Below are 57259 nucleotides of genomic sequence, written 5' to 3'. Positions count from 1 at the left end.
AGGTGCAGGTTTAACCGGCGTTGCGATGCTTGCGCTATTCTTCATTGCCGGATCATGGGCAACAAGTTGGAAGGGTCAACAAAATGTTAATGTCAAAGCTATCGAAAACCACGGCCCACGCACGGCGGGACAGGTATTGGCCAACGGCGGCGTGGCCGCTATACTGTGTGCGCTTGCACTATCTATTCCAGGCAAAGCTCCGGTTTTGCAACTAATGGTGGCCGGAAGCCTGGCCGCAGCAAGTGCCGACACCTTGTCTTCTGAATTGGGGATGATTTACGGAAGGCGGTTTTACAATATCGTCACCCTAAAAAAAGACACCCGCGGACTAGATGGTGTGGTAAGTTTAGAGGGAACGTTAATTGGCTTGTTTGGCGCGGTGCTGATAGCCGTGGTTTACACCATTGGTGTTGGGTGGAATTTTTCCTTTTGGGCGATAATAACAGCCGGCTTTATTGGCAACACCGCCGACTCTGTTTTAGGCGCAACAGCAGAGCGCAGAGGTTTGATAGGAAACAACGCCGTTAACTTTTTGAATACCGCCATTGGTGCAGGGGTTTGCTGGTTAATGGCAGCTTTTTAAAAAACGATCTCTGCGTTTGGAAAAGTGTTAGTCAACTTATCTTTCTCGTCCTTATCAAAGCCATTACCGTTAATAACAAAGTAATGCACCTGCCCCAGTTTCAGTAGGCCGTCTGGTATTTTACCAAACCCGTTATAAAACGCGCTCAGTTTACTTAACCGCGGCAATTGTGCCAGTATTGCAAAAGTATCGTTCCAAGCCAATCTGGGTAATATACCGGCACTCAATGTCACCAGGTTTTTTAACTGTGAAAATTCAACCGGCAATTTCACAAGTGGATTGTTGCCAATGTCCAGTTCTTTAAGGTTTGCCAGATTTTCTACTTTGGGGTCAATGTAGCTAATGTCGTTCCGGTGCAGCTCGAGCCTGGTAAGCCAGGGCATATCAAACAGCGGCTCCAGTCCGCCAGCGGTTAAATGGTTGCCTGAAAGTATGAGTTCCCTTAGGTTTGGCAGTTGAGAAAGCTCTGCCGGTAGTTCGGTCAAAACGTTGCTGCTCAGATCCATCTCTTGCAGGCCTTTTACGCTTTTTATCCACTTGGGTATTGTAGCTATTAAATTACCAAGCAAGCTTACCTTCCGTAAGTTAGGCAGCAGCAACAGCTCCGGCGGCAATTCCCTAATCTCATTCTGATCAAGGTTAATGCCGGTTAATTGCGCCAAATCGCCTTTCCTGATGTTTAACAGCTCCAGCATATTTGATGACAGGTCGAGGTATTTTAGCGGCATCCCCTTCACCTGCTCCGGCACATCAGTAAAGTGATTGTTGCCCAATAGCAGATCATCTAACTGCACCATCTTGGTAAGGTTAATAGATAAGTCAGACAGTTTATTTTGCTCTAACACCAACTGCCTGAGACTGCCTGCTTTTGAAAGCAAATCAAACGTTTGTACAAAGTCTAAACTCAAGTTCTCGGACAGGTTGAGCTTTTGCAGATGCTCAAGCTTTAAAATACTTGCTGGCAGCGTTACCAGTTTATTATCCACCAGCGCTAACTCGGTAATATCTTTCAGGTTTGATATATCCGCCGGCAGGTTAGCAAGGTCATTGTGATTATAAGCGAACGACTGCAGGTGAGGGAGCTTGGATAATACCCCTATCGCCTGTTTCAGGTTCAGTTTCGGGCACCTGTCAATCGTTATAGCTTCAAGGCTTGTAAGCCTTAAAACACTCTCTGGCAAAACTGTGATATCATCAAAATAAAAGCTGATCTCCTTTACCTCTTCCGGATCTTTCAGCGCTTCCTCCATAGATCGGTATACTTTTCTTTGTGCGAAAGCATTCGACAAAAAGCACAACGATAAAATAAAAATGAAGATGTGTTTCATTATGCCTAATGTATGGCAAATAAATTAGCTTAGAAACTAAAAATCGATCAATATCCCCAACTGGCAAAATTTCTATTTGCAGTCCTTTTGAAACTTAACTTTTGCTCCACGCTACCGTTTAGGCAAACAAGTTAAGGCTACGCTTGTCTTACCTGTATAACTAAACTAATAAAATGGTTGTCCTAAAAATAAATGCCGGTACCCCAAGTGAACGCGAAGTAAAAATCATAAACGACAAAGGCACCTGGGATAGTGGTGTCTATCATATCTATGCTGCCGCATCATTAGATGATATCCAGATAGAGGAGCCTCACGACAAAAACAGGCTTGATTATTGGGGCGAGCTAAACGTTGATAAAGAACAGGCACGCTGGGATTACACAGAAACCAGGCTAAACCCTGACGAACAAAAGGAGATTGCCGAGTTTGTTATTGATTACAAAGCGCCGGATGGGGTGTATTAAAATGGGCGAGAGTGCCGCCGAAAATTGAGTGTCTTCCAGATGTTTTGGATCTTTGACACAGCTACAGTATTGGATCTTGCCTGTTATCTAAAAAGAAAAGTATATCAATACTTATCTCCTTGACCTCATAAAATACTGAAATGTTTTTGTGAATAACTCCACGCCGAACATTTTTATTAGCGCTGAGTTACTGAAACGCGAATGGTGATTCGCGAACAATTTCTATTACTTTTACCGAGCGGCGCTTAAATTCATCAACATATTTTTCGCCCCATCTCTCCTTTAGTTGTTCTATAATAGCATCAAATGTTTCTAAAGCTTCGGGCGAATATTTTATGGAATAGTTCATTCACCCAAACCTATTCGATTTTTGAACTCATCATGGGTAATAAAATTACCAGCGGCAATATTTGCCTGAGCTTTAGAAATACCTTCTAAAACATATTCCGGCAAGTCTTCCTCTTCCTTAAAAAAATCTATGTGTTGCTCTCCTAAAAAAGCTTGCATCAATTTCTCTTGCTCTACAGTTGGTGTTACAACATATGTGCTCATACTTAAATATACAAAATTACATTTTCAACCAGCAAATCATCATCAAACAAAAAACGCCATCCGACTAATCGAATGGCGTTTTTTTATATTTCGGATCTTCCGGTATAGTTATACTTTGATCTCTACTTCAACACCGCTAGGCAATTCAAGTTTCATCAACGCGTCTACAGTTTTTGAGTTTGAGCTGTAGATATCCAACAGTCTTTTGTAAGAACATAGTTGGAACTGCTCGCGTGCTTTTTTGTTCACGTGCGGTGAACGCAAAACAGTGAAAATTTTCTTTTCGGTTGGTAACGGAAGTGGTCCGCTAACTACAGCGCCTGTTGGCTTTACTGTTTTTACGATTTTTTCTGCTGATTTGTCAACCAGGTTGTAATCGTAAGATTTCAATTTGATTCTGATTCTTTGGCTCATTTTGTTTGTTTTAATGATTGTTCCTAAGAGCTATTTATTAGGGCAATCGGTTATTTATTATGTTTAGATATGCAGATATGCAAATGTGCGGATGATATTTACATATCTGCACATCTGCCTATCTCACATCAATTTATGCGTTATTACCAGCAGCCCTGCGGCCTTTTGCTTTAGCAACTATTTCTTCCTGTACGTTACGTGGCGCTTCAGCATAGTGATCAAACTCCATGGTTGAAGTAGCACGGCCAGATGTAATGGTACGTAACTGCGTTACATAACCAAACATTTCTGAAAGTGGTACAGTAGCTTTAATTACCTGCGCACCAGCACGAGAGTCCATACCCAAAAGCTGACCACGACGACGGTTCATGTCACCAATAACGTCACCCATGTTTTCTTCCGGAGTTAAGATCTCAATTTTCATGATCGGCTCAAGCAATACTGGTTTACAACGTGGCAAAGCCTCGCGGTAAGCCATCTTAGCAGCTAACTCGAATGACAAAGCATCCGAATCGACAGCGTGGAATGAACCATCAATCAAACGTACTTTTAAGCCGGTAAGCGGGTAACCTGCCAACACACCATTTGCCAATGAAGCCTCAAAGCCTTTTTGTACAGATGGGATAAACTCACGTGGGATTGAACCACCTGAAATTTCGTTAACAAATGTTAAGCCTTCTTTACCTTCGTCATTTGGTGATAATATAACCTGGATATCAGCAAACTTACCACGGCCACCAGTTTGTTTCTTGTATGTTTCGCGGTGTTGTACACTACCTGTGATAGCCTCTTTGAAAGCTACCTGTGGCGCACCCTGGTTAACCTCAACCTTAAACTCGCGTTTAAGACGGTCCATGATGATATCTAAGTGCAACTCGCCCATACCTGAAATTACAGTTTGGCCGGTTTCTTCGTCAGATTTTACGTGGAAGGTAGGATCCTCTTCAGATAATTTACCTAAAGCGATACCTAATTTATCAACGTCAGCCTGAGTTTTAGGCTCAATAGCTAAACCAATAACCGGATCAGGGAAGTTCATTGACTCCAAAATGATCGGGTGTTTCTCGTCGCAAAGGGTATCGCCTGTTTTGATATCTTTAAAGCCTACTACCGCAGCAATATCACCGGCACCTACGTTAGGTATTGGGTTTTGCTTGTTAGCGTGCATTTGGAAGATACGGGAGATACGCTCTTTGTTGTCAGAACGCATGTTGTGTATGTACGAACCAGCCTCTAAGTTACCAGAGTAAACACGGATAAAGCATAAACGACCTACGAAAGGATCTGTTGCAATTTTAAATGCTAAAGCTGCAAAAGGCTCTTTTTCTGATGGTTTACGTAAAATTTCTTCGCCGGTGTCAGGGTGGGTACCAATGATACCTTCAACATCCATAGGCGACGGAAGCAATTCCATCACATAATCAAGCATGGTTTGTACACCTTTGTTTTTGAAAGACGAACCGCAAACCATAGGCACAATCTTAGCATCTAACACTGCTTTACGCAATGCATCTAAAATTTCGCGCTCAGTGATTGAAGCAGGATCTTCGAAGAATTTCTCCATCAAAGACTCATCATAATCAGCAACCGACTCCAACAATTTCTCTCTCCACTCGGTAGCTTCTTCGATCATATCCTCAGGGATAGGCACTTCAGTAAAGGTCATACCTTTATCATGCTCATTCCAAACAATACCTCTCCAGTTAATTAAATCAACAACACCTTTAAAGTTCTCTTCAGCACCTATTGGCAATTGCAATGGCACAGCGTTACTACCTAACATGCTTTTTACCTGTTTTACAACATTTAAAAAGTCGGCACCGCTACGGTCCATTTTGTTTACGAAACCTATACGGGCAACGTTATAGTTGTTTGCCAGTCTCCAGTTAGTTTCTGATTGTGGCTCAACACCGTCAACCGCGCTAAATAGAAAAACCAAACCATCTAATACACGTAAGCTACGGTTTACCTCTACGGTAAAATCCACGTGGCCCGGTGTATCAATAATGTTGATATGGTAGTTTTGGTCTCTGTATTTCCAACCAACTGTAGTAGCTGCCGAAGTAATGGTAATACCACGCTCCTGCTCTTGTGCCATCCAGTCCATTGTAGCCGCACCTTCGTGTACCTCGCCTATTTTGTGGCTAACGCCGCTATAGTAAAGTATACGCTCGGTAGTGGTGGTTTTACCGGCATCAATGTGAGCGGCAATACCTATGTTTCTTGTATATCTTAGATCTCTTGACATGTTTATTTTTTAATGATTTCGCCGATGTTATTTAATGATTACACCGATTTTGCAATCATAACAAAATCGGTGTAACCCTATATTAAATCTGTGTAATCCTTTTTATTTAGAAACGGAAGTGAGAGAACGCTTTGTTAGCCTCGGCCATTTTATGCGTATCTTCTTTCTTTTTCACTGCTGCGCCTTCACCTTTAGCTGCCGAGATGATCTCGCCTGCTAATTTCTCCATCATGGTTTTTTCGCCACGACGACGTGCATAGCTTATCAGCCATTTCATGCCTAAAGCAATTTTACGCTCTGGTCTTACCTCTGTAGGTACCTGGAAGTTAGCACCACCAACACGGCGGCTTTTAACTTCTACCGCAGGCATAACATTGTTTAAAGCTTTTTTCCAGGTGTCTAAGCCACTTTCGCTGGTTTTCTTTTCAACAATATCAACTGCATTATAAAATATAGTGTATGCGGTAGATTTTTTACCGTCAAACATCATGTTATTTACAAACCTGGTTACCAAAATATCATTGAATTTTGGATCAGGAAGAAGGATTCTTTTTTTCGGTTTCGATTTTCTCATTATTACTATCCTCCTTTAATTATTTCTTTTTCTTAGCTGGCGCACCTTTTGCCGGAGCAGCTGCCTGACCTGGTTTAGGGCGTTTAGTACCATATTTTGAACGACGTTGGTTACGGCCGGCAACACCAGACGTATCTAACGCACCACGGATAATGTGGTAACGTACACCAGGTAAGTCTTTAACACGACCACCACGGATCAATACAATAGAGTGTTCTTGCAAGTTGTGACCTTCGCCAGGGATGTAAGCATTTACTTCTTTTCCGTTGGTTAAGCGCACACGGGCAACTTTACGCATTGCTGAGTTTGGTTTTTTAGGGGTAGTGGTATACACACGGGTGCATACTCCTCTTCGCTGTGGACAGCTGTCCAACGCTGGTGACTTACTCTTGTCAACCAGAGCTACTCTACCTTTTCTAACTAATTGATTGATAGTAGGCATTCTTGCTTTCTGTTTGTGTTTTTTTTAATTCCCAACCGCCATCCTTCATTAGAGGGCAGTTTTAGGGACTGCAAAAGTACGGACTTATTTTATGATATTCAAGAGGTTAGCCGAAAATATTTGCAATTAGTTATGTTACGTTGGGTTTGAGTGATTGAGGTGGGTGATTAGCGGGGGCATTAGGGTATTGGTGGGTGTTGGTTAGGTTGATTAGGTGAGTGGTGTTTACATCAAACAATGGCGTTCCCGTTAGCTAACGGGCCGCGCTGTGCGCTCTTACGCGCACAAGTCCGTTAGCCAACGGAGCGGGCCGGTATCCGCTGCCATCATTAACGCGGTATATAGAATCAATTAAATAGACCATTCATAAATTACTGATAAGCAGTTAATTATTACATTTTTTATATACCTTTATTATTCACCTAATATTAAACTTACACATTATGGGATTGAACTACCAAAACTTAGACGATCGTACTCGTCAGCTTATGCTTCAAGAATTTAATTATGATATTGAATGTGATAATTGTTATTTAAGCAAACGTTTTAGTGATCACGGTAAAAACTGTTTTGTTGAAATTATGCCCGAACACATATTGGTAGGTAATGACGATAGTTTGGCTGAAAATTTAAAAAGTGCGGATTGCTTTTTAACACATGAGGAAAGAAAAACCAAAAGTGGCACTACATTAGCTAAAGTACCGGACACGGCTTCGCAAACATTTGCGGAGGGCGAATTTAACAGGTTTTATATACGTGCCCTTGCTTTTAGAGCATTAGAAGAAGGAAAACAATTAGAGGTATATAGGGCCAGAGCTTCATCAAATCCGCGTCTTGAATCTGAAAATTTGATAGGCAAACATTTTAATGCTGAACAATTATTAACTGATTTGAGGGAAAACAAAGGCATTGATACTGCGTTTGGTCTGCCGAGTGGCCCGAATTCTGGACTATCAGTGAAATTAGAGTAAAACTTACTAAACTTCCCTATGGTTAAATGCTGATACTAACGCAGCTACACTCGCACGGGACTAAGCATCTATGGCCACGCCATGTTTCAGATAATAATTTATATTCTTTCATGTAATTAACGAACTTACTACTTTACCTTATTTAATTTAAGAGAAATGTCATCTTCAACCGGTACAAAAAAAGAGCTCATCGATTTTCTATGGGAATGGGCGGAAGCAACTGGTGATTGGGGCAAACTACTTGTTAACAATGTTATAGCAAGTGAAAAGCCATTATTAATAAAGGAAAGGGAATTAATTTTCGATTATTTTCTTCAATCCATACAATTAAATAAAGGTTTGCCGACCCTAGCCATCCATAAGCCTAAATACTCCCCACCAACGAAGAAGATAGAATTAAAATCTCTTTCGGAAGTAAAGGGCGTCAATAAACTCGCAGATTCTCAAATAATAAATTTTGGTAAAAATATAACTGTCATTTATGGTGAGAACGGCTCTGGAAAAACGGGGTATTGTAGAATATTAAAATCGCTAGGATTCAGCTATGATACTAAAAATTCGATTTTCTCAAATATAAATGAGGCCGAAATACCGCAATCTGCGCAAATTAAATACTCAGCTAACGGACTTGATGAAACGCTAATATGGGACGGATATAATACAAATAAAGATTTATCTTCTATTTCTGTTTTTAATAATAATTGTGTCCAAATATCTTTAGGTGATGGAAGGGGGTTGATTGTTTCGCCAATTGGATTTCATTTATTCAATCTCGTCGTCGATGAATTAAATGAGTTAAGTAACCTCATAACTAAGGCTATTAATGATCGACCAACAAAACTTGCGTGGAGTGTAACTTTAAACCCAGATTCCCCTCAAGCAAGCTTTATTTCTACATTAAGTGATAAATCTTTAGAGCAAACATTGACGGATTTATCTATTTTCACGGAAGAACATTTAGCAGAGTTAAATAGCACAGAAGCAGAATTAAAAAAACTAAATAAAACCTTAATTGATTCAGAAATCAAGGGATATTCTGCACAGATAAATGAACTTCAGGAGAATATTTCAACCATTGAATTAGCAAAGACAATATTAAACTCGACCATTTGGAAACACCTTTTAACCTTAAATAAAAATATAAAAAACTTAGAAGGGAAAACTCAGAAAGGTATAAAAGAAATAGCTGAATCTAAAGGCATAGAGTTTTACAATACTAACGAATTTCAAAGTTTCATTAAGTCAGCTGAGAAGTACATCCAGTTGCTGAACAAACCGAACTATCCAGATGGAGGTAATGATGTTTGCATTTATTGTCGGCAAGAGTTAGAAGGAGAAGATACAAAAGAGCTATTAAAAAATTATCGGCAACTTTTGAACGATACGACACAAGAGGAAATTTCTAAACTTACTAAAGAAAAGACAGGGCTGCTGGAAGCAATCAATTCACTAAAAGCAGTTGTTTTCCATTACGACACGTTTGGGCTTGATGAAGCGAACCGTGTTTTGCAACCTGATAAAATTATAGAATACAATAACAACCTCACCCATATCAAAGACCTCCTTATTAAAGACGAAATCGATGACAGCACATCATCTAGTTTAAATTACGAAATACTAGATTATTTAAAAATCATAGTGGCTGACTTAATTTCGAAACGTGAGCAAAAAACGAGCATTGTAGACAATATTGATATTCAAGAGAACAAATTGAAATCAAAAATTGCAGAACTTAAAGACAGAAAAATCCTCAGTGAAAACAAGGATGAAATAAAGAAAGTCATGATTTACCTCAAGGTGATCGTGAGGTTGGAAAAGAACAGAAGTAAATTTTCTACAAACTCAATAAGCAGGAAAACCACAGAGGCACGTGATCAACTTGTCAAAAAAAATTTCATCGATATTTTCAACAACGAAATTAAATCACTGAGGAAAGCTGCTATTAAAATCCAGCTGGATTTCGGCACTTCCAAAGGTGCATCAAAAATTCAACAAAAAATCAACAGCCATTATTCTCTGTTTGACATATTGAGTGAAGGCGAACAAAAAGCAATTGCATTAGCGGAATATTTAACTGAGTTGCAGTTAGACATGTCACAATCGCCAGTAATATTTGATGACCCGGTAAATAGTCTTGATCATCATATTATTGATGACGTTTCACGCAGGTTAATAAAACTTTCTGCTGATAGACAAGTTATAATTTGCACTCATAGTATATTACTTTTCAACAGTCTTTTACACTTTAGTGGCCAGACCACATTCAAGCATTTAGAGTACAAATTCTATAATTCAAAAACTCAATTTGGTAGAACAGGTTACATCACAGCAGCGGAAGAGGAAATTAATGGTGTTACTCCATTGATAAAAGTAATAAACGCTTTATTTAACAATACACCTAAAGATCGAGATGAAAGCGATATTGCTTCTGATGGATATGGCTATTTACGATCTGCGATAGAAGTTTGTGTAGAAAAAGAGATTTTTCAGGGCACTGTAAAACGTTATCAAAAAAATATAGTTTTAGGGTCTTTTGTCAAAGTTAACGGAGATTTAATTAATACCCATAAAGAAAAACTAAACGAACTTTTCGAAAGATGCTCCGGGTACATAAAAGGGCATAGCAGTCCATCAGAAATTCATAACGATCCAACTCTTGCTGAATTGCGAACGGATTTTGACGACTTTAAAAAGATAAGGAGCTTTTTCCTTAATTAGTTGTATTTACTCCAACAATAACGCATCATCATCAGTCAGACTTAATTGAATAACATCATTTCCAGCTATACCCTCAACAGACCCTTGAATATGAGCGGCATTGAGCAACACTTTTTCTAATTGCTTTTCGCGGGCTTTCCATAGCTTTTCCATCATATCTCGTTCTCGTTGAATGGATAAGCGCATACTCATAAAGCCCTCGCGTATGGCTTTCCACTGCTCTGAAAATTCGCTACTGGTGAGGTAGTCATATAAAAGGTGCATTTTGTCGCCTTTGTTATCCTGTGTTTTAGCAAGATTAGATAATTTAATTATCCCATCTCTTAACACATACGAAACAGCTTTTACCTCATCGAAAGAACAAATCCAAACGCCGTCCTTTTCCCCGAAACAATCCATGCCTTTAGGGTAACATTGCGTAACAATAACCGCTACATCAACCCCGATGGCACGCATATCTTTTTTTAGCTTATCAATCCAATCGGGACCAAAGTCTTTGGTGCGCTTGCTTTCATAAATAATGCGACCACATTCCTGCCCAAATTGATTACGGACAGTTTGCACACAATCTGCCCCACGTACACCTTTGCCAACTTCGCTAATGATATCAAACGGAAAATAGTTGCGCAGCTGTTCTTCTAAAATAAGTTCCTGGGCTTCGCCTTGCAATTGCATAGAACCTTGCTCTGCCTTGCGTTTCATCTCCTCAGCTAATTTCTTTTGGTCGTCCAACTGTTTTTCCAGCTCTTTAACTTTTAGTTGGTACTCAGTATCTTTTAGATTATGTTTTTCCGTTTCCTGTTTCCGTATTTGTTCGGTTAACTCATTACGCTGTTCTTGCAACTTGCGTTGCATGGCAAGCTCCAACTCTTCCTCCTTTTCTTTCAATGCGCGCTCTTTGTGCAAAAATTCCAGTTCTTTTTGCCTTGCTGCTTTAAGCTTTTCGTCAGATTCTTTCACATTACTTTCCAACATCAGTAACTGATTTTCAAAATCACTGCTTATTGATTTTCTGAGGTTTTGTTCCAACACTTCTTGTAACTGCCTCTTTTCTACAGTTAGGCGTTGTTCAAACTGCTCTTGTTGTAAGCGTTGCTTAGTGTTATACTCCTCATCCTTCCTTTTATATTCTTCCTCTTTTTTATGAGTATAGTCTTGCATTTTTTCGCGTAATTCCCGCTTGTATTCTTCGGCCATCACCTCTTCAATAGGAAAACCAACGCCACAACTTGGACACTTAACTTCTGTTGCCATAATAAATAATATAGGATTAAAGATAGAACTTAATATTAAACCACCCCTTATTTGTTGGTTACAACACACAACAGGTCGCTCCGCTTAGTTTTGGTTTTTTCTGCGGGAGACGCAAAGCATTGCGTCTCTACACTGTTTATTTCGCATTTTGCGGCGTGCAGGTGTGCCGCGTGTGCAGCAATTCGAAATGACAAAAACGCTTGTTTAACAGTATCCGTTGACCGCACATTTGGTTGGTGAACCCACGCATATAGGCGAAACAGATACCCGTACAGCTTAAAACTATTTAACGATACTTACCTAAAATGCTGGTAAAATATGGTACCTTATACCTTGCTTTAAACCAATATACCATGCTCACTATAGACAATTATCTCGACAATCATTACATTCATAGAAGCAATTGGCTGCGGGCAGCCGTTTTGGGTGCCAATGATGGAATAATATCCATTTCGAGCCTGGCGATAGGTGTGGCCGCGGCCAGCAGTACCCGGCAGCCTATCTTGCTGGCTACTGTAGCAGGGCTGGTGGCGGGGGCATTGTCTATGGCTGCCGGCGAGTATGTTTCGGTAAGTTCGCAAACGGACACAGAACAAGCCGATATAGCCCGGGAAGCACAGGAACTAAAAGACATGCCCGAAGCAGAACTAAGCATGCTGGCCCAGATCTATGAAAAACGCGGCTTAAAAAAAGAGACCGCATTACTGGTAGCTACGGAATTGATGGAGGTAGATGCATTAGGCGCGCATATACGCGATGAGTTGGGCATTAACGAGCTTACCCAGGCAAACCCCATACAAGCCGCTTTGGCGTCGGGAGCATCTTTTACGGCTGGCGGCGTGCTGTCACTGCTGGTAATATTGTTTTGCCCGGTAGCGCAAATGGAATATTACCTGTACGGGTTTAGCATACTATTTTTGGCTGCATTGGGGTCTATCGCCGCCAAAACCGGTGGCTCAAGCTTAAAAAAAGCCGTTTTACGGATAACCTTATGGGGTACATTGGCCATGGGGCTGTCGGCCCTGGTGGGTTACTTGTTTGGCGTTAAAATTTAACTTGCTGTACATTTCTGCCGGCACAAAACTAACCCTAGCCCCCCAACCTTTGTTAGCGCTGACTGACCAATAAGACTGATGATAACAAAAATGCCCGTTCAAAACCTGAACGGGCATTTCTATAATTAACTACGGACGAGCCGGTGCTCCCGGAGGGCCTCCGGGCCTTTGCCCCGCTTTTGGTAACGAACCGCAACTTGTACTTAAAGTGCCTATTAATGCTATCAGCATCGCGAAGCCAAATATCTTGTTTTTCATAGCGTTTGTTTTATTAAGTAATGTAGTTTAACGCTGATTTGTTTTGATAACCACACGATTAAGCACCATTATAACCCCAAAAAGCCTAAAAACACCCCGAAAAAACACGTTAAAACCGGCACTCCACCCATCAATCAGCCACTGTTTCCTTACTGCCTACCCAGCAAACAGCCCCAATTAAAAAGCTGAAACATCGTAAAAAAGCTATTTTGTGTCAAAAAACACAATTTCTCAACTCGCTTACTGTCAAATAGTTAAACGAAAATCTTGTTTCATTTTGTTTCACTCCAATTTTGCAAATATCTTTTAATCAGGCAATTAACCCAAAATCTTGTTTCACTTGTTTCATCTGTGTCACACACGCGTGAAACAAGCGACCATTGAACACCCTAAAACTCCAGGAACTTATGGATCTTGACATGTACCTTATCCCCTACCTGGTACTTGCCCGGCTCGTCGTTCAATAAACGCAGGGTGATGTGGCCCTTCTGCACCAGCAGGTCCTCATAGCTCCCTTTAAACAACAGTTGCTTAATGGTGAAGTCCTTGCGTGTCCAGCTACCGGTCGGGTTGGCCCACTCGGGGTATATCACTACGTGGTCAGCCTTGGCGTTGAGGCCAAATTGCGCGGCATCCTCCCTGCTCAGCACGTTGCAGTTAGTAAGCAGCTTAGCCGTATACAGGTTCTGCGGATGCTGGTACAGCTGCTTAGGTGAGCCCGACTCAATGATCTGCCCATCCTTCAAAACGATCAGCTCATCCGCCATCGACAGCACCTCGGCCGGGTCATGCGATACCATGATCACCGTCAGCCCCGTATCATGCACCACCTGCCTGATATCCTGCTGCAAACCCTCGCGGAACGAGGTATCTACCTGGTTAAAGGGCTCGTCTAACAGCAGCACTTCCGGTCGGGTGGCCAGCGCGCGGGCTATGGCAACGCGCTGCTTCTCGCCCCCGCTCAGGTAAAACGCCTGGCGGTCAGCCAGATGCAGTATGTTCAGTTGTTTAAGCACCTGTGTGGTACGGTCGTGCTTGTCCTTGATATCGGTATTAGGCATCAGTACGGCTACGTTGTCCCACACTTTGGCATACAGGTTCAAGCCGTCGGTATCCTGGGTCACCATCTTCATGGCGTCGTGGCCGGGTATCAGCTTCTCTTCAGGTCCCCAAACACGCTCGCCCTTAAACTCAACCCGCCCTTCCTCTGGTGATAGCAGCCCATACAGCATCTTTAACAAGGTGCTCTTGCCGCTGCCGCTCTCGCCAATAATGGCCGTCACCCTTTGGTGTTTGATATCAACACTCACGCCCTTAACCCCTGCCATGCGCTCGCCGGGATAGGTCTTAGTTACTGATAAGGCTTGTAAAAAGGGCGCGTTAGTCATGCCGCAAATATAGCCATAAACAACAAAGCCCCGATCAAATCGGGGCCTTGCCACTAAATATAGATTAGCTAATGCCTAAAATCCAAAAGTCAAACCAACAGCGAAGTTCTTTAAACCTGCCTGTGCCGGGCTGTTCTCAAACATGTCATTAAAGTAATACTTGGCATAAAAGCCACCGAAACCATAGCCAACCCTAGCAAAGGCGCCGTAACGTATCTTGGCGAAGTGATAGTCGTCGTCCAGCTTCTGCTTTCCCTTCTCCTCGCTGATCTGCTTAACACGGGCACCGGTCAGTATACCTGCCTCCGGACCAAACACAAAGCGGGCACGCTTGCCATCGCTATACTCACGGCTCCTGATCTCAAACGACAACGGGATCCTGAAATAGGTTGATGAGAAACGGTTCTTGCTATAGTGTATAGGGTCGTTAACGTAGGTTAAAGTTGGCGCGTCGCGCTGTATAGTGATGTCTTTACGCAAGCGGATCAGCGTCCAGTCAAAACCACCAGATAGGTAGATCTTAAAATGCGGGCTCATGCGGTAACCAAACTGGATCAGATCAAACCCCACGTTGCTTGATTTCCATGAGCGATAGCTCAAAAAGTCGTTATTGGGCGACAGCGTGAAGCTGCCATTATCAACCAAAGTAGTTAAGCCCAGATCGAAGCGTGAAAAGGTCAAACCAAAGTTAAACCCTGATGCCTTGTTATCCTTACGCCGCAAACTATCGCGGCGCGACTTGAAATCGCCAATGCTGACGGTGGTTTTTGTTTGCGTGCGGGTAGTTGTACCGCCGTCTTTTAAACTATCTGTTACGGTGGTAGTTGTAGTGGTTTTGACTTGCGCAAAGCCTAATGTTGCTAAGCCGCATAGCATAGCGGCTATAAGTAAACGTTTCATATAATGGTTGTATTTAGATGGTAAGTAGGTTTATTGATTATTGTTTCTTAATTTTTAAAAGGCCCAGGTTGACGCCGGTTACTTCAGTGGCGTTGTCATCGCCATCATCGCCATCGCTAAACTCAATAAACTTATCGTCGCGTTTATCAAGCCTGGCAACTACGGCGTTTATAAGCCCGCCCAAGTTACGTATGCCCCGTTTCTTAATTGGTTCTATTACCTGTTTTTCTGCAGATGTTACAGCGGCTTGCCTGATAGACTCTTCATTATCTGTATCTAAGATCCTCGGCGTTAACTTAACATCCGGTAAAATGGCCACTGTTTTAGCAGATGCAGGGTTAGATACGTTGGCAAGTATAGGCTCGCTGTTAATTAAGGGATCATGATCTACAATGTCAGCCGGTGTTACAGCAACCGATATAATGGTTTTGGCTATACTGACTGTCTTGCTTTGCTGATGTTTGCTAGCCGATATCTTGGTTATGGCTATAGTTGGCTTGGCCTGCTTAATGACTTCTGCCTGCGCTATTTCTTTAGTCTCTTGTTTAATGGATGCATCCGGTTTAATGCGGTTTGCTACTAACTTGCTGTTCTTATCAGTAATTTGTACATCCTTTTTCAAAAACAGCATTCCGGCAGTAGCCACGATCAAAACAGCTGCAGCAATACGTATCCAAGGCAAACCAGAAGGTTTAGCTTTTTTGCCGTCCAGCTCTGCGGCAATATTGTCCCATGTCGTTGTTGATGGCTCAACCTCAAAGTCCGCAAACTTTTGGTTAAGTAGTTTATCAAAATCTTTATCCTGCATAGCCATACCGCTTATCCTCCATTTTTAAAACCATATCCTTTAATATTGCGCGAGCTCTTGATAATTGTGATTTAGATGCACCTTCTGTGATCCCCATAATTTCGCCGATCTCTTTATGCGAGTAACCTTCTATGGCGTAAAGGTTAAACACCATTTTATATCCAGGCGAGAGTTGCTGTATCAAATTCAACAGGTCCTTTGCCCCCATATTGGCTATTGCTGCCGGGTAAACAGACGGTTCATTATCCATATCAGCCACATCCATCACCTGTATCATTTTATGATGCTTGCGGTAATACTCAATTGCGCTGTGCACCATTATTCTCCTAACCCATCCTTCAAATGATCCTTCGCCGCGGAAATCATTCAGCTTATTAAACAATTTAATAAATCCGCTTTGCAACATATCTTCAGCCTCCATTTTATCTTTAGCGTAGCGCGTGCAAACGCCCAGCATTTTACCGGCTAGTTGCTTGTATAGCAACGCCTGTGCCTGGCGCTCGCCAACTTTACAGCGGGCAACTAATTCATCAATTGTATAAGTAGGTTTCAGAAGCATCATTTATTAGTAAGATGGCACTATGCGGCAAATGGTTGCATGGGTTATAAAGTATTTTCTTTGATTGATTAGGTAAAGGTAAATAAGCTTAACAGATAGCTGATATCATGGATATACATTGCTGATAAATATTTTATATTAGCCCCTCCAATTATATCTACTTACGTATAAATAAACCGATCAGCATGACCATTATTAAAAGGATAGCCCTTGCTGCTTTATTAGTAGCTCCAACTTTTTCAATAAAGGCCCAAATCATTGTCGCAGCCGAATCAAAGCAGAACGCACTAGTTTTACAGGTTACACCTAAAAAAGAACTAAATACCCTTTATTTTGGCGCCAAGCTGGGTAATGCAGGCGACTATTCAAATATAGCTAAGCAATACCGCTACATATCGTCTACCGGCGAAGCGGACCAAGCCTATTCAACAGCAGGCAACATCAACATTTTAGAGCCGGCCATAGCCGTTACGCATGCTGATGGTAACAGGTCATTAGCACTAAAATATGTAGATCATAAAACAAAGCAGGTAAGCGATGGCGTGACGCTGGTTAGTATTTTGCTGCGCGACTCGGTTTACAATTTTGATGTAACCCTTAACTACCAGACCTACTTTAACGAGAACGTAACTGAGCAGTGGACCATAATTAAGCATCGCGAAAAGAGAGAGGTGGTTTTAAACAAATACGCGTCTGCAAACCTGTACCTGCAAAACAACGGTTATTGGCTTACCCATTTTAACGGCGAGTGGGCGCAAGAGATGCATCCCGAAGAGGAAAAACTATCGCACGGTATAAAAACTTTAGATAGCAAATTGGGTACCCGCGCCGATTTATTTCAGCCACCAGTGTTTATGGTAGCGCTTAACAAACCGGCTACCGAAGACGAGGGGCAGGTGCTTTATGGCAACTTAGAATGGAGCGGTAATTTTAAGATAGATTTTGAGGTTGACCCCAACAATAACCTACGCTTAATTGCCGGCATTAACAACCATGCAGCCGACTACACACTTAAGCCAAATAAAGAATTTGTTACGCCTAAGTTTGTGTACACTCTAACCGATAAAGGTAAAGGCGAAGCCAGCCGCAACCTGCATAGATGGGCACGCAAATACAAGGTTGTTGATGGTATGGGCCCGCGCCTAACGCTATTGAACAATTGGGAAGCTACTTACTTTGATTTTAACGAACCCAAGCTAACTGAGTTGATAAAAGCCACCAAAAATTTAGGTGTCGATCTGTTTTTGTTGGACGATGGCTGGTTTGGTAACAAATATCCGCGCAATGGTGATAAATCTGGCCTTGGCGATTGGGATGTAACTAAAACCAAACTACCAAACGGCATTGCCTATCTAACTAAAACCGCCGAAGAAACCGGCGTGAAATTCGGCATCTGGATTGAGCCCGAAATGGTGAACCCTAAGAGTGAGCTCTATGAAAAGCACCCCGACTGGGTAGTTAAGCAACCCGCACGCCCCGAGTATTATATGCGTAATCAACTGGTGTTGGATCTGACCAATCCTAAAGTGCAGGACTTTGTGTTTAATATAGTTGATGATCTGTTTACTAAAAACCCAAAACTGGCCTATATTAAATGGGATTGCAACTCTGTAATATTTAATGCCAATTCGGCTACCATTGCCCACCAGGGTAATTTTTATACGGATTATGTGTTTGGCTTATATAAAGTATTAGATCGCGTTAGGGCTAAATATCCGAAAGTGCCTATTATGCTTTGCTCTGGCGGTGGGGGCCGTGTTGATTATGGTGCACTAAAATACTTTACCGAATATTGGCCAAGTGATAATACTGATCCGCTGGAGCGCGTATTTATTCAGTGGGAATACTCGTACTTCTACCCTTCCCTAACCAGCTCAAACCATGTTACCGACTGGGGTAAGCAACCAATCAAGTTCCGTACAGATGTGGCCATGATGGGTAAACTGGGTTTTGATATTGTGGTGAGCAAATTAGAGGCTAATGAGCTGGCTTTTGCACAAGGTGCCATCAAATTATACAACCAATTTTCTGAGGCAATCTGGCACGGCGATCAATACCGCCTGCAGGACCCATGGAAAAACGACGTAGCATCGGTTATGTATGTAGAGCCCAACCAAAGTAAAGCCATTATGTTTAATTATCATGTAAGCAACCGCTACCGCTCTGCATCGATAAGGCCAATAGCTTTAAAAGGCTTACAAGCTGATAAAATGTATGCCGTAAAAGAAATTAACCTGATGCCTGGTCAGCGTTCGTCAATGCCGGGTGGCACATATTCTGGTAAGTTTTTAATGACGATAGGTATAAACCCGGTAGTTAGCGATGGCGGCCGAGCGAGTGTGGTAGTTAGTATTGAGGAGGCTAAATAAGGCTTATTTAAAACTTAAGCATTGACATTTTGAAGATCGGAGAATATACATGATAGACAGCAGACTGGACGAGTGTATAAGTTCTCTCTTTGGTCTAAATGACAATAAATATTACTGCCTGTCCCTAAACCGCTTATATATCTTCACCGCCATCATAAGTACAATGGAGAATCCAATTATACCCACCACCCCAAAGATCCAGTTTAAGGAGTTCTTTAGTACCACCAAAAACACTATCGCAAAAAGAATCAGCGTAGCTAATTCATTCCATAAGCGCAACTGGGTTGAAGTCCATTTATAGATACCTTTGCGCATTTGGTTCATTTTATACTGGCAGATAAAATGATAAGCAATCAAACCGACAACAAACAGCAATTTAATATGCATCCAACCCATTTGTAGCCAAACGGGCCTAATCCAAAGCATAGTGATACCAGCTGCCACGACAATGTACATGGAGGGTGTTGCGATGATCCACCACAACTTTTTCTCCATCACCTCAAACTGTTCTGATAGAATAGTACGGGCAGGTTCAGTGCGCTCCTGCGCTTCGGTGTGATAAATAAATAGGCGTACCATATAAAACAGCCCCGCCATCCAGCAAACTACAAATATGATATGTATGGATAATATGTAGTAATAATACTCAACCACCAGCCTTGTTTATTTGCCATTGCGAGGAACGAATCACTCGCTAACTTTTCAGCGTGCGATAGCTTCGTTCCTTGCAATGGCAGTTAATTAGTATTTAAACTCTTTTATCACTTCTACCGCGTACTTCACGTTATCAAACGGAATATCGGGCATAATGCCATGACCCAGATTGAAGATGAAGCCCTTCTCGCCTTTCATACGGTCGAACAAGCGGTAAATCCTTTCTTTAATCACCTTTTTATCAGCATACAAAATATGCGGATCAAGATTGCCTTGCACGGCGATGCCCTGCGGTAACCGTTTTTTGATATCTAAAAGATCAACATTCCAATCGATAGAAATAACATCGGGCTTAGCCTCTGCCATTAACGGAGCGAATACTGAACTACCTTTGCAGAATGATATCACCGGGATATCTTTACGGTTCAACTTGCTTATGATCTCTACAATATAGCGATGCGAGAACTCGGTATAATCATCCCATGATAATGCTTGAGCCCAGCTATCAAATATCTGTACTGCATTAACACCGGCGGCTATCTGCAGGTTCAGATAATCGGCAGTAACAGTAGCAATTTTTGATAATAACTGATGAGCCAAAGCAGGCTCATTATGTAGCATCAACTTGGTTAGCTTAAAATCTTTTGATGATCCACCTTCAACCAAATAACTCATTACCGTAAAAGGAGCGCCTGCAAAACCTATAAGTGGTATGCTACCATTCAAGCGTTGTTGAATAACTTTTATAGCGTCGGCAACATATTGCAGTTCGCCAATGCAATCAGTGCTCAGGTTATCAACGTCCTTTTGTGTGCGTACCGGGTTAGCAAATTTAGGACCGACACCCTGGGTAAAACTCAAATCGCCGCCCATGGCCTCGCCGGTAACTAATATATCCGAAAATAATATAGCGGCATCTATGCCTAGCAACTCAACCGGTAACATGGTAACATCGGCGGCAATCTCCGGCGTTTTGCACATTTCAAGGAACGAATATTTATTCTTGATCTCCCAGTACTGCGGCATAAATCGTCCGGCCTGGCGCATCATCCATACGGGTGGGCGCTCGGTTTGTTGTGATAATGCTGCTTTTAAGAATAATGAATTTGTCATAATTTGTATTGTAGAGACGCAATGCATTGTGTCTGCCATGGTGGTTTATTTCTTATCTAATTCCTGGTGAAGGCGATCTATTACATCCTTCATTTTGGCTGTTATTTTTTCTTTGTGTTTATCGGCTAAACCTAAATAAGCTTTGGCTTTGTCTATATCGTTGCGCCTGATGCTGATATTAGCTACATGCACCAGCGCCGCCACATGGTCGTTGGCAGACCGCAGTGGATATTGCGCGGCTATTTCATAATGGCGTTCGGCTTCGTTATAATCCTGCTTTTGCAGGCAAATGCCACCGTACATAAACTCATAAAATCCGCGACGCCTTTTGCTCAGCCAGTTTGGATTGCTTATTTGTAGTAACAATGATTCGGCCTTGTCATAGTCTTTATTATGAAAGACTTTGGCTGCCATAACTACGGTACCATCTTTAAAATAGCCCCAAATCAGCATTAAAATAAACATACCTATGGCGGCAGCTATCTCATAAACTTTATAATTGATAGCAACTGCCATTGCAATTATAAAAGCGCCGATAACTAAAATGCGTGCCCTATTAGTGAACATTAATTAGTGCTGATCTGTAAATTTATAGCCAACGCCACGTATTGAGTGGAAGTAAACCGGATTTTTAGGATCCGGTTCAAAATACTTACGGAACGTTAGGATAAAGTTATCTATCGTACGGGTTGACGGGTAAACATCATAGTTCCATACGGTTTCCAAAATTTGCTCGCGCGATACCGCGTCATTACGACGTTCGATCAGCAACTTCAAAAGCATGGTTTCCTTTTTAGTTAAAGGAGTGATGCTACCATCGCCGTTAACCAATTCAAACGAGTTGAAATGGACGGTCTTATCGCCAATTTTATAGCTATTAAACTCTTTCAAATCGTCGCCTTTTAGGCTGCGTTTTACCAGGTTGTTAACACGCAATATCAGTTCTTCCAGGTTAAAGGGCTTGGTTAAGTAATCGTCGGCACCTTTTTTTAGACCGGCAATTTTATCCTCGTTGGTGTTCTTTGCGGTCAAGAACATGATAGGCACTTCTGAGTTCTCTAACCTAATGGTTTCTGCTACTACAAAGCCGTCAATTTCGGGCATCATTACGTCCAGTATCACCAGGTTAAAGCGTTCTTCTTTAAATATCTGAAGCGCTTTTTTGCCGTTGCTGGCGGTTGATACTTTATAACCTTCTAACTCAAGGTTAAGTTTAATGGCCTCTAAAAGATGATCTTCATCTTCGGCTAATAAAATTCTTTTTCTTCCGGGCATGATATGATTATGTTAGGTACATTATTATGTTAAAAGACAACCTCAAATATGCTTCCCACAGGGCGGTTGTCCTTAACCCTGATACTGGCTTCATGTTTATCCAACACTTGCTTTACAATGTATAAACCCAGGCCAGTGCCTTTTGTGTTGCGGGTGTCCTCGCTGCCCACCCGATAAAACTTATCAAAGATACGTGGTTTTTCCAGGTCAGAAATACCAATACCATGGTCAGCAACCTGAAAGTATATCCTGCCTTCCTTTTGATATAACTTAACATCAACCGGCTCGCATGGGCCCGAATATTTGATGGCGTTCTCAACCAAATTAGTTACTACAGATGTTAGCGCAAACTTGTCGCCGGTAAATTCAATTTTAGGTTCAATTTCGGCATTTATAATCTTTTGTGTGCCATCGCATTTTGATATCTGTAGCCGGTTAACAATACCATCAACCAAAACAGACAGGCTAAAACTAGCTTTAGGAAAGCTGTACGATCGGTTATCAATCTTAGATGCCAGCAGCATATTCTCTACCATATCATCTAAACGCTCAATATCCAGTAAAGACTTTTCTATAAAATCTTGCGTCTGGGCTTTGGTGAGATCGCGCTTTTGGATGGTTTGGAGTAATAGTTTGATAGATGCCAAAGGCGACTTTAACTCGTGCGTTACCGATAAAAGGAAGTTCTTTTTTTGCTCCTGTAATTTACGCTCGCGATTGATGGATTGATGCATATAATATGCCCCAAACGAAAGCACAATAATAAACATTGATCCTTCGCTCAGTATCATTCCCAGCTTTTTGTGTTGCAGGTTTACCAACTGGTATCCCCACCATATTAATTGTGCTGCCGCGTAGATAATTAAAGCATAAAATATAACGAGCGATCTTTTCATAAAATCTTACTTCTTAAATACTAAGTCCAGACTATCAAATATAGCTCTTTTTGTTTTCTCTAAATCGATCTTGGTATGGGCCGATGAAATGAAACCAACCTCGTAACCAGACGGGCCCATGTAAATGCCGCGGTTTAGCAATTCGCGGTGCATTACCTTGAATTTCTCCATACTGGCCGGATCTATCTCTTCGGCAGTACTAACAGTTTCTGCAGTTGTAAAGGCAAACCAAAATATAGACCCTATACTAAACACCTTAAATTTATAACTACGTGCAGTAGCAAAACGCTGAACAGCTTCGGTAAACTCGGCAGTTTTATTGTTCAGGTCTTTGTAAAAACCCATACGGAGCAGCTCTGTTAACTGCGCGATACCCGCTGCCATAGCCACCGGATTGCCCGATAATGTCCCCGCCTGGTAAACACCGCCATCTGGCGATACATGGCCCATAATCTCGGCAGACGAACCGTACATTCCTACCGGTAAGCCACCACCAATGATTTTTCCATAGGTAATAATATCCGGCTGTATCTGGTAATAGCCGGCCGCGCCTTCAAATCCTACGCGGAAACCCGAGATCACTTCGTCAAAAATCAACAGTGTGCCGTTAGTTGTACAGATGTCGCGCAGTGACTGCAAGTATTCCTTGGTTTGCAGCAATAAACCGTTGTTAGCCGGGATAGGCTCAATGATCACTGCCGCTATCTGATCTTTAAAATCGGCAAATGCTTTTTGTAAAGCATCAACATCATTTAAGCCAATAACGATGGTTTCATCTGCAAAGGCTTTGGGTACACCGGCGGATGAAGTTTCGCCAAAGGTTACCAGGCCTGATCCTGCCTTTACCAGTAATGAATCTGAATGACCATGGTAGCAGCCCTCGAACTTTAAGATCTTATCGCGTTTGGTATAGCCGCGGGCCAACCTGATGGCCGACATTACGGCCTCTGTACCCGAGCTCACAAAACGTAGCTTTTGTATGTATTTGTTATTTTTAAGGATCAGCTCGGCAAGTTCATTCTCTAACGCTGTAGGTGCGCCGAAAGACATGCCGTTTTGCATCACCTCAATTACTTTGTCTTTAACCTTTGGATGGTTGTGACCTAAAATAAGCGGCCCCCAAGAGCAGCAATAGTCAATAAACTCATTATCGTCAGCATCCCAGATATGGCTGCCATCGCCTTTTTTTATGAAAAGCGGCGTGCCATAAACAGATTTAAAAGCCCTTACCGGCGAGTTTACCCCACCCGGGAAGAACGTTTTAGCCTTTGCGTATAATTCTGAGGATTTTTCCCTGCTGATATCAGGCTTACCCGTAGTATTCACCAGCAGGTCATCATCATTGGAAAACATTTTCTTTATTGAATCAAGCATTATTTTTTGCGTAAAGCTGAAAGCAAAAGCTTAAAGCTTATTTTATATTTCATTGAGTTGCCTTTAGGGTCTTTAGCTTTAAACCCTACAACCAATTATTCTCTAATACCTCTTTAGCGTGGTACGTCAATATAGCAGTAGCGCCTGCACGGCGGATACTGGTTAACACTTCGGTTACAGCGCGCTGCTCGTTTAGCCAGCCTTTTTGTACGGCTGCTTTTAGCATGGCATATTCGCCGCTTACGTTGTAGGCAGCCACCGGCAACTCCGTATCGTCCTTTATCAGTTTTATTACATCAAGATAAGCTAAAGCCGGCTTCACCATCAGGAAATCGGCACCTTCGGCTTCGTCCAGTCTCGCTTCTATAAGCGCTTCGCGCTGATTAGCCGGGTTCATCTGGTAGGTCTTTTTATCGCCAAACTTAGGGGCCGAATTCAAAGCGTCTCTAAAAGGGCCGTAGAATGCGCTGGCGTACTTAGCCGAGTATGACATGATTGACACGCCGCTAAAACCATTATCATCTAACACCTCGCGGATATAGCCTACCCTTCCGTCCATCATGTCACTGGGGGCAATAATATCAGCGCCGGCCTGGGCTTGCGCTAACGACATTTTGCCTAATATTTCCAGCGTTTCATCATTTAATATCTGGCCATTCTCTACAAGGCCATCGTGGCCATCGCTGCTGTATGGATCCATCGCCACGTCTGTAACCACACACGCTTCAGGGAAATGCTTTTTAACCTCGCGGATTGCCCGCAGGTACAAGCCCTCTTCACGATGACTTTCGGTAGCGTACTTATCTTTTAATGCTTCATCGATATTTGGGAACAAGTCAAATGCCTTTAACCCCAGGTTCATGCAGCTCTCTACCTCACGCAACAGGTTATCTATCGAGTACCTGTAGATACCCGGCATTGATGATACCTCTGTCTTTTGGTTGGTACCGTCAACGATAAATAACGGGAAGATAAGGTTGGCCGCGCTAACATGAGTTTCTTGCACCATTTGGCGTATAACTTCGCTTTTTCTGTTTCTTCTTGGTCGTTGTAACATAAGCCCCCTCTAAATCTCCCCCGATAAGGGAGACTTTTTATATTTTTTAATAAAGCCCTATCACTAAGTCCTCCCTACCGGGGAGGGTTGTGTGGGGCTTAATCCAAATACTGCCTCAGCCAAACCAACTTCGTCAGGGCTGAACGGCAGTTTATATTTCACGCCCATCTCATCAAACTTTTTGCCGGTCGATTTACCTATGGCAATTACTTTTTGATACGGATCGAGCAAATTATCTGCAAAATAGGCATCAACGTTTGATGGACTGGTAAACACCAGTACCTCAGCGCCAGAGCCTTCTATTTGTTCTTCTAATACAGTTTCGTAAACAGCAAGGTTTACTATCTTCGTTTCGGGCGACAGGCCTTTTTGAATACTGTTAAGCGACTCTTGCGCACCCGGAAACAGCACATGTGTGCCATTAGCCAGCTTGGCAAACTCTTCGGCCACATCTGCCGGGTCCACACCCAAGCCGGTGAAGTCAGCGAAATAGCCTTTACGACGCAGCATTTCTTCGCTGCCCGCGCCCATTACCCCAAACTTTACGTCTTTAGGTAGTTGTGGCTGTAGCTGAAAGAAGTATTCCACAGCATTCTTACTGCTAAAAAACACCCAGTCTACGTGTTTTAATATGAATGAGTCAAGCTTGTTGATTACCGGCACGGTGCGAATCAAGGAGCGGTCGTCTATCTGTATATTGTGTTTTTGTAAGGCTCTCCTGAAATAGCTTTGTTCTGATGCTTCGCGCGAGATGAATACGCTTGACGGCAACTTGCGCTCGGGGCTAAATGCCGCCACTACTTTAGCTGACAGGCCCTCTGTCGTATCAGCCTCCAGGAACAAACGGTCAGGAAACTGGTCGCCTTCTTCGGCCCTTGACGTAAACACCTGGTACTTGCCATCCTCTTTACGGCAATAGCAACCCAATGGTAAATGGCAGCCGCCACCGAATAACTTTAGCACAGTACGCTCTACAGCCAACTGCTCAGCCACATCAGCATGATGCAAAATTTGCAGGGCTTTTAACAGCTCAGTATCGCTTTCGCGGATCTGGATAGCCAACGCGCCTTGTGCGGGTGCCGGTACTATCTCGTTAGGTGTAAGTACTTCAACGTGGAATTCGCTCAGGTCAATACCCAAACGGCTTACGCCAGCCTTGGCCAGCATGATGGCGTCATACCCTTCGTCGCGCAGTTTACCTATGCGGGTAGGTACGTTGCCACGCAGTTCTTCAATTTCCAGATCAGGCCGGTAAGCCAGTAATTGCGCTTTACGTCGGTTACTTGATGTACCCACAATGGCGCCGTATTTAACTGATAGTTTTTGCTTTACGTCCACACAATCCTTCAAAATCAGCAACAACTCAGACGGGTCCTCGCGCTCTGATACCGCAGCGATGATAAGCCCGGGAGGGTTTTCTGTAGGCAAGTCCTTGTGGCTATGTACAGCAAGGTCAATAGTGCCTGCTAACAACTCTTCTTCAAGCTCTTTGGTAAAAAAGCCTTTGCCTTCCAACTTATCAAAACTTAAATTAAGTATGCGGTCGCCTTGCGTTTTAATGATCTTAAGCTGGGCAGCGATGCCTGCATTAGCCAAGCTATCTTTAACAAAGTTTGCCTGCCAAAGGGCTAGTTCGCTACCGCGTGTGCCTATAATTAATGTTCTTTCCAAAGGGGTAAATTGTTTACTGCCGCAAAGTTAATTTTTTATGCCCATGGTTGTAGTTTTTATTGGCGATATGAGGATTTGGTGACGATTGATACCGTGCGGATAAGCGAATGACGATTACCTAATCACTGATCCACCGTTTGCCTGTATCGGTTGGATCACCTGGATCACATCAAATCCCTAACTGCTTGTCTATCAATATAAATTTAAAACTAAGCTTTTCGTTTGGATCACTTTTGGTCGATTCGGGTCAGTTTGGATCACCTTGGTTTAAGGTTGACGGCTTGAGGTAAACTTTGAAAAATACCAGTGAATCATGTGTAAAAAACAACTAAAAGACCACTTGAGGGCATGTAAAATACATGAAATCAACACTAATCAGCAAGTAAATACGGGTTAATAAATCTCAATATTTATCAACTAAAAAGCCCGGGATGCAAATCCACGGGCTCAACTGATCTTAAAGGTTTGGGTTATTATTTTTTCACGAATGATGTTCAAGAACTTCATTATAGCTTATTTCACTATCAACTTCTACTTGTTCGCGAGCTTAAACTAATTTAGTGTCGGTTTGGCTTTAATGGTTAAAAAATCTTGCTGTGGGTATTTACTCAAAACCCTGCACGGTCGCCTTAATATTATTTAGTCTACCAGCCCAAATACGGTACAGCACCCACAATTGAAACAAGAAAAGTAAACCGATGATTGCAATTGAGTAGTATTTGGCGGTGGTAATAGTTAACCCATAAGTAAAAAACAAAACAAACCCCGCAGCCAATATCACCCGCGAACCAATGGAAACTACAGCATACATTTTAACTTTTGACAGGTAAACAATTAACGATTGCTTAAGCGACGTGCCATTTATCAAATAGCGCGCGAAACTATAACCCATCAGGTTATGGATAATAGGCAATAAAACGGACACAACCAGCACGGCGTTTACCCAAACCGGTTTGGTATCGCCATCAAACATCGTGTAATAGCATAGTAAGAAAATCGACCACACCGCAACTTCTATAATAACCTGCTTGCGTATACCCTTTAAAACCGGGTGATTATTCTCTGATAGCATTGTCGCAATTTTATGGGCCGGCGTGTTTGGCGTGTTTATATTTTGCCAGGCATTTTTCAATTCGTCAAGTTCCATATTATTTAATAATTAGTTGCTGAAGTTTATGTTTAATACGATTGATCTTTACCCCTACATTGTTCTCGTTAATGCCCAATACTTCGGCAATTTGACGGTAGCTCATTTCTTCAAAATAAAGGGTAATGATAGCCTTCTCCGTATCGTCTAACTGTTTAAGTGCAGCAAATAATTGCTCTTGCCGTCGCTCATGCTCCTCATTTGGCGGCTCGTCGGGCATGTCAGGCATCACCGAAGGAAATTCAATATCCGGGCGCTTTTTTCTAAACACGGCAATAGCGGTATTTAAAGCTATCCGGTACATCCAGGTAGTTACTTTGGCTTCGCCTTTAAAATGGGGCCAGGCTTTCCAGAGTTGAAAGGTTATTTCCTGAAACAGATCTTCCCTGTCCTCTTTGCTGTCACGATATAGATAACAAACCTTGTGCACCATGGCCTGGTGTTCTTGCATCAACCCAACAAACTGTACCTCGTTCATTATTTAATTTTATTAAAGCTCAGGTTTTGGCCACGGCCATCGGCCAGCAATCCGGTAATTACACCTTCTTGATCTTGCTTAAAGGTAAACTTTATGTTTACTTTTTTTCCATAAAACCCAAGGGGCGATTCGGGGTAAATTTCAAAAGCGGGGTTAGCGCCCAGTTTGGCATAAAGCTGCTTGTTATTGGCCATGATATCCAATTGCATTTTGCCATCATCAGTGCTGTAATGCCCTGCCATTTTATTTAATTCGGCAGCATTAATAGCAACTTTATCGGTCTTATTGGGCAGCTTAAAGGGTTCGTTAAATATAATTTTTTCTATGTCGGCCCATATTTCATTAACAGGCAGTGTTGATATATTACTCAATATCACAATTGAAATCTTTTTCTGCGGATACAAAGCAGTAAGTGCTGAGCACCCATAGGTTCCGCCCCCATGGAAATATGCCATTTTCGTTGGTTCAGCATTATTATGGATAAACCAGCCATAGCCGTAAAGATCCTTGTTGTTGTGCAAAGGCAGGCCCGAATGAGGCGCGAAAACCTGTGCTTTGATATCGCCCCATTGATCGCCCGAAAAGCTGTTTGTCCAGTTCAGCAAGTCGCCGGCCGAGGCATACATATCGCCTGATCCTTTCATTAGTGAGAAATCGCGGTAAGGCGCCACAATCAAACTGTCGCCCAGTAAATGGTATGATGATACCATGTTTGGGATAACCAACCGCGTGTTGGCTACGCCCGTTTGGTTCATGACCAGCGGCTGTGTAATCTTTTCTTTTAAAATGCTTTCATAACTTTTTTTGTAGTTATCTTCTAATATAGCAGCAAGTAAAAAGTAACCGGGACTTGAGTATTTAGCCGATGTGCCGGGGTTGAAAACCAGTTTTGTTTTAAATATCTCTGCGAGCGCTTGCTGCTTAGTTAAAGGCAAAAGCGCTTTGAATAACATATAATCGGCGATCCCTTCATTATGCGGTATACCTGAGCGATGCGACAGTAACTGATCAACCGTAATGTTGCGCCATGACGGTTCTTTAAGTTCAGGAAAGAAGGTGACTAGCGAGTCGGTTAATTTGAGGCGACCTTCCCGGACGGCAATCATCACCAGCATTGCCGTAATTGATTTGGTAATAGACGCTATTTTAAATACAGCGTTGGCTTTAATTGGTACATCAAGCTCCACTGATGAGCGTCCAATAACTTCTGTGTAAATAATGCGGTTGTTTTTTGATATAAGCACCACCCCATTAAAGCCCAACCGCTTTTGTTGTACTAAAAGGTATTGATGCAATAATTTGCCAGCTGCTGTTGGTTGTGCCCAACTGTTAATGCTGCCAATTAACAGCATTACTAACAATAATGATTTAAACCTACCCATAATTGATTATTTGCCATATAGGTTGTTAGTTTGCCAAAAAACTTACAACTGCCCGCAAATATTTATTTACAAACAACTGTAAGTTTTTAAACCAATCTGCAACTTATTAGCAAAACAATAAAAACATGAAATCAACAATCATTATCTTAATTGGCACCGTAGTATTAACCGCATGTGGCCGCGAGTCGTCTCCTGATGGCAGATCGCAAATAAGGGACGAAAAAATTCAGCAGCAAATTGACAGTTTAAAGGCCGAAACGAGGGCGCTGGCCGATAGCATAGGCATCATCAACAAAAAGTTAAAACCGATGTAAAACAATATTGGCAGGATTTGTGTACTCATCTTTGAAATATTCACAACAACAGATCATGAAAAAGATAGTACAGATCACCTTCGCATTTTTAGCCCTTGCTTTTATTTTACAGGCATGTTCAACCACCAAAACTTCAGGCAGCGCCAGTGCGTCCCGCGGGACCTTTGTGGGCACCTGGACCATTACCAACGTAACTTACGAGGGTCTTGTAGCTAACGCGGTACAAGATGTATTTAACCAAGCTAAACCCGCCGACTTTGTAAACAGCGTATGGAAGCTAACTAATAGCGGCAACGGCATGTATACTTTGCAAAACGGCACATCGCAAACCATATTCTGGAGCTTTAATAATGCTGATAAAGCAAACCCGATGTTTCAGTTCAAAAAGATTTTTGAAGGCGATAAAGCCAAAAACGTTACCGAAGGCTACCAGCTTAAGGTGGCCCAGGCTGGCGGCGGCACAATGACGCTTAAAACACCCGTAATTATGAATAACAATACGGCCTACGTGGTTTACACATTTACCAAGAATTAAGCTATAATTACTATAAACAAAACGGGCAAGTGGCGTTAGCTGCTTTGCCCGTTTTGTTTATATCAGTATGCCGATCAAGTATTGAAGATGCTTCTGGATTTATTGGTGGTGCGTTTCTGAGGATCACACACTATTTGCAGTTTGTCATTCTGAGCGATAGCGAAGACTCTTATACCCTTGACAGGTATGCGTCTGCTAATAACGTATAGAAGACGCTTCGGTACTTAACATGACCAACATGTTGAAAATCCAAAAGAGTTAAGGAAGTATTAATTATTGATCAAAATATCCTTAGCCATGATCATAGGTACGCTAATATATTTTTTCTCCATGTAGTTGATCACTTTCTCCAGTACCTCGCGCGATTGCTGATCCATGCCTAAAAGCTCCTCCGCAAAAACGCTGTTGATAGCGGTGTTACGAATCTCTTTGATCTTCTCGGGCACCTGGCGCATGGCCAGTTCAATTTTGCGTTGTTTTAGTGTTACGCAAAATTCAGCAATGTTTTGGTCTATGATAGTTTCGGCGTGGCTAAGCTCCTGGTAGCGCTCGTGCAGGTTGCGTTTGGCAACTTCGTTTAATGAGAACACTTCGATAAAATTAACAGGGAACTGCTCCAAAACCTCGGGGGCAGTATCGTTAGGGATAGCCAAATCGACAATTGTCTTTTTGCTGGTGTCACCGTTTAATAAGGTGGCGTATATCTCCGGGGTGATGATAGGCTCAACCGCCGATGTGCAGGTAATGATGACATCAAAGCCCTTATTATAATCTTTTAAAGCACTTAGCTCAAAAGCCTGGCCGTTTAGATCTTTGGCTAATTTTTGTGCTTTAGACAACGTACGGTTAAACACCGCGAAGTTGCTAAACTTATGCTTCTGTAAATATTTTGAAATGTTTTGGTTAGTCTCGCCGGCACCGATGATCAGGATGCGGGCATTTGAACAAAGCTTAAGGTCTTTAAGCTTACGGTAGGCCAGAGATACTACCGAGATAGGGTTTTTAGCAATGCCGGTGTGTGTATAAACCTCTTTAGCAGTTTTGACGACACAATTCATGAACATTCGCAATCCATCGCCGGTCAGGCCCGCTTCGCGGCAATTGTCGTAAGCCTTACGCAGTTGGGCCAAAATCTCTTTTTCGCCTACTACCAGGCTTTCCAGGGAGCATGACATGCGTAGCAGGTGGTTAAGCGCTTCGCGATCCTCGTAAATAGAAGCGGCCTCAACAAACAATCCCGTATGGTGCGAGCAAAGGCCGATATTTAGTTTCTGAATAAATTTTGTGGCAAACGCTTTGTCTACTAGCTGTGGTGTAATTAGCACAAATTCGACCCGATTACAGGTAGCCACATAAAAAAGCTCTGAAATACCAAACTCAGCTTTCACCTCATGGAGCTTGGCCGTAAGGTTCTCTTCGCAGATCACCAACTTCCCTAATTCCTTCAGCTCAATCTGTTTGTGTGTAAAAGCTATTACTTTTAGATACTTCAAAGCGAATTTAAATTTAACCCAACAAAAATAATATCTTGAACCAGAACCAATGTCAAGACTTTGTCATACAGAAGTATTTAGAATGTTTATAAATAACCTATATATTCGCACTCAAACAACTGCTTTTCAACCAAAACCGTAATTACCGTTGTAATTGCGTTGCCAAAATTATGAAATTGATAAAAACAATAAGTCTGATTATTCTAATAATTGGCTACATAGGTGCCGGGGCTAATCATTTTATTCATCCGGATGGTTATGTGCATATCATTCCGCATTATATTCCTTATCCCGTATTTTTTAATTACCTGTCGGGCGCGTTTGAAATATTGTTGGGCTTTTTGCTCATCTTTAATGCTACCCGCAGCATAGCCGCCTGGGGCATTTGCCTGTTGCTCCTAGCGTTTTTACCGGTACATATCCAGATGGTTATTGATGCGCCCTTTAAGTTGGGTACGTTAATGGTGACACCTTTGGCTGCCTGGGCAAGGCTGGCTTTGCAACCTGTGCTGATATGGTGGGCATGGTGGTATACACAGCCAAAACGGCGATTAAATAGCCTATAATTTGCTTGATACAGCGTAATGTGGTAATATTGGTATCTACTATGAGCAACTATAAATTTAAAGAGGCCGAAACAACCGCATGTTTTATGTGCGACCACGTGATGAACAAAACCCGGCCCATTATGCTGGTAACCCATGATGAAGATGGCGAATACGAATACTGGCAGTTTTTATGCGGCGAAACCGATCATAATGATGGTGACATTAAAATCACATCGTTGAAGAAGGCTACCCAAATAGACCCCTCAATAAACGACTTACACGCTTTAAAATTGGGTGTAAGCGCAGACAGAAAGACAATAGCAGCACCATGGGAACTGTTTAAAGTGACCAATAAAAAGTAGTGGCGGGATGATCAAGAAAGAATATTTCACCCTCGCGGGGGCCGAAGACCGGCCCATGCTGACCGACCTTACTTATGACGATCGCCATAAAAACGCGCCGCTGGTTATTTTTTCGCACGGTTTTAAAGGGTTTAAAGATTGGGGCACGCACAACTTGCTGGCTAATTATTTCGCCGAAAATGGCTTTCGCTTCCTCAAATTTAACTTTAGCCATAACGGTACCACTATAGACAGCCCGGTTGATTTTACTGACCTGATTGCTTTTAGCGAGAATACATTCAGTTTTGAGCTTGAGGATTTGAACACGGTGATCGACTTTGCCTGTAATGGTAATTCCATCCCGAGGGCCAAAACCGTTTACCTTATAGGCCATAGCATGGGCGGCGGCATCAGCATTATAAAAACAGCCGAGGATAAGCGCGTGGCCAAATTGGTCAGCATGGCATCTATCTGCAGCTTTTATAACCTTTGGCCTAAACACGCCGAAGAGCAATGGCGCTTGCAGGGTATATTATATATGCATAATAGCCGCACTAATCAGCAAATGCCGCTAAAGGCTACGCTGCTAGATGATCTTGAACGAAACCCTGCCCGATTAGATATTTTAGGCAAGGCTGCTACTATTAGCCAACCCTGGCTTATTATACATGGCGACAAAGACCCCACTGTACCACTGGCGCATGCAGAACAGCTAAGAGCTGCGCAGCCAACCGCTGAGTTTTTATTAATTAAAGATGCTGACCATACTTTCAACTCGGGCCATCCCTACAACAAAGACACCATGCCAGATAAGTTGCTCGAGTTTTGCGACGCAGCGATCAGCTTTTTTAAAAACGACTGAACTGAACAAACTGCTTAAAGCATTTGTTACGTATACTGGATTACTAATACAGCCATAAAAATGAGCATCTCTCCATCCAGAAAAATAAATAACAAATACCAAAATCCAATACCAACCGACGAAGCTGGCTTTGACAAAATGTGGCCAATTATTAAGGCTTACATAAACAACAAAGCAGAGGTTGTACCGAATAAACAACTGGGACCATTTAAAACGGATACCAGCATATATAAAACACCACCCAAAAGCGGCTTGCGGGTAACGTTGGTGGGCCACTCGAGTTTATTAATTGAGATTGATGGCAGAACGATACTGACCGATCCGGTTTGGAGCAAACGGGTATCCCTATTTCAATGGATGGGCCCCAAGCGTTTTTTTGACCCGCCTTTGCGAATAAGCGAGTTGCCGCCACTGGATGCTATCATCATATCGCATGATCATTATGACCATTTGGACATGGCCACTATTAAGCGTTTTGCCGGTACAACTATTCCTTTCTTTTGCTCATCGGGCGTTGGTGCCCATTTACAGCGATGCGGCATTACCCGTAATTATATTAATGAGATGGATTGGGGCGATAGCGTGATGATTGATCATGACTGTATTGTAACCGCTACCCCGTCCAGACATTTCTCGGGCAGAGGGCTCACCGGTCGTAACGAAACGCTATGGTCATCGTTTGTTATTAAAGGCAAAAAGCATAACATATTTTTTGGTGCCGATTCTGGTTACTTTCCCGGCTTTAAGGATATTGGCGAAACCTTTGGCCCCTTTGATTTAACCATGTTGGAGATAGGCGCCTACGGCCAATACTGGCCGGATATACACATGGGGCCAGACAACGCATCAAACGCGCACCTTGATCTTAAAGGCAAACTGATGATGCCTATCCACTGGGGCACCTTTAACCTGGCCCTGCACGATTGGTATGAACCCATTGAACGCCTGGAACAATACGCCATCGACAAAAAAATAGCATTGTTTGTGCCCGAACCGGGTAAACCTACCGAAGTTGACGGTCCGTTTAATTCTGAGTGGTGGAGACCCTTTATGGATTTATAATCGTTGGTCAGAACGCCAAACAAGAGTTATAATAGCGCTTATTTAACTTTTCAGGGTTAGTAACTGTATACCTTCCATATCCATGGTTTTTGAAGTTGACGTACTATATCCGTTCGCTATGCGGGCAAGCCTGCAGCTGTTGGTTGTAGCCACAAATAGGATTATTTTAACACTAACCATTGATACAGAGCAGGGTTTTGGTTTTTATAAACCAGCCAAAAGTATATTTTTCTGACCGATATAATACAAATCAATCGACTCGCCAAAACCATTAAAATGTCAATGAAATAACAAATTTATTAATAACTTAACAAGTACTTAGCGTTAATATTCGTAATTTTGCAACGAAGCGACGAGATAGATAATATGGAAAGAATAGCAATAGTTGCCTATAAGCCAAATCCGGGCAAAGAAGAGGCCCTTAGGACATTAGTCAAAAAACACCTGCCGTGTTTAAAGCAACATGGGTTGGTAACAAATAAAGAAGCATTTATTTTAGAAACAAAAGACGGAACAATAGTAGAGGTTTTTAAATGGGCATCAGAAAAAGCCAAAAAAAGCGCGAATACCATCCCTGATATACAACAGCTTTGGCGCGAGTATGCTAAAGTTAGTACATATACCCCACTTAACCGGCTATCTGAAGCGGGCAATTTGTTTGCCGAGTTTACTCCGTTAAACTAAAACTACCATTCAGGACGTAGCCGATCTCTACGACGACGCGATTATAAGTTTCGGCGCCGATAGGTTAAATTCAGTTCTAAACTGCCATCTGCAAACAAGGGAATATCCGAGCCTAATAACGCTGGTACACTTGTAATCCACATTTAGTTTATCAGACGGTTTCACGGACAATGTAACCATTAATCCTTGCTGTTATTTCTGCAATGTTGGCTAGGGGCATATATTAATGTGTTTCTATAGGCTCTATCCAATTACCATCCTCACGAATGATATTGATCAACTCATCGAGCGCGTTGGCAGATGCAATATTTTTCTTAACAGCCTCTTTACCACGGTAGAGGGTGATTTTATCGGTACCGGAGCCTACATAGCCATAATCAGCATCGGCCATTTCGCCGGGGCCATTTACTATGCAACCCATGATACCAATTTTCAAACCTTTAAGATGACTGGTACGGCTGCGGATCATCTGCGTAGTAACCATCAGATCAAACAAGGTACGGCCACAACTTGGGCACGATATATATTCGGTTTTTGAAATGCGCGAGCGGGTAGCCTGTAAAATGCCAAACGCTGTAGAAGTTATTGTTTTCGTATCAACCTGCGGTGCGTCAATCCAGACGCCATCGCCAAAACCATCTATCAGCAAGGCGCCCAAGTCTGTAGCGGAAAAAAGTTGCAAGTTGGTGGCAGCCCCCTCTAAATCTCCCCCGGTCAGGGAGACTTTTGTTTGCCTTTCACTTTCAAAATCCCTCTCTTCCGGGGAGGGTTGGGTGGGGCTGTAGGATCGTTTGATAATTACGGGAACTTCAAGACCCAGCTCTTCCATTTTTAAAAAGAATGCGCGTTGATCTGCCATGCCATGCACGGCATCAGTCTCTAATACAAATACCAGCGAATTGCTAAATGGCAATGATCCAAAAGCATCTGATTCTATGTCGGCAGGCTTTATTATTACCAAATTGAGGGCTGATGTTTGATCGTCAGCTCCAACAAATTCCGGTAAGGTATAAACCGGGTGGCAAAGGGTTTTATCAGACAGTTTTTTCCAGGTTTGATAGTTGTATAGCTGTTTTAAGTTTGATGGTAGATTAAATGAAGGTAGCTCATCGCCAAAAAATACAAAATCAACCGACTGCTCGGCCATGTTGTATTTATCCAGCAATGGCGAGTATAGATAACCGGCCGCGCTTAATACTGACGCGTCTTTTAAGTTTTCTTTAGATAAATCAACCACTACACGCGGCACCATGTGGCCACCGATAAACGCATTTGCTTCGTAAGTTGTGCGTTTTATGTATTCGTAGGGATGGTGAGCCCCCTGTAAATCTCCCCAAATCGTGGAGAGTATGGATGGGGCTGCTTTCGCCTTTAACCTTTCCGAGTATCTGTTCACCAATGCAATGGCTACCGGGGCCTCGGCTTCTGGTTCTTCGGTTAAGGATACGCGGACGGTATCGCCCAGGCCATCCTCTAATAAAGTACCAATGCCAACGGCAGATTTTATACGGCCATCCTCTCCGTCACCGGCTTCAGTAACGCCCAAATGCAGCGGATAGTTCATGCCTTCGGCAACCATCGTCTCCACCAGCAGGCGGTAGGCTTGCACCATCACCTGTGGATTGCTCGATTTCATAGAGATCACTAAATTATAATAATTCAGCGTCTCGCACATCCGCATAAACTCCATTGCCGACTCGACCATGCCCTGAGGGGTATCGCCATAGCGACTCATTATCCTATCGCTCAACGAGCCATGATTAGTGCCAATACGCATGGCTGTACCATACTCTTTACAAATATTTACCAGCGGGGTAAACTTGTGAAAGATCCGGTCCAGCTCGCCCTGGTACTGGGCATCGGTATAATCTAATTGATCAAATTTCTTTTTATCGGCGTAATTGCCGGGGTTAACGCGTACTTTTTCAACTATACGGGCAGCAACCTCGGCGGCGTTTGGGGTAAAGTGGATATCGGCAACCAGCGGGGTATTGTAGCCACGCTGGCGCAACTGCTTTTTTATCTCGGCAAGGTTTTGCGCTTCTTTAATGCTTGGCGCGGTAATGCGTACCAGCTCGCAACCGGCTTCTATCATGCGGATAGACTGCTCAACCGTACCCTGGGTGTCCATGGTATCGGTAGTAGTCATGCTTTGTATGCGGATGGGGTTATTGCCCCCCAAAGCCAGATCGCCGATCTTAACCTCGCGCGTAACAAAACGCGAATATTCGGTTAGCGAGTTACAATAACGGCCGGATAATAGTATAGCGGGGGTTTGCATGCAATATGTTTATTTCGGCTCAAATTTACAAAATATGTTGCTGTTGATGAGGGGTGAGTTTGAAAATGATAGATTACAACCATTAAGGTGTATTTGTTCTGAATATCATTTTGGTTAAACCAAAGGAGCAATGGCAAGCAACGGCTCTTGATTCCTTGCTTTTTCCCAGTTGTCCAGCAATTCGTCTTGGTGCAATGCAGTCCATTCAATCACAAGCCCCAGTACTCTTGGTGGTAAACTTCCGCCTATTACTTCCAGCTTTTGAATATCAACCAGGGCCTCATGTTCGGCATAAACGGCATGAAAATGGGGTGGATTATGATCCCTATAAAACATACGTATTACTATACCGAGAAAAAAACTAATTTGTGGCATGAATTAGATTTTCTGAAAGGATATCCGCAGGGCTTTTGTTAACTAATTCTGCATATATTGTAATGGCATCTATCTCTAATTCATCATTCCAGGCAACCGAATAACCGGTGGTGTATACTGCATTAAAAAGTTTCGTATTTTTTAATAAGGAAAAAACTCCTTTCTGAATATAATCTTTCAGATCGACTAATCCCTCTACCCCATCATCAAACACAACATACAGCTGGTAATCTGCTTTCGCCTTTAAGTGTGAAACTTTCATCGCATTTAATTACTTTCTGTAACGAATATACGAAATGTTTTTAGCCCAGATTTTAAGAGTAAAATATTTACCTTAAAGAACTACTTTTGCATAACATGAACAACGAATATTATCTGGTTGAAGGCGATGAGAGGAAGGGCCCATATACATTAAATCAATTAATGGACATGGATATTAATATCCATACAGAAATTGTAACCCCAAAAAGCGATTCGCCGCAATATGCCTCAAACCTGCCCGAGTTTATTGATTACTTTGAGGCTAACGGCATCTACTTTCCCACGGGCGAAAACATGGCGTCTTTCGGATCAAGAGTATTAGCGTTTATTATAGACTACTTTTTGGTAAGCATGATTTTATTATACACGTTGATAAAACTGGGCTGGATAGCGTTGCCAGCGCAGCCAGCAATGCTTCCTTTGGCTCAAATGGCGTTGTTGGCCAAGGTGTTTTACCCTGTGTTTTTTGTTTATAATGTTCTGTTCGAGATATCGAAGCTTAAAGCTACCCCCGGTAAATTGCTCTGCAAAATAATGGTGGTTGATATAGACGGCCAGAGCCTGAAATTTGGCAATGCTGTATTAAAAACGCTAGGCATGTGCCTGTCTCTGGTAGTATATGCCCTACCATTCCTATCGGCTGTGTTTAATGAACACCGTCAAACCTGGTACGAGCGTATTGCAAAATCATATCAGATAACTAAAAACCAAGGTTAAGAGATTAATATCTCTCAACCTTGAAATCGGCCATACCGCCGCTTATTTTTATGTGTAATTTATTAGTTGCGCCTGCAAAGCCAGGAGTTTCATAATTACCATCCTCTTTCTTATCGAAACCATCAAAGGAAGTTGATGATAAACCTGTGCTGCTTTTTATATGACACGCTGCCCCATTAGGTATCCGGATAGTTGTTGATGACATACCAGTTTCTACATTGACATTGGTATTAGCTAAAGGCTGACCCAATTTTACTTCAAAATCGGCCGCACCACCTGCAACATTAAGGGAACGTACTTTAAATTTAGATAGATCGAAATCTAATTTAGCCGCACCTGCTTTAATATTGATTTCCCACTCTGGCTTCGTATTTAGCTTAAAGATTGCCTCGTTGTTGCGGGCATTGTGGTTTTTACTGCCAAAGTTAAATTTCAAATTACTATGGCCCTGCATTTTAAAGTTTAGTTCGGATACAGAGTCTTGTCGGCTGTGGCTATATACGTACTTACCTTTAAACTCGCGGGTTGTGGCGCTAAATAACTCATTGGTAGTGTCACTTAAAGTGTAAACTGCACCGCCGCCGCTAATGTTTAAGCGGGCAATCTTTATACTGTCTGTGTACGGTGCCAGGTACTCGCTGTTACCTTCAACTTTGGTTACATTATGGTTATCGTTGTTATCATCATCGTTATCATCGTTCATATCCATATTGAAACCATATTGGTCGCCATTCCAAAACTTGTGGCGCTTGGCAAAGTCGCCAAACAATACCAAAGCAAAGCCTACTATTACTATCGCTATTTTAATACCAACTGCTGCCGGCGATGATTTTTTATCACCAAATATCAGGTTAACCCCCCATAGTACAATTAGTATAGGTATCAGGTATACAAAGTTTAATAAATGAAAGCCCAGGTAACCGTAGTTATGCAATAATATTACTACCCCTATCAATACAAGGATTACACCCGGAATTATTCTATCGTTTTTCATGATCTTTTTATAGTTAATGGTTATTATAATGCCGGTGGCGTATCTTCAGTTTTATTGTCTTTATTATCAGTTGGTTCAGCTGGTTCAGCTTTATCAACCGGGGTTTGGGCAAATGGATCTTCTTTCTCAGCTTCCCATGGTTTATCCGCACTTTCTTTGCGCGAAAATATTAACACCACACCCGCAATAACCAATACATATGGCCATACGTGATCGAAATCCCAATCGGGTATAAGGCCTAAATTATCTAGCAAAAAGAATGATCCAAAAACCACCAGCGCTATCCCGATAATTACACCGGCGTTTGATTTCTTTTTGGGCGGCATAGCAAACGGCTGTGCGCTTTGCTGGCTGTCAAAGCTGGTAAAGGCATTCGGCACGCTGTAATCATAGGCGCCGGTGTAGCTTTGTGGCGGTACGGTATAGTCAACCGTTGGGTCGCCGCTGTTAAATTTATTATTGTTAAATCTGTAAGATTTTTTTGGCATTACTATCCACAATACCACATACACGGCAAAGCCGCTACCGTGCAACACTAATGATAGCAAAAATAAGGCACGTATAATAGTAATATCGATGTTGAAATACTCGGCCAGGCCAGCGCATACGCCTGCAATCATTTTGTTATGTTCATCGCGCTGTAATTTCTTTTCCATTTTTTTAAGTTTTAAATCAGTTTACAATTGTCCGCCCGCAGGCTTAATAATGAGTTGGTCAACATTGGCGCCCTTGCTCATGTTTAACACATTGACTATAGCCGATGCTATGTCTTCTGGTAATACCATGGTGTCTTTATCCACCTCCTGGCCTTTCCATGAATCGGTTAGTGTTGAGCCGGGGATAATCGCGGTAACTTTTACCCCGTGTGGCTGCAGCTCTAACCGCATAACATTATTTAAGCTTAGCAACGCCGCTTTTGTTACGCTGTAACTGCCTGCCTCAACCACCGGGTTAAGCGACGCTACAGAGCAAATGTTGAATATATGACCCTCGCCGGCAGCTATCATACTTTTACCAAAGTGACGATATAGCAGGTACGAAGGCATCAAATTAGTGCTGATCATTTTTTCAAACAAACCAGCTTCATCATCTAAAATTTTCGAGTAAGCATATATGCCTAAATTATTTACAATGATGTTTATTACGCCTAAATTTTGCTGCGCTTCTGTTGCAAATTGCAGCAGTTGCTCTTTGTTGCTTCCGTCTGCAACCGCGGTAAAAACTTTTATGGCGGGGTTAATTTGCATTAGTTCGGCTTTAAAAGCGGCAAGTTCGGCAGCGTTACGCGAGTTAATGGCAAGGCTGATGCCCTGTTGTGCAAATGCTGCAGCTATTGCACGTCCCATTCCTTTTGTTGCGCCGGTAATTATTGCGTTTTTCATAGTACGAAAGTAGATATATTTGACAGATGCCGTTCATGAAATTCGGGGAACGGGCCTGAATAGTCGGTGAAATAGTTTTTACACTCGGGCGACGCATGTTGCTAAATTTAAAAATTGAATTATCACAGACCGGTTAATTCCAAACGCGATGCCCATTATTTTATGGTTTTTCAACGTGGAGACAGCATTAAATGCGCCATCAACTACGTTGGCGCCGAGGCAACAAGGGTTTTAAAACTATCGCCTGCTTGGACTCCCGGATATCAATATGGTTTTCCGGTATATGTAACCTATATGGTGCCAATTGGCTTCACTCTCGAATACTAAATTTTTAGGTGAATGCACTAAACATTTAAGCTACGTTCCCGTTAAATAAAACATTACACAATCAGGTTCAAAAAGTAAAGTGTATTTTTAGCCGGTTTAAAATGATAAGATGTTTTACAGTTTTGGCAGGTATATAAATTTATTGCGACTAAGTTTTCGACAGCCCGAAAAATTTAGTGTTTATTGGGCAGAGATTATGCGCGAGATGGTATCCATCGGGGTAGGCTCGTTGGGTATTATTGCTATAATATCGGTATTTATTGGGGCGGCTACCACTATACAGGTTGCATTTCAGTTAAGCAGCCCATTAGTATCACCTGCTATCGCCGGTAAAATTGCCCGCGACTCGACCATTTTGGAGTTTAGCCCAACCATATCCGCGCTGGTATTAGCCGGTCGGGTGGGTTCAAGCATTGCATCGCAAATTGGCACCATGCGGGTTACCGAGCAAATTGATGCCTTAGAGATTATGGGCGTAAATGCCCCCGGTTACCTAATATCGCCAAAAATCCTTGCCAGTATCACCATGATACCGCTGCTCGTTATTCTTTCTATCACTTTAGGCATTACCGGTGGTTATATTGCTTGTGTATTTTCAAGCGGCATTACTCCCGATGACTATTTAATGGGTGTCCGCGATGGTTTCGATGGCTTAACTATTCAGGTTGCTTTGGTCAAGGCCACCGTTTTTGGCTTCCTGATAGCTTCAATCTGTGCTTACCAGGGGTTTTATACGTCGGGCGGTGCTTTAGAGGTTGGCCAATCGTCAACCGCGGGTGTAGTTTATAGCTGTGTAATGATATTATTTGCCGACTTAGTGATAACCAGTATAATGTTATGATCGAGGTTAAAGATATTTTTAAAACTTTTGGCGATAACGACGTATTAAAGGGCATATCTGCTACGTTTGAGCAGGGCAAAAACAACCTGATCATCGGCGGCTCGGGCTCCGGCAAAACCACACTGCTTAAGTGTATTGTTGGCCTGCACGAACCTACCAAAGGAAAAGTATTTTTTGATGGTGAAAGCTTCACCGAAATGACTTTCGAAGAGCGCGTACCCATCCGTACTAATATTGGTATGCTGTTTCAAAACTCGGCACTGTTTGACTCTATGACGGTTGAGGATAACATTATGTTTCCCCTTAATTTGTTCAAAGATCAAAGCGCAGGTGAGAAACTCGACCGAGCCAATTTTTGCCTTGAACGGGTTAACCTTGCCGGTAAAAACAAGCTTTACCCTGCCGAACTATCAGGCGGCATGAAAAAACGTGTAGGTATTGCCCGCGCCATATCTATGCAGCCTAAATATTTGTTTGTTGACGAGCCTAACTCGGGCCTTGACCCTAAAACATCTATTTTGATTGACGAACTCATTAACGAACTTACCACCGAATATAACATGACAACCGTTGTGGTAACGCACGACATGAACTCGGTTATGGGTATTGGCGATCATATCATCTTTTTACACCAGGGCCAAAAATGGTGGGAAGGCAGCAATAAAGAGATTGCTAAAACCGACAACCCTGAGCTTAACGATTTTGTATTTGCCAGCAAGTTTATGCAGGCTGCAAAAGGAAAGTTGTAGTTGGAGATTGTTATTGAAGATTAAAGATTGGGCGCGCCTTTATTTATCGCTCATTAATTATTACCTCACCGGTTTATACTCGCCCCAAAGGTCGGTGTCGCTCCTTGACACGTCATAATATTCCCGGGCAATTTTTGGGTCTCCTGACATTCCTGCATAATTACCTGCAGCATCACGGAATATCTCTATACCCGGCACGTAATCCAGTGCTATTCCGTTCAACTTGATGTTATAAGTAAACTCGACCAACTTCGCAGAAGTTATGTTCAATGTTTTTAAATCAATTCCCAACTCAACAGTATATACCAGTTTATCATCAAAACCAGACTTCGCTCTTATACCGTCCAAATTATATACCGATATTAGGGTGTCAACGTCGGGCACATTATTTACCCTTATGTATTTTGCTTTATCTTCGAGGCTGTTATTGTAGCCCAGCATTACTGAATCGCGCTTTTTTTGATCTTTTTCATTATCTAACGCTTCAGATAAATGATTGAAACCTATGGTTGGTCTGTTACCCCTGGCAAATATTGGGTAAGTAACCATTACGGCATCATCGGTAGATTTCTTATTGTTTTTATTGATGCTGAATGATATACCGCCATTAATTATCTTGTTAATGATCTCGCGCTTATCGGCCCTAACAATCAGGTACAGGCGTTTATCGTCGTTAGCTACGGTGTACTGCGCCTGTATAGCCCGGTTATAGGCCTGCAGGCCATGTCTCCACTCTGTTGACTTGCCGTCTATTTTGATATTTAATGGCGCCTTTACGCCAGCCTTTTGCAGACTTGGAAGCCTCTGAGCCGATGCAGAAAGCGATACCGTAAAGATAAGTAACGCCAGTGACCTGCATTTTAAACTACTGATTGCCATAAGTTTGGTAGATATATTCAAACTTAACATTCTAACCACAATTAAACTAACACTTCAGTAATAAACATACTTATAAGTAATTTTATTACTTAACCAACGTATATTGGCCCCAACAATCAGTAGGCGATAAAGCGGCGGCAAACGAATTTGCCAACTGCGGATTGGCCACAAATATTTTGGTCACAAAACCTTCGTCGTTACGGGCTATTTCCATGCCGGGCACAAAGTCAATATCAACCTCGTTGAAACGGATATTGTAGTTAAATTGAGTATGATCTGCGGCAGACATGTCCAGCAGTTTCAAATCAATAGCCAGCTCATAAGTATAAAACAGTTTATTATCCAAAGCCGCACGGGTACGGATCCCGTCTTTATTATAAACAGATATCAGCGTGTCCAGGTCTTTTACTCCGCTCAGCCTAACCAGTTTTGCCTTGTTTGCAAAGGTGGCATTAAAAGTTTTCATCAACGAGTCGGCTTTGTGAGCCGGGTTCTTTTCATCAGGCTTTATCAATGCTAGCGCGTTGGCATTAATAAACGGCCTGTCGTCTTTATTAAATATAGGATAGGTAATCGTTGTACCGCCAATCAGGGTTTTTCGGGGCCCTTTGTTTATAGTGAACGAGATACCGCCGTTAATGATCTTGTTTACGATCTCTTTTTTGGCAGCATAGATGGTAAGATACAGCCTGTTGTCATCATTTGATAAGGTGTACGATGCCTGGATAGACGAGTTATATGCCTGAAACATATTGTTCCACTCGTTAGCCTTACCATCAATTTTGATGTTAGAGGGGGCTCTCAATCCACCCTGCTGTACTTCAGGTTGCTTTTGGGCGTAAACTGTTACAGAAAACAATAACGCAGGCAATATCAGCCTTAAAGGGGTAACTAAATATCTTTTCACGTTTGGGGGTTTGTTGGTTAACTAAATATACAACTAAACGCAGCGAAAAAGAATTTATTTGGCCCAAAAATTATTCTTTAGCCAGCGTATACTCACCAACAAAGTCGGTGTTAAACTTTGAGCTGCTGTATTGCTCCGTTTTTGTAGGGCGTTGAATTTGTAATGAGTCTTTCTTTAAGCCTTCAGTTCCGTCAACTACTTCAATTTCGGGTATCCCGGATTGATCAACGGCTATCAGTTGAACATGGTAGGCTATTTTAGTTTGATCCGCAGCAGATAGGCCCGGCAGTTTCAAATCAATGGCAAACTCAACCGTCAACGCCATTTTAATATCTATAGCAGCGCTGGCATTAATGCCTTTACTATTATCTACAAACATTAAGGTATCTACACCTTGCATGCCACTTGTTCTGATATACCTGCTAAAAGAGTTGATGCTTAAATTACTTAAAACCATGGCACTGGTGGCTTTCTTAACTGCAGCAGCTTCTGTACCTGGCCAATCCGCGCCGCTAAAATCTACACTCGGCCTGTCGTTACCCTTAAAAACCGGGTAGGTAATGCTGGCACCATTACGGTCTTTTTTGCCGCCCTTTTTTATGGTTAAGGCAACGCCGCCATTAATAATTTTGTTGATGATGTTTCTACGGTCGGCCTGGATGGTAAGGTAAAGGCGATTATCATCGTTAGCTATGGTGTAAAAAACTTCGGTCGACTTATTAAAGGCGCGGAACTTGTTATCCCACTCGGCAGGCTTGCCGTCAATTTTGATATCTGCCGGAGCGCGCAACGATTCTTTTTGCAGGTCGGGCAAACGCTGGGCCGCTGAGGTTAAAACTGAAGATACGAACACAGCAAACGCTGTAACTACTATTTTATTTAACTTGTTAATTAGGTGCATAGTTGCGCTAAAGTAACTATTTGGCCTAACGCGTTATAATTTTTATGTTAAATTTGCCCCGGTTAACTAATCTTTGATCTTCCATCCCATAAAAACAACATGATCCAACTCCTTACCCCCACCCATTGGAAAGATTACGAGCTTATTGATTGCGGTGATTTTGAAAAGTTGGAACGCTTTGGTAATGTAGTATTAATTCGCCCTGAGCCACAGGCGGTTTGGAAGAAAGTGTTACCGCAGGCTGAATGGCAGCGTTTGCATGATATTCGTTTTAAAGGCCGTTCGGCAACATCGGGCGAGTGGATCAAGAAAAATCCGGCTACGCCGGACAGGTGGCATGTTGAATATAAAAACCCCGAAGCAGCTATAAAGTTCAGGCTGGCCATGACGTCGTTTAAGCACGTCGGTATTTTCCCGGAGCAAGCCGTTAACTGGGATTATATATCAGGCAACATCAAAAAATTTAAAAACCCATCGCCAAGGGTACTTAACCTGTTTGCTTATACCGGCGGGGCATCGCTTATTGCGCGTGGTGCCGGTGCAGACACTACCCACGTTGATTCTATACGCCAGGTAGTAACCTGGGGTAATGAAAACATGGAACTGTCGGGCTTAAAAGACATCCGCTGGGTAGTTGAGGATGCTTTAAAATTTGTAAAACGCGAGCTTAAACGCGGCAAAAAATACAACGGTATTATATTAGATCCGCCTGCGTATGGCCACGGACCAAACGGCGAAAAGTGGAAGTTGGAGGATCATATCAACGAAATGATGACCGACGTGGTGCAGTTACTTGATCCGGAAGAGCATTTTTTGATATTAAATACTTACTCGCTTGGTTTCTCGGCAGTTATTGTTGAAAATCTGATCACCAGCGCTTTCCCTCAAGTACAAAATTTAGAGATAGGCGAGCTTTACCTGCAAGCCACATCGGGCATTAAATTGCCGCTGGGTGTGTTTGGTAAGTTTTATAAACACAAATAAGCCTTTTGTGGATAATTATTAAATAGCGGACAAGGTAAAACACTTTACTTTGCAGCTTGTATAATTACACTGAGCCGGGACTTTAAGATATCCCTTTAAAACAATCAAATATTTATTAAATGAAGAACGTATTATTAAAGTCTGTATTGGGCCTTTCATTTGTGATGTTGTTTTCAAACTGCCAATCAAGCGGAACGAAAGCAACTAACGACACTGGTAAAAAGGTAGCTGTGGCAAATGGCGAAGAGGTTGACCCCGCTGACACCATCACCCTAAAAAAGAACAATTACCCGCCCATTGACAAAGCAAAATATGATGCGTTGATGAAAAACATGGCCCATGGTGACACCACCGGTAAATGGCCTGTAAAAAATGCACCTTACCCTTTGCCCGGCGCCGTATTGCCTTACAAACGTATAATAGCTTATTACGGCAACTTATACTCTAAAAAGATGGGTATTTTGGGCGAGCTGCCACCAAAAGAGATGTTAGCCAAACTAAAAGGCGAGATTAAAGCATGGGAGCGTGCCGACCCAAAAACACCGGTACAACCTGCCCTGCACTACATTTGCGTTGTTGCACAAGGGGATGGCGGTAAAGACGGTAAGTACCGTTACCGCATGCCGTTTAAACAAATTGACAGCGTACTATCTATCGCCAAAAAAATTAACGCCCTGGTGTTTTTAGATGTACAGGTATCATTAAGCACTATACAGCAAGAGTTGCCTTTGTTAGAGAAATACCTTTCAATGCCGCACGTTCACTTTGGTATGGACCCTGAGTTTTCTATGAAAGACGGCTCAAAACCAGGCAAAAAGATAGGCACTTATGATGCCAGCGACATTAACTATGTAACAGGTTACCTGGCAGGTTTGGTTAAAAAGAATGGCTTGCCGCCAAAAATGCTTGTGGTACACCGTTTCACCAAAAAAATGGTTACCAACTATCAGAATATCAAATTACGCCCGGAAACACAAATTATTATGGATATGGATGGCTGGGGCGAACCTGACCTTAAAGAAGGCACCTGGAGATACTTTATCTATAACGAACCGGTACAGTTTGCAGGCTTTAAATTGTTCTACAAAAACGATATCAAGAAACCACCGCACCACATGCTAACGCCGGAAGAGGTTTTGAAAAAGAAACCTTACCCAATGTATATTCAGTATCAATAAGCCCAACCCGATCTCCCCGAGGGGGAGAAATAGATATAAATAAAAATGCCTTGAGAAATCTCAAGGCATTTTTATTTATAACGGAATTACCCAATAGTTGTTATTTCGAACGATAGAGAGAAATACGTACATACGGCAAGTCGGACACTGATCCGTGTATAGATTTCTCCCGTTGGTCGAAATGATATTATTATTTGACAAAAGGTTGCACTATACAGTCGGCGCCAGCGTAAACACGCTTTTATAATACTTAAAGTAAGCAACGCATAAAAACACGTTTAAGATTATTATACCCGCTCCCATTGGCGCGCCGGCCGGGGCCAATATCGCATGAAACAAGAAAATGTTAAGGCTGATTGGTAATAGCACCAACAAGAAGAAAGCTGTATAGCGGTTAACTAATAAAGCCAGGCCGGCAACAATCTCCAACACTTTCATATACTGAAAGAAATAACCTGAGCCGAATAAACCGCCGGAAAAAGAGGTGGCTTGGGCGCTCATGGCTGGTTGAGGCATATTTAAAAATCCAAAGTGGAAGAAAAAATTTAAGCCGAATACGACAAAGATCAGACCCAGCAATATGCGGGCAATTAGTACTGCAATTTTCATAATGTGTGAGTTTTTTTAGTTAAATAAATTTAGACATTAGTTTCATAAAACTACAAGTTTAAACATACAGTTTTAAATCAAACTGTCATACCTTCGTTATTTAATACGTATAGCATGAAAAGGACGTTGCTGCTAACTGCAGCTTTATTTATTATTCTGTCGGCAAAGGCGCAGGATGCACCGCTGTCGATAACCAATGGCGGCAAAACCTGGGCATCTTTATATCAGCAGCGGGCTGCCGAATATAAAGCCTTATGTTTTCAAGCATATAACTTAGCTCGGTTACGATTGGATGCAGCCCTTAAACACAAAAGCAAAAAGCCGTTGGCGGTAGTTACTGATGTTGATGAGACTTTATTAGACAATAGCCCCTACGACGCCGTGCGTGCCGTTAATAATCTTGAGTTTGACCTGAAGGGCTGGAAAGACTGGACCGCAAAAGGGATTGCAGATACGGTGCCCGGTGCACCGTCATTTTTTAAATACGCCGCATCAAAAGGGGTAGCTGTTTTTTATATAACTAATCGCGACGAAGATGAGCGGGCGGGCACCACTCAAAACCTGAAATTGTACAATTTGCCGTATGCAGATGACAAACACATCCTGCTAAGGCAAGGCGTATCAAGTAAAGAGTTGCGTCGCCGGCAGGTACTGGCTAAGTATAATATTGTATTGTTTTGCGGCGACAACCTGCCCGACTTCGATTTGCTGTACGACAACAAACCAAGCGAAGAAAACCGCATGGCTGCTACCGAAAAACTGCGCAAGCAATTTGGAAATAAATACATTGTGATACCCAATGTGGCCTACGGCGATTTTGAAAACTCAATATTCAAATATAACACCAAACTTACCCAGGCTCAAAAAGATTCGGTGGTTAGGTCACTCATCAGGTTAACTAAGTTGTTGCATTAACTTTATGTTAAGTGGTAGTTTTTTAGTTAGGCAATATGTATTTTTGGGTTTACCCCTTAATCCATGAAGCATAAATTACTTTTAGCGGGCGTTATAGCATCAGCCTTAAATGTCTGTGCACAAGTACCCGGCAAAACTGCTAATACAAGCCAGGTATTGCTACCTAACGGCTGGAAGCTCAGCCCGACAGGCACATCAATGCCACTGGGCGATTTGCCTTTAAATATTCAGCTGTCATCATCAGGCAAAATGTTGGCCGTCACCAATAATGGCCAAAGCACACAGTCTATACAACTGATAGACCCGGTAAATCAAAAACTGATAGACGAAAAAGTAATGGGGAAGCTGTGGTACGGCCTTGCCTTTAGTAAAGATGATAAGCATTTATACGCGTCCGGCGGTAATGACAATTGGATAATACACTTTGAGATAAAAAGCAACAAGCTGGTGCCAACCGATACAATAAAGCTGGCGCCAACTGCTTACCCTAAATCAAAGGTTTGCGCTACGGGCATAGCGGTTAATAAAAGTAACACCCTGCTTTACACGGTAACTAAAGAGGATAACAGTTTGTATGTTATAGACTTGGTTACACGGGCCATAAAATCAAAAGTAAAACTGGCGGCCGAGGCTTACAGCTGCATACTTTCGCCTGATGAGAAAACATTATACATTTCGGTATGGAACGGCGGCCGGGTAGCCCTGTACAACACGACATCCGGCAACCTAAGTACCATAAAAGTAGGCAGCCACCCTAATGAGTTATTGCTGAATAGAAAGGGAACGCGCCTGTTTGTAGCTAATGCTAATGACAACTCAGTCTCTATCATTAACACCGCTAACAATAAGGTTACAGAAGTAGTTTCTACCTCGTTATTCCCCACCAGGTTAACCGGGTCAACTACCAACGGGTTGGCCTTGTCCAAAGACGAAAAAACGCTTTACATAGCTAATGCAGACAACAATTGCCTTGCAGTATTTGATGTAAGCACGCCAACCAGCAGCAAAAGCCGTGGGTTTATCCCCGTGGGTTGGTATCCTACCAATGTAAAGGTTTTGGGTACAAAAATATTGGTATCAAACGGCAAGGGCTTTACATCACTACCTAATCCTAAGGGGCCAATGCCTGTTAAAAAAGCTGATAACAGCGGCGTGCACCTTGGCGCTACAAACACTAAGGAGCAATACATAGGCGGCTTATTTAAAGGCACACTATCGTTTATCAATACCCCAACTGTTGACGAATTAAAGGCTTTTACCAGGCAAGTATATGCTAACACGCCTTATAATGACAAAGTTGAAAAAATGGCCAAAGGCGAGGCTGGCAACCCAATACCGCGAAGTAAAGCCGATAAATCGCCTATTAAATATGTGTTTTATGTAATCAAAGAAAACCGCACTTATGACCAGGTTTTAGGCGATATGCCCAAGGGCAATGGCGATACATCGCTGTGTATATTCGGTCAAAAAGTAACGCCAAACCTTCATGCCATAGCCAATAACTTTGTGTTGGCCGACAATTTTTATGTGGATGCTGAGGTTAGCGCCGATGGTCATAACTGGAGCATGGCAGCTTATGCAACAGACTATATTGAAAAGACGTGGCCAACCAGCTACGGTGGGCGTGGTGGCGATTACGGTGGCGAAGGAGTGCGCACCGCTAACGACCCGCGAGACGGATTTATATGGGACTATTGCAACCGTGCCGGTATAAGCTACCGCAGTTATGGCGAGTTTGCCGCATATGGTAAAACCACCATCAAAGCGCTTAAAGGCCATGTTTGTGTACAGTCGCCGGGCTTTGATATGACTATAACAGACAGGTTTAGGGCTAACGTATGGGCTCATGATTTTGACTCACTGGTACGCGTTAATGATGTACCTAAATTGAATATCATCCGTATGGGTAATGACCATACCAGCGGACAAAAAAAAGGTGCAATATCGCCTATCGCAGCTGTTGCAGATAATGATCAGGGCGTTGGCATATTGCTTGATCATCTTTCGCACAGTCCCATCTGGAAAGAATCGGTAGTGATTGTTTTAGAAGATGATGCGCAAAACGGATCAGATCATGTAGACGCTCACCGGTCGCCCGTATATCTTGCAGGCCCGTATGTTAAACGCAATACCGTTATACATGGCATGTACTCAACATCGGGGGTATTACGCACCATTGAGCTAATATTAGGGTTGCCACCAATGAGCCAGTATGATGCCGCCGCGGTACCGTTATATGAATGCTTTACCACAACACCTGATCTTACCCCTTTTACGCTTAAAGCCCCACAGGTTGATATTGAGAAACGGAACGTCGCAGTAAATAAAAGCAGTAAGATCTCTGATACATTTAATTTGGCTAATGAGGATAAAGTGCCTGATTTGTTATTAAATGAAATTGTTTGGAAGTCTGTTAAAGGAGAAGAATCTGTGATGCCTGCACCGCGCCGCAGCGCCTTTGTTATTTTAGAAGATAAAAAAGGCGATGACGATGATGATGATTAGTAGTATTGATTGTTGATTAAGTTAAAACTACTATGTTTGGTAATTGTTAACATTATTCAAATCTTACCAACCAATATATCTGCAATGGCAATTATAGAGAACCACCTTTTTAAAGTAGCTATACGTAACCAGGGGGGTGAGCTTACCTCTTTTTACAACAAGAAAACCGGCGTTGAACACCTTTGGCAGGCCGACCCATCTGTATGGGGCTGGCACGCGCCTAACCTTTTCCCTATTGTTGGGCAACTCATTGATAACGAACTACTGGTTGACGGCCAAAAGTATGAGTTACCGCGGCATGGTTTTAACCGCACATCTGAGTTGCTGCTATTAAAGTCGGACGAGCAGTCCGCATGGTTCTCATTACCCTATTGCGAAAAAACACTGGCTAAATATCCTTATAAATTTGACTTTCAGATTCATTATGACCTGATAGATGATGCCTTGCGTGTTACCTATAAAGTGATTAATTTGGATAAACGGACCATCTATTTTTCGGTAGGCGGACACCCTGCTTTTAATGTACCATTTAATGCCGGCGAAAAGTATGAAGACTACTACTTTGAGTTTGAAGTAGACGAAAAACTGGATACCCACCTTCTTACTACCGACGGTGTATTTAACGGCACCACAGAGCCGGTAGCAACAGACAAGCGCAAGCTGTTTTTAACCCGCGACATGTTTGCTAAAGATGCCCTGGTGTTTAAGAACCTCCAATCGCGCGTAGTGACCATCAATAGCACGCAACATGATCAGTCATTAACGGTTGAGTTTCCTCACTTTAATTACCTGGGCCTTTGGGCTAAGCCAGGCGCCGATTTTGTGTGTATCGAACCATGGCTAGGCTGCGCCGATAACGAAGGCCAGCATGTAGACATCAGTAAAAAAGAAGCTATACAAAGCCTGAAAATGGGACACGTATTCGAGGCAGCCTATTTTATAAGTGCATAATCAAACAGATTGTCATTCTTCGCTGTCGCTCAGGATGACAATCTGTTCCTTTGTTAAAACAAGCCCAATTGCCCTTTATCGTCTATATCGATATCATCGGGATTAGTTATCTCAAAATCTACTTTTTTTACCGGTAATTCATCAGGTTTTACCAGTGTTTCTCCAGGCTTTTCATCAGATTTTGCCGATGTTTCGCCAGGATTTTCCTTGGTTTTTACCGGTGTTTCTTCGGGTTTTTTTGGCGATGCCGCGGGTTTTTCCGGCGGTTTTTCAATTGCAATTTCATCCTCTACAACTTCCGTATCGTTTACCTCCTGCTCTGCATTTGGAGCTTCATCGGCAACGGTTTTATCGTCGGGGGTTAGTACAATCTCTGTATCGGCAACAGCATCCGGTGTAGGGTCGGGTACGTCGTCGGCATCGTCGTGCTCCGTCTCAAGCACTATGCTTTGTATAACATGCACCGATACGCGGTTACCCATGGCTTTCATGCCTTTTATATCTATCAGATCGGCCAGGTTAAGCTCAACGGTTTCAGGTGTTTTTGTAGCGCCTTTAAGCTGATCAACCTTAACTATTACCTGCGCTGCGCCGGATATGATGAGCATTTTAGAGCCGCTTTCCTCACTAATAACGCTGATCTGTTTCCCTATAGCTATATTTTCAAATACGAAGCGTTTAACCAGGTAGTTTTTAGACTTGCTATCGTAGTGCACAACAGAAAACACCTTCTCGGGGTTGTATTTCTCTATCACCACCATCTTGTCATCAAAATGGTTGTTCAGGTCAAAACTGGTTAGCTCATAAACGCCATTGGCCAGTACGGTCAATATGCGGTCATCACCGTCAAACTCACCCAGGAATTTGCCCCGGCCGTCAACATTTAGTCGCTTCAAAATCTCATCATACCAAATTTTTCGGCCTGCCAGAGTAGATATACCTTTCGATTTAAGGAGGATCTTTTTAACAGGATATTTAGTAATAATATTACCCATAGAAGCACGCCCTTTTATAGCAAGTAGCGCAAAGTCTTCGTCAAACTGCAGTTTTTTAAGCTTTTGATGTGGTTTAAGCTGCACGTTAACTACTTCGGCCTCACCGTTTGGATTGGCAGAGAAGTATAGCACTCTGGAGCCTTTTGTACCTTTTGTAAGGTCGTACTCCTTGTCGCGGGTTACACCCGTTACCGCAAATCGTTTAACATAGCTGGTGCCACTTTCACCATCTTTGTAAATCATATTATAAACGGTGCGCTCGTCGTTTTTCTTAAACACCGCCACATGGATAATGCCTTTACCAACAAACACCTTTTCCTGTACTTTGGTTATGATACACCTGCCGTCCTCGCGGAAAACAATGATCTCGTCAATATCAGAGCAGTCGCCCACAAACTCGTCCTTCTTTAAGCCGGTGCCTATAAAACCATCATCTCGGTTTACGTACAGCTTAACGTTAGCCAGGGCAACCTGAGATGCTTCTACCCTATCAAAGGTTCGCAGTTCGGTTTTACGCTCGCGGCCTTTGCCGTATTTCTCTTTAAGTTTAACAAACCAATCTATAGCATACTCGGTAAGGTGCTTTAAATGGTTTTTAACAACTTTTATTTCCGACTCTAAATTCTTGATCTGTTCATCCGTCTTTTTAACATCAAAACGGGTAATGCTGCTCATCGGCTTATCAATCAGCTTTTTATAGTCGTCTTCTTCTATTGTACGGTAAAACTGCGGGAAGAAAGGTCCGAACAAACGATTTAATACCACCAACACCTCTTCAAAATTAGCCGAGCTTTCATAGTCGGGGTGTTTATACATCCCTTCCTGGATAAATATCTTAAGCAACGAGCTAAAGAATATCTTTTCCATCAACTCTTTCAGCCTTATCTGTAATTCCAGTTTAAGCAGCTCGCGCGTGAAATTCGTGCTCTCTACAAGCATATCATTCACGCTGATAAACCGTGGCTTATCAGCCTGTATTACACAGGTATTTGGCGATATTGATACTTCGCAATCTGTAAAAGCGTAAAGTGCGTCGATAGTGACATCGGGCGATATGCCCGGCGCCAGGTGAATAACAATTTCGACGTTTTGAGCCGTGTTATCTTCAATCTTTTTGATCTTGATCTTACCCTTATCGTTAGCAGCAATAACACTGTCTATCAATCCACCGGTAGTAGTTGTAAAAGGTATTTCGGTGATGGTTAACGTCTTTTTATCGCGCTCAATAATTTTTGCGCGTACGCGGACACGGCCACCCCGCTGTCCATCATTATAAGCCGAAGCATCGGCCATGCCACCAGTAGGGAAGTCGGGCAGTAAATTAGGTCGCTGTCCTTGCAGCACCGCAACAGACGCATCAATTAACTCAATAAAATTATGCGGCAATATTTTGGTAGCCAAACCTACTGCAATACCCTCTGCACCCTGCGCTAATAATAACGGAAACTTTACCGGCAACGTAATAGGCTCTTTGTTACGGCCGTCATAACTTGCCTGCCAAACTGTGGTATCTGCATTAAAAACCACATCAAGTGCAAACTTTGATAAACGCGCTTCAATATAACGGGGCGCCGCTGCAGAGTCGCCGGTTACCGGGTCTCCCCAGTTACCCTGGCAATCAATCAATAAGTTTTTCTGGCCTATCTGTACCATGGCATCGCCGATAGAAGCATCGCCGTGCGGATGGTACTTCATGGTGTTACCGATAACGTTGGCCGCTTTGTTAAAACGCCCGTCGTCCATCTCTTTTAAAGAATGAAGTATACGGCGCTGCACCGGCTTTAAACCGTCATTAATATGTGGCACAGCACGGTCAAGTATTACATATGACGCATAATCTAAAAACCAGTTTTCATATAACCCATCAAGCGAGGTTACGTTGTGTATTTTATCTCCGTTGTTAGCAGGTATATCGTCCTGATTTTTATCAGGATCGTTCAAATCTTCACTCATTAGTAGCTAAAAATAGTTTGGATGGATAAAGATAGTTTAATGCGCAGATATGCGGATATGTGGCTGCGCAGTATTTATACACATATTGGCACATTTACACACCAATATTATAAAAACCATTCAGATTCTATCGTTTTTCATTTCGCGTATCATGATATTATAATCCCACTTGCGCAGCATGGCATTAACCGTGTTAATGATGCGCTTTGCACGCGTCTCACTGGTTTTAGCGCTTTCAATCCATTTAATAAAGTAGTTACGGTGCGACATAGCCAGGCTATTAAATTGCGCCTCGGCTTCGGGGTCAAAGTCAAAACAATCTTGCAGATCGGCGGGCACGTCAACTTTAAAGTCTTTGTGTTCCTCTAATTGGATAATTATCATAGCACCGGCTTCTTTCCGTATAGCCTTCCTGATTTCGGCTTTTAGCGGCATGATAAATTTACCATCGCCCATGGGCATCAGCGCAAAACCACTAATCGGATAATTATCTACTTTACCCTTAACCCTAAAAGCTTTTTTATTACCGGGTTTCATTTCCTGGGCCAGGTCGGCCGGAATTTCAACATAGCGCCAGCCGGTTTTTTCGCCCATTTCGCCAAACTGTAAAATCAAGGTTTCAAACTTTATCATGCTAAGATTTCAATTGAGTATGCAGGCAAAAAAGCGTTAAATGTTAAATTTTAGGTAACTATTCAGCACCTAAGTTAGCGATTAAAGAAAGAGCATAAAAGACATCATTTCCAGATTTAATAGTTGTATCGATAACAGATCGCAGCACAGC

At 42.5% G+C, this 57259-nt stretch carries 59 protein-coding genes (1 of these 59 cut by a window edge); 22 read left to right on the top strand and 37 right to left on the bottom strand.

Features of this window, described 5'->3' with window-relative positions:
- Nucleotides 1–583 carry the 3' portion of a DUF92 domain-containing protein gene (locus ACFSYC_RS11825; protein ID WP_377127602.1) on the top strand. 125 nt of this gene lie to the left of the window's left edge, so 583 of the gene's 708 nt are visible here — the last part of the coding sequence; its start codon lies beyond the left edge, outside the window; its stop codon occupies nucleotides 581–583.
- Here ACFSYC_RS11825 and ACFSYC_RS11820 read toward each other — a convergent pair.
- Nucleotides 580–1833, bottom strand: a complete 1254-nt coding sequence (locus tag ACFSYC_RS11820; protein ID WP_377127599.1) for a leucine-rich repeat domain-containing protein — start codon at nucleotides 1831–1833, stop codon at nucleotides 580–582. The two genes, ACFSYC_RS11825 and ACFSYC_RS11820, sit on opposite strands and share 4 nt — an antisense overlap.
- Nucleotides 1834–2084: 251 nt before the next feature.
- Between ACFSYC_RS11820 and ACFSYC_RS11815 the strand changes: the two genes are divergently transcribed.
- Nucleotides 2085–2375: a hypothetical protein gene (locus tag ACFSYC_RS11815; RefSeq protein WP_377127596.1), complete on the top strand. Its 291-nt coding sequence runs from the start codon at nucleotides 2085–2087 to the stop codon at nucleotides 2373–2375.
- 187 nt (nucleotides 2376–2562) lie between these two features.
- On the opposite strand, the gene ACFSYC_RS11810 is transcribed toward ACFSYC_RS11815, so the two are convergent.
- The 6 genes from ACFSYC_RS11810 to rpsL all read right to left on the bottom strand — a co-directional run bounded on the left by ACFSYC_RS11810 (nucleotide 2563) and on the right by rpsL (nucleotide 6605).
- Nucleotides 2563–2724, bottom strand: a complete 162-nt coding sequence (locus tag ACFSYC_RS11810; protein ID WP_377127593.1) for a hypothetical protein — start codon at nucleotides 2722–2724, stop codon at nucleotides 2563–2565.
- Nucleotides 2721–2927, bottom strand: a complete 207-nt coding sequence (locus tag ACFSYC_RS11805) for a hypothetical protein (RefSeq protein ID WP_377127590.1) — start codon at nucleotides 2925–2927, stop codon at nucleotides 2721–2723. The genes ACFSYC_RS11810 and ACFSYC_RS11805 overlap by 4 nt, the downstream gene beginning before the upstream one ends.
- Before the next feature lie 108 nt (nucleotides 2928–3035).
- Complete coding sequence (gene rpsJ, locus ACFSYC_RS11800) at nucleotides 3036–3341, bottom strand: 30S ribosomal protein S10 (protein ID WP_022830652.1); 306 nt, start codon at nucleotides 3339–3341, stop codon at nucleotides 3036–3038.
- A 133-nt stretch (nucleotides 3342–3474) separates the two neighbouring features.
- Nucleotides 3475–5589, bottom strand: a complete 2115-nt coding sequence (gene fusA, locus ACFSYC_RS11795; protein WP_377127587.1) for an elongation factor G — start codon at nucleotides 5587–5589, stop codon at nucleotides 3475–3477.
- Nucleotides 5590–5695: 106 nt separating this feature from the next.
- Nucleotides 5696–6163, bottom strand: coding sequence for a 30S ribosomal protein S7 (gene rpsG, locus ACFSYC_RS11790; RefSeq protein ID WP_449288991.1), 468 nt, complete (start codon nucleotides 6161–6163; stop codon nucleotides 5696–5698).
- Nucleotides 6164–6182: 19 nt separating this feature from the next.
- A complete protein-coding gene (gene rpsL / locus ACFSYC_RS11785) occupies nucleotides 6183–6605 on the bottom strand; it encodes a 30S ribosomal protein S12 (RefSeq protein ID WP_377127584.1) in 423 nt (140 codons plus the stop codon).
- Between the two features lie 443 nt (nucleotides 6606–7048).
- Here rpsL and ACFSYC_RS11780 point away from each other — a divergent pair, with 443 nt between their 5' ends.
- Together ACFSYC_RS11780 and ACFSYC_RS11775 are read left to right on the top strand one after the other, a co-directional pair.
- Nucleotides 7049–7576 carry a hypothetical protein gene (locus ACFSYC_RS11780; RefSeq protein WP_377127581.1) on the top strand — a complete coding sequence of 176 codons (528 nt, stop codon included), beginning with the start codon at nucleotides 7049–7051 and terminating at the stop codon, nucleotides 7574–7576.
- A gap of 156 nt (nucleotides 7577–7732) precedes the next feature.
- A complete protein-coding gene (locus ACFSYC_RS11775; RefSeq protein ID WP_377127579.1) occupies nucleotides 7733–10294 on the top strand; it encodes an AAA family ATPase in 2562 nt (853 codons plus the stop codon).
- 6 nt (nucleotides 10295–10300) lie between these two features.
- Here the strand turns inward: ACFSYC_RS11775 and ACFSYC_RS11770 are convergent, their stop codons facing one another.
- Nucleotides 10301–11548 (bottom strand): DUF2130 domain-containing protein, encoded by a 1248-nt coding sequence (locus tag ACFSYC_RS11770; protein ID WP_377127576.1) that lies wholly within the window; start codon nucleotides 11546–11548, stop codon nucleotides 10301–10303.
- Between the two features lie 305 nt (nucleotides 11549–11853).
- Between ACFSYC_RS11770 and ACFSYC_RS11765 the strand changes: the two genes are divergently transcribed.
- Nucleotides 11854–12603 carry a VIT1/CCC1 transporter family protein gene (locus tag ACFSYC_RS11765; RefSeq protein ID WP_449288990.1) on the top strand — a complete coding sequence of 250 codons (750 nt, stop codon included), beginning with the start codon at nucleotides 11854–11856 and terminating at the stop codon, nucleotides 12601–12603.
- Between the two features lie 129 nt (nucleotides 12604–12732).
- Here the strand turns inward: ACFSYC_RS11765 and ACFSYC_RS11760 are convergent, their stop codons facing one another.
- From ACFSYC_RS11760 to ACFSYC_RS11740, 5 genes are all read right to left on the bottom strand, one after another.
- Nucleotides 12733–12861 (bottom strand): hypothetical protein, encoded by a 129-nt coding sequence (locus ACFSYC_RS11760; RefSeq protein ID WP_377127573.1) that lies wholly within the window; start codon nucleotides 12859–12861, stop codon nucleotides 12733–12735.
- 389 nt (nucleotides 12862–13250) lie between these two features.
- A complete protein-coding gene (locus tag ACFSYC_RS11755; RefSeq protein ID WP_377127570.1) occupies nucleotides 13251–14249 on the bottom strand; it encodes an ABC transporter ATP-binding protein in 999 nt (332 codons plus the stop codon).
- Nucleotides 14250–14324: 75 nt separating this feature from the next.
- Nucleotides 14325–15149, bottom strand: coding sequence for an outer membrane beta-barrel protein (locus tag ACFSYC_RS11750; RefSeq protein WP_377127567.1), 825 nt, complete (start codon nucleotides 15147–15149; stop codon nucleotides 14325–14327).
- Between the two features lie 37 nt (nucleotides 15150–15186).
- The gene (locus ACFSYC_RS11745; RefSeq protein WP_377127564.1) at nucleotides 15187–15963 is read right to left on the bottom strand and encodes a hypothetical protein; all 777 of its coding nucleotides are present in this window, start codon (nucleotides 15961–15963) and stop codon (nucleotides 15187–15189) included.
- Nucleotides 15947–16519, bottom strand: coding sequence for an RNA polymerase sigma factor (locus ACFSYC_RS11740; RefSeq protein ID WP_377127561.1), 573 nt, complete (start codon nucleotides 16517–16519; stop codon nucleotides 15947–15949). Before ACFSYC_RS11740 ends, ACFSYC_RS11745 begins: the two co-directional genes overlap by 17 nt.
- 182 nt (nucleotides 16520–16701) lie before the next feature.
- Between ACFSYC_RS11740 and ACFSYC_RS11735 the strand changes: the two genes are divergently transcribed.
- Nucleotides 16702–18885, top strand: a complete 2184-nt coding sequence (locus ACFSYC_RS11735; RefSeq protein WP_377127558.1) for an alpha-galactosidase — start codon at nucleotides 16702–16704, stop codon at nucleotides 18883–18885.
- 111 nt (nucleotides 18886–18996) lie between these two features.
- On the opposite strand, the gene hemJ is transcribed toward ACFSYC_RS11735, so the two are convergent.
- From hemJ to ACFSYC_RS11680, 11 genes are all read right to left on the bottom strand, one after another.
- Entirely contained in the window at nucleotides 18997–19539 is a 543-nt protein-coding gene (hemJ, locus tag ACFSYC_RS11730) for a protoporphyrinogen oxidase HemJ (protein ID WP_377127555.1), read from the bottom strand.
- 87 nt (nucleotides 19540–19626) lie between these two features.
- Nucleotides 19627–20652, bottom strand: a complete 1026-nt coding sequence (hemE, locus tag ACFSYC_RS11725) for a uroporphyrinogen decarboxylase (protein ID WP_377127552.1) — start codon at nucleotides 20650–20652, stop codon at nucleotides 19627–19629.
- A 45-nt stretch (nucleotides 20653–20697) separates the two neighbouring features.
- Nucleotides 20698–21219: a tetratricopeptide repeat protein gene (locus ACFSYC_RS11720; RefSeq protein WP_377127550.1), complete on the bottom strand. Its 522-nt coding sequence runs from the start codon at nucleotides 21217–21219 to the stop codon at nucleotides 20698–20700.
- Nucleotides 21220–21222: 3 nt separating this feature from the next.
- Nucleotides 21223–21927 (bottom strand): response regulator transcription factor, encoded by a 705-nt coding sequence (locus tag ACFSYC_RS11715; RefSeq protein ID WP_377127547.1) that lies wholly within the window; start codon nucleotides 21925–21927, stop codon nucleotides 21223–21225.
- A gap of 29 nt (nucleotides 21928–21956) precedes the next feature.
- Nucleotides 21957–22823, bottom strand: coding sequence for a sensor histidine kinase (locus ACFSYC_RS11710; protein WP_377127544.1), 867 nt, complete (start codon nucleotides 22821–22823; stop codon nucleotides 21957–21959).
- 6 nt (nucleotides 22824–22829) lie between these two features.
- The gene (hemL, locus tag ACFSYC_RS11705) at nucleotides 22830–24197 is read right to left on the bottom strand and encodes a glutamate-1-semialdehyde 2,1-aminomutase (protein WP_377127541.1); all 1368 of its coding nucleotides are present in this window, start codon (nucleotides 24195–24197) and stop codon (nucleotides 22830–22832) included.
- Nucleotides 24198–24282: 85 nt separating this feature from the next.
- On the bottom strand, nucleotides 24283–25254 hold the full coding sequence (hemB, locus tag ACFSYC_RS11700; RefSeq protein WP_377127538.1) for a porphobilinogen synthase: 972 nt from the start codon (nucleotides 25252–25254) through the stop codon (nucleotides 24283–24285).
- Nucleotides 25255–25317: 63 nt separating this feature from the next.
- The gene (gene hemC / locus ACFSYC_RS11695) at nucleotides 25318–26925 is read right to left on the bottom strand and encodes a hydroxymethylbilane synthase (protein ID WP_377127535.1); all 1608 of its coding nucleotides are present in this window, start codon (nucleotides 26923–26925) and stop codon (nucleotides 25318–25320) included.
- A gap of 604 nt (nucleotides 26926–27529) precedes the next feature.
- Nucleotides 27530–28072: a hypothetical protein gene (locus ACFSYC_RS11690; RefSeq protein ID WP_377127532.1), complete on the bottom strand. Its 543-nt coding sequence runs from the start codon at nucleotides 28070–28072 to the stop codon at nucleotides 27530–27532.
- Nucleotide 28073: 1 nt separating this feature from the next.
- Nucleotides 28074–28550, bottom strand: coding sequence for an RNA polymerase sigma factor (locus tag ACFSYC_RS11685; protein WP_377127529.1), 477 nt, complete (start codon nucleotides 28548–28550; stop codon nucleotides 28074–28076).
- Nucleotides 28550–29932 carry a serine hydrolase domain-containing protein gene (locus ACFSYC_RS11680; RefSeq protein WP_377127526.1) on the bottom strand — a complete coding sequence of 461 codons (1383 nt, stop codon included), beginning with the start codon at nucleotides 29930–29932 and terminating at the stop codon, nucleotides 28550–28552. The genes ACFSYC_RS11685 and ACFSYC_RS11680 overlap by 1 nt, the downstream gene beginning before the upstream one ends.
- A gap of 125 nt (nucleotides 29933–30057) precedes the next feature.
- Here ACFSYC_RS11680 and ACFSYC_RS11675 point away from each other — a divergent pair, with 125 nt between their 5' ends.
- Nucleotides 30058–30246, top strand: coding sequence for a hypothetical protein (locus ACFSYC_RS11675; protein WP_377127523.1), 189 nt, complete (start codon nucleotides 30058–30060; stop codon nucleotides 30244–30246).
- A 55-nt stretch (nucleotides 30247–30301) separates the two neighbouring features.
- A complete protein-coding gene (locus tag ACFSYC_RS11670) occupies nucleotides 30302–30781 on the top strand; it encodes a hypothetical protein (RefSeq protein ID WP_377127520.1) in 480 nt (159 codons plus the stop codon).
- Nucleotides 30782–31050: 269 nt separating this feature from the next.
- Here ACFSYC_RS11670 and hemA read toward each other — a convergent pair whose 3' ends face one another.
- Nucleotides 31051–32274, bottom strand: coding sequence for a glutamyl-tRNA reductase (gene hemA, locus ACFSYC_RS11665; RefSeq protein ID WP_377127517.1), 1224 nt, complete (start codon nucleotides 32272–32274; stop codon nucleotides 31051–31053).
- Between the two features lie 170 nt (nucleotides 32275–32444).
- Between hemA and ACFSYC_RS11660 the strand changes: the two genes are divergently transcribed.
- From ACFSYC_RS11660 to ACFSYC_RS11640, 5 genes are all read left to right on the top strand, one after another.
- Entirely contained in the window at nucleotides 32445–32840 is a 396-nt protein-coding gene (locus tag ACFSYC_RS11660) for a DoxX family protein (protein WP_377127514.1), read from the top strand.
- Between the two features lie 41 nt (nucleotides 32841–32881).
- Nucleotides 32882–33184 (top strand): hypothetical protein, encoded by a 303-nt coding sequence (locus tag ACFSYC_RS11655; RefSeq protein ID WP_377127511.1) that lies wholly within the window; start codon nucleotides 32882–32884, stop codon nucleotides 33182–33184.
- 7 nt (nucleotides 33185–33191) lie between these two features.
- Nucleotides 33192–34025 (top strand): alpha/beta hydrolase, encoded by an 834-nt coding sequence (locus tag ACFSYC_RS11650; protein WP_377127508.1) that lies wholly within the window; start codon nucleotides 33192–33194, stop codon nucleotides 34023–34025.
- 60 nt (nucleotides 34026–34085) lie between these two features.
- Nucleotides 34086–35087, top strand: a complete 1002-nt coding sequence (locus ACFSYC_RS11645; protein ID WP_377127506.1) for an MBL fold metallo-hydrolase — start codon at nucleotides 34086–34088, stop codon at nucleotides 35085–35087.
- A gap of 366 nt (nucleotides 35088–35453) precedes the next feature.
- On the top strand, nucleotides 35454–35771 hold the full coding sequence (locus ACFSYC_RS11640; protein ID WP_377127503.1) for a hypothetical protein: 318 nt from the start codon (nucleotides 35454–35456) through the stop codon (nucleotides 35769–35771).
- 223 nt (nucleotides 35772–35994) lie between these two features.
- On the opposite strand, the gene ispG is transcribed toward ACFSYC_RS11640, so the two are convergent.
- From ispG to ACFSYC_RS11625, 3 genes are all read right to left on the bottom strand, one after another.
- Complete coding sequence (ispG, locus tag ACFSYC_RS11635; RefSeq protein ID WP_377127501.1) at nucleotides 35995–38052, bottom strand: (E)-4-hydroxy-3-methylbut-2-enyl-diphosphate synthase; 2058 nt, start codon at nucleotides 38050–38052, stop codon at nucleotides 35995–35997.
- Nucleotides 38053–38166: 114 nt separating this feature from the next.
- Nucleotides 38167–38427, bottom strand: a complete 261-nt coding sequence (locus ACFSYC_RS11630) for a DUF4160 domain-containing protein (RefSeq protein ID WP_377127498.1) — start codon at nucleotides 38425–38427, stop codon at nucleotides 38167–38169.
- Nucleotides 38414–38689, bottom strand: a complete 276-nt coding sequence (locus ACFSYC_RS11625; protein WP_377127495.1) for a DUF2442 domain-containing protein — start codon at nucleotides 38687–38689, stop codon at nucleotides 38414–38416. The genes ACFSYC_RS11630 and ACFSYC_RS11625 overlap by 14 nt, the downstream gene beginning before the upstream one ends.
- 95 nt (nucleotides 38690–38784) lie before the next feature.
- Between ACFSYC_RS11625 and ACFSYC_RS11620 the strand changes: the two genes are divergently transcribed.
- Nucleotides 38785–39405 carry an RDD family protein gene (locus tag ACFSYC_RS11620; protein WP_377127492.1) on the top strand — a complete coding sequence of 207 codons (621 nt, stop codon included), beginning with the start codon at nucleotides 38785–38787 and terminating at the stop codon, nucleotides 39403–39405.
- 4 nt (nucleotides 39406–39409) lie between these two features.
- Here ACFSYC_RS11620 and ACFSYC_RS11615 read toward each other — a convergent pair whose 3' ends face one another.
- The 3 genes from ACFSYC_RS11615 to ACFSYC_RS11605 are packed head-to-tail and all read right to left on the bottom strand — an operon-like array spanning nucleotide 39410 to nucleotide 41781.
- Complete coding sequence (locus ACFSYC_RS11615) at nucleotides 39410–40399, bottom strand: hypothetical protein (protein WP_377127490.1); 990 nt, start codon at nucleotides 40397–40399, stop codon at nucleotides 39410–39412.
- Nucleotides 40400–40422: 23 nt separating this feature from the next.
- On the bottom strand, nucleotides 40423–41055 hold the full coding sequence (locus tag ACFSYC_RS11610) for a PspC domain-containing protein (RefSeq protein WP_377127487.1): 633 nt from the start codon (nucleotides 41053–41055) through the stop codon (nucleotides 40423–40425).
- Between the two features lie 21 nt (nucleotides 41056–41076).
- Nucleotides 41077–41781: an SDR family oxidoreductase gene (locus ACFSYC_RS11605; RefSeq protein ID WP_377127485.1), complete on the bottom strand. Its 705-nt coding sequence runs from the start codon at nucleotides 41779–41781 to the stop codon at nucleotides 41077–41079.
- A gap of 114 nt (nucleotides 41782–41895) precedes the next feature.
- On the opposite strand from ACFSYC_RS11605, the gene ACFSYC_RS11600 reads away from it, so the two are divergent.
- The 3 genes from ACFSYC_RS11600 (at nucleotide 41896) to ACFSYC_RS11590 (ending at nucleotide 43698) form a co-directional block, all read left to right on the top strand.
- Nucleotides 41896–42108: a hypothetical protein gene (locus tag ACFSYC_RS11600; RefSeq protein WP_377127483.1), complete on the top strand. Its 213-nt coding sequence runs from the start codon at nucleotides 41896–41898 to the stop codon at nucleotides 42106–42108.
- 109 nt (nucleotides 42109–42217) lie between these two features.
- Entirely contained in the window at nucleotides 42218–42949 is a 732-nt protein-coding gene (locus ACFSYC_RS11595) for an MlaE family ABC transporter permease (RefSeq protein WP_377127480.1), read from the top strand.
- Nucleotides 42946–43698, top strand: coding sequence for an ABC transporter ATP-binding protein (locus ACFSYC_RS11590; protein ID WP_377127477.1), 753 nt, complete (start codon nucleotides 42946–42948; stop codon nucleotides 43696–43698). Before ACFSYC_RS11595 ends, ACFSYC_RS11590 begins: the two co-directional genes overlap by 4 nt.
- A gap of 60 nt (nucleotides 43699–43758) precedes the next feature.
- Here ACFSYC_RS11590 and ACFSYC_RS11585 read toward each other — a convergent pair whose 3' ends face one another.
- From ACFSYC_RS11585 to ACFSYC_RS11575, 3 genes are all read right to left on the bottom strand, one after another.
- On the bottom strand, nucleotides 43759–44577 hold the full coding sequence (locus ACFSYC_RS11585; RefSeq protein ID WP_377127474.1) for a hypothetical protein: 819 nt from the start codon (nucleotides 44575–44577) through the stop codon (nucleotides 43759–43761).
- An 85-nt stretch (nucleotides 44578–44662) separates the two neighbouring features.
- Nucleotides 44663–45484 (bottom strand): hypothetical protein, encoded by an 822-nt coding sequence (locus ACFSYC_RS11580; RefSeq protein WP_377127471.1) that lies wholly within the window; start codon nucleotides 45482–45484, stop codon nucleotides 44663–44665.
- Between the two features lie 70 nt (nucleotides 45485–45554).
- Nucleotides 45555–46385 (bottom strand): hypothetical protein, encoded by an 831-nt coding sequence (locus ACFSYC_RS11575; protein WP_377127468.1) that lies wholly within the window; start codon nucleotides 46383–46385, stop codon nucleotides 45555–45557.
- A 99-nt stretch (nucleotides 46386–46484) separates the two neighbouring features.
- Between ACFSYC_RS11575 and ACFSYC_RS11570 the strand changes: the two genes are divergently transcribed.
- Both ACFSYC_RS11570 and ACFSYC_RS11565 read left to right on the top strand, forming a co-directional pair.
- Nucleotides 46485–47369 (top strand): class I SAM-dependent methyltransferase, encoded by an 885-nt coding sequence (locus tag ACFSYC_RS11570; RefSeq protein WP_377127465.1) that lies wholly within the window; start codon nucleotides 46485–46487, stop codon nucleotides 47367–47369.
- Nucleotides 47370–47488: 119 nt separating this feature from the next.
- Complete coding sequence (locus tag ACFSYC_RS11565; RefSeq protein WP_377127462.1) at nucleotides 47489–48547, top strand: hypothetical protein; 1059 nt, start codon at nucleotides 47489–47491, stop codon at nucleotides 48545–48547.
- A 210-nt stretch (nucleotides 48548–48757) separates the two neighbouring features.
- On the opposite strand, the gene ACFSYC_RS11560 is transcribed toward ACFSYC_RS11565, so the two are convergent.
- On the bottom strand, nucleotides 48758–49156 hold the full coding sequence (locus ACFSYC_RS11560; protein ID WP_377127460.1) for a DoxX family membrane protein: 399 nt from the start codon (nucleotides 49154–49156) through the stop codon (nucleotides 48758–48760).
- 114 nt (nucleotides 49157–49270) lie between these two features.
- Between ACFSYC_RS11560 and ACFSYC_RS11555 the strand changes: the two genes are divergently transcribed.
- The 3 genes from ACFSYC_RS11555 to ACFSYC_RS11545 all read left to right on the top strand — a co-directional run bounded on the left by ACFSYC_RS11555 (nucleotide 49271) and on the right by ACFSYC_RS11545 (nucleotide 53527).
- Nucleotides 49271–50071: a 5'-nucleotidase, lipoprotein e(P4) family gene (locus ACFSYC_RS11555; protein ID WP_377127457.1), complete on the top strand. Its 801-nt coding sequence runs from the start codon at nucleotides 49271–49273 to the stop codon at nucleotides 50069–50071.
- A 63-nt stretch (nucleotides 50072–50134) separates the two neighbouring features.
- Complete coding sequence (locus ACFSYC_RS11550; RefSeq protein ID WP_377127454.1) at nucleotides 50135–52576, top strand: bifunctional YncE family protein/alkaline phosphatase family protein; 2442 nt, start codon at nucleotides 50135–50137, stop codon at nucleotides 52574–52576.
- An 84-nt stretch (nucleotides 52577–52660) separates the two neighbouring features.
- Nucleotides 52661–53527, top strand: a complete 867-nt coding sequence (locus ACFSYC_RS11545; RefSeq protein ID WP_377127451.1) for an aldose 1-epimerase family protein — start codon at nucleotides 52661–52663, stop codon at nucleotides 53525–53527.
- Between the two features lie 53 nt (nucleotides 53528–53580).
- Here the strand turns inward: ACFSYC_RS11545 and ACFSYC_RS11540 are convergent, their stop codons facing one another.
- A complete protein-coding gene (locus ACFSYC_RS11540; protein ID WP_377127448.1) occupies nucleotides 53581–56475 on the bottom strand; it encodes a DNA gyrase/topoisomerase IV subunit A in 2895 nt (964 codons plus the stop codon).
- Between the two features lie 120 nt (nucleotides 56476–56595).
- A complete protein-coding gene (locus tag ACFSYC_RS11535) occupies nucleotides 56596–57108 on the bottom strand; it encodes a YdeI/OmpD-associated family protein (protein WP_377127446.1) in 513 nt (170 codons plus the stop codon).
- Nucleotides 57109–57259 lie beyond the last annotated feature (151 nt).

Origin of the sequence: Mucilaginibacter antarcticus (assembly GCF_042686155.1) — a bacterium.
Classification (GTDB): Bacteria; Bacteroidota; Bacteroidia; order Sphingobacteriales; family Sphingobacteriaceae; genus Mucilaginibacter; species Mucilaginibacter antarcticus.
The sequence above is the reverse complement of the archived record's forward strand: the minus strand, read 5'-3'. Positions and strand labels throughout refer to the sequence as shown.

Bases quoted from the DNA above. Each gene is read 5' to 3' on its own strand.
- ACFSYC_RS11805 (WP_377127590.1), bottom strand. From the start codon at position 2,927: ATGAGCACATATGTTGTAACACCAACTGTAGAGCAAGAGAAATTGATG.
- ACFSYC_RS11555 (WP_377127457.1), top strand. From the start codon at position 49,271: ATGAAAAGGACGTTGCTGCTAACTGCAGCTTTATTTATTATTCTGTCG.
- ACFSYC_RS11545 (WP_377127451.1), top strand. From the start codon at position 52,661: ATGGCAATTATAGAGAACCACCTTTTTAAAGTAGCTATACGTAACCAG.
- ACFSYC_RS11775 (WP_377127579.1), top strand. From the start codon at position 7,733: ATGTCATCTTCAACCGGTACAAAAAAAGAGCTCATCGATTTTCTATGG.
- ACFSYC_RS11595 (WP_377127480.1), top strand. From the start codon at position 42,218: ATGTTTTACAGTTTTGGCAGGTATATAAATTTATTGCGACTAAGTTTT.
- ACFSYC_RS11735 (WP_377127558.1), top strand. From the start codon at position 16,702: ATGACCATTATTAAAAGGATAGCCCTTGCTGCTTTATTAGTAGCTCCA.
- ACFSYC_RS11810 (WP_377127593.1), bottom strand. From the start codon at position 2,724: ATGAACTATTCCATAAAATATTCGCCCGAAGCTTTAGAAACATTTGAT.
- ACFSYC_RS11605 (WP_377127485.1), bottom strand. From the start codon at position 41,781: ATGAAAAACGCAATAATTACCGGCGCAACAAAAGGAATGGGACGTGCA.
- ACFSYC_RS11625 (WP_377127495.1), bottom strand. From the start codon at position 38,689: ATGAAAGTTTCACACTTAAAGGCGAAAGCAGATTACCAGCTGTATGTT.
- ispG (WP_377127501.1), bottom strand. From the start codon at position 38,052: ATGCAAACCCCCGCTATACTATTATCCGGCCGTTATTGTAACTCGCTA.
- ACFSYC_RS11565 (WP_377127462.1), top strand. From the start codon at position 47,489: ATGAAGAACGTATTATTAAAGTCTGTATTGGGCCTTTCATTTGTGATG.
- ACFSYC_RS11780 (WP_377127581.1), top strand. From the start codon at position 7,049: ATGGGATTGAACTACCAAAACTTAGACGATCGTACTCGTCAGCTTATG.
- ACFSYC_RS11670 (WP_377127520.1), top strand. From the start codon at position 30,302: ATGAAAAAGATAGTACAGATCACCTTCGCATTTTTAGCCCTTGCTTTT.
- ACFSYC_RS11585 (WP_377127474.1), bottom strand. From the start codon at position 44,577: ATGGCAATCAGTAGTTTAAAATGCAGGTCACTGGCGTTACTTATCTTT.
- ACFSYC_RS11640 (WP_377127503.1), top strand. From the start codon at position 35,454: ATGGAAAGAATAGCAATAGTTGCCTATAAGCCAAATCCGGGCAAAGAA.
- ACFSYC_RS11750 (WP_377127567.1), bottom strand. From the start codon at position 15,149: ATGAAACGTTTACTTATAGCCGCTATGCTATGCGGCTTAGCAACATTA.
- ACFSYC_RS11535 (WP_377127446.1), bottom strand. From the start codon at position 57,108: ATGATAAAGTTTGAAACCTTGATTTTACAGTTTGGCGAAATGGGCGAA.
- ACFSYC_RS11680 (WP_377127526.1), bottom strand. From the start codon at position 29,932: ATGGGTAGGTTTAAATCATTATTGTTAGTAATGCTGTTAATTGGCAGC.
- ACFSYC_RS11540 (WP_377127448.1), bottom strand. From the start codon at position 56,475: ATGAGTGAAGATTTGAACGATCCTGATAAAAATCAGGACGATATACCT.
- hemB (WP_377127538.1), bottom strand. From the start codon at position 25,254: ATGTTACAACGACCAAGAAGAAACAGAAAAAGCGAAGTTATACGCCAA.
- ACFSYC_RS11630 (WP_377127498.1), bottom strand. From the start codon at position 38,427: ATGCCACAAATTAGTTTTTTTCTCGGTATAGTAATACGTATGTTTTAT.
- ACFSYC_RS11560 (WP_377127460.1), bottom strand. From the start codon at position 49,156: ATGAAAATTGCAGTACTAATTGCCCGCATATTGCTGGGTCTGATCTTT.
- ACFSYC_RS11770 (WP_377127576.1), bottom strand. From the start codon at position 11,548: ATGGCAACAGAAGTTAAGTGTCCAAGTTGTGGCGTTGGTTTTCCTATT.
- hemE (WP_377127552.1), bottom strand. From the start codon at position 20,652: ATGACAAATTCATTATTCTTAAAAGCAGCATTATCACAACAAACCGAG.
- ACFSYC_RS11590 (WP_377127477.1), top strand. From the start codon at position 42,946: ATGATCGAGGTTAAAGATATTTTTAAAACTTTTGGCGATAACGACGTA.
- ACFSYC_RS11645 (WP_377127506.1), top strand. From the start codon at position 34,086: ATGAGCATCTCTCCATCCAGAAAAATAAATAACAAATACCAAAATCCA.
- ACFSYC_RS11660 (WP_377127514.1), top strand. From the start codon at position 32,445: ATGAAATTGATAAAAACAATAAGTCTGATTATTCTAATAATTGGCTAC.
- ACFSYC_RS11755 (WP_377127570.1), bottom strand. From the start codon at position 14,249: ATGACTAACGCGCCCTTTTTACAAGCCTTATCAGTAACTAAGACCTAT.
- ACFSYC_RS11815 (WP_377127596.1), top strand. From the start codon at position 2,085: ATGGTTGTCCTAAAAATAAATGCCGGTACCCCAAGTGAACGCGAAGTA.
- ACFSYC_RS11675 (WP_377127523.1), top strand. From the start codon at position 30,058: ATGAAATCAACAATCATTATCTTAATTGGCACCGTAGTATTAACCGCA.
- ACFSYC_RS11690 (WP_377127532.1), bottom strand. From the start codon at position 28,072: ATGGAACTTGACGAATTGAAAAATGCCTGGCAAAATATAAACACGCCA.
- ACFSYC_RS11740 (WP_377127561.1), bottom strand. From the start codon at position 16,519: ATGATGCTTCTGAAACCTACTTATACAATTGATGAATTAGTTGCCCGC.
- ACFSYC_RS11745 (WP_377127564.1), bottom strand. From the start codon at position 15,963: ATGGCTATGCAGGATAAAGATTTTGATAAACTACTTAACCAAAAGTTT.
- fusA (WP_377127587.1), bottom strand. From the start codon at position 5,589: ATGTCAAGAGATCTAAGATATACAAGAAACATAGGTATTGCCGCTCAC.
- ACFSYC_RS11820 (WP_377127599.1), bottom strand. From the start codon at position 1,833: ATGGAGGAAGCGCTGAAAGATCCGGAAGAGGTAAAGGAGATCAGCTTT.
- ACFSYC_RS11715 (WP_377127547.1), bottom strand. From the start codon at position 21,927: ATGCCCGGAAGAAAAAGAATTTTATTAGCCGAAGATGAAGATCATCTT.
- ACFSYC_RS11710 (WP_377127544.1), bottom strand. From the start codon at position 22,823: ATGAAAAGATCGCTCGTTATATTTTATGCTTTAATTATCTACGCGGCA.
- rpsJ (WP_022830652.1), bottom strand. From the start codon at position 3,341: ATGAGCCAAAGAATCAGAATCAAATTGAAATCTTACGATTACAACCTG.
- ACFSYC_RS11685 (WP_377127529.1), bottom strand. From the start codon at position 28,550: ATGAACGAGGTACAGTTTGTTGGGTTGATGCAAGAACACCAGGCCATG.
- ACFSYC_RS11550 (WP_377127454.1), top strand. From the start codon at position 50,135: ATGAAGCATAAATTACTTTTAGCGGGCGTTATAGCATCAGCCTTAAAT.
- ACFSYC_RS11760 (WP_377127573.1), bottom strand. From the start codon at position 12,861: ATGAAAAACAAGATATTTGGCTTCGCGATGCTGATAGCATTAATAGGC.
- rpsL (WP_377127584.1), bottom strand. From the start codon at position 6,605: ATGCCTACTATCAATCAATTAGTTAGAAAAGGTAGAGTAGCTCTGGTT.
- ACFSYC_RS11575 (WP_377127468.1), bottom strand. From the start codon at position 46,385: ATGCACCTAATTAACAAGTTAAATAAAATAGTAGTTACAGCGTTTGCT.
- ACFSYC_RS11610 (WP_377127487.1), bottom strand. From the start codon at position 41,055: ATGGAAAAGAAATTACAGCGCGATGAACATAACAAAATGATTGCAGGC.
- ACFSYC_RS11655 (WP_377127511.1), top strand. From the start codon at position 32,882: ATGAGCAACTATAAATTTAAAGAGGCCGAAACAACCGCATGTTTTATG.
- ACFSYC_RS11765 (WP_449288990.1), top strand. From the start codon at position 11,854: ATGCTGGTAAAATATGGTACCTTATACCTTGCTTTAAACCAATATACC.
- rpsG (WP_449288991.1), bottom strand. From the start codon at position 6,163: ATGAGAAAATCGAAACCGAAAAAAAGAATCCTTCTTCCTGATCCAAAA.
- ACFSYC_RS11650 (WP_377127508.1), top strand. From the start codon at position 33,192: ATGATCAAGAAAGAATATTTCACCCTCGCGGGGGCCGAAGACCGGCCC.
- hemL (WP_377127541.1), bottom strand. From the start codon at position 24,197: ATGCTTGATTCAATAAAGAAAATGTTTTCCAATGATGATGACCTGCTG.
- ACFSYC_RS11620 (WP_377127492.1), top strand. From the start codon at position 38,785: ATGAACAACGAATATTATCTGGTTGAAGGCGATGAGAGGAAGGGCCCA.
- ACFSYC_RS11720 (WP_377127550.1), bottom strand. From the start codon at position 21,219: ATGTTCACTAATAGGGCACGCATTTTAGTTATCGGCGCTTTTATAATT.
- ACFSYC_RS11615 (WP_377127490.1), bottom strand. From the start codon at position 40,399: ATGAAAAACGATAGAATAATTCCGGGTGTAATCCTTGTATTGATAGGG.
- ACFSYC_RS11570 (WP_377127465.1), top strand. From the start codon at position 46,485: ATGATCCAACTCCTTACCCCCACCCATTGGAAAGATTACGAGCTTATT.